This window comes from Njordella calcicola (assembly GCF_056494125.1).
Window position 1 is genome coordinate 5,767,150 of the sequence record NZ_CM151396.1, and the last position, 57,671, is coordinate 5,824,820.

The following is a 57,671-nucleotide window of genomic DNA, read 5'->3' on the forward strand; positions in this document are numbered from 1 at the left end:
AGCCGGTAGCGATGACAATGGAGTCGGCTTGCAAAGTCACTTCATCATCAACAGCGATGGTGTTGGCATCGACAAAGCGAGCTCGGCCTTGATAAATAGGCACGTTGTTTCGCTCATAAAAAGTTTGACGCATGGCAACTTGTTTGCCGATGATAGCGCGACTGCTGGAACGCAGTTGAGCGAACGAGGGGTTCACGTGAATTCCCATTTCCTTGAGGATCGGGTTATTCATGGCCTCCATAATGCTGTAGATCGAGAACCGCAAAGCTTTGCTGGGTATGGTGCCCCAGTGAGTGCAACCCCCGCCAATTTTTTCGTAGCGTTCAACCACCGCGACGCGTTTGCCACCTTTGGAAAGCTGCATTGCGGCACCTTCACCGCCGGGCCCTGTTCCAATTACAATCGAGTCGAATTTTTGTGCAGCAATCACGGCTATCGAATCCTTCGAATAAGATTAGTTGACTTCTCCAGTGGCAATCCACGGTATCGCAATGAAACAACCAGTCAGTCGATTATTTCATGAGACTGAACAGACTTTAAAGGGCGATCCGCTCAGGCCGATCGATTAGCATTCTATAAAACTTCGGTGGCTTGCAAACGTCCCGCATGGTTGTTTCCCGCGTCCCTTCTTTTTATTCCTCGCCCAATAACAACCAGCGGCGTTAATCTTTGCGTGCTGAATGGGAAGTTCTTGCAGCGGTTTTAGCCAGCTTTAGGATGTGGCGATATTCTTCGGCAGTCACCGGTTGGACGCTGAGCCGACTGCCTTTCTGCAACAACACCATCCGCGCCAGGGCCGCTGACTGCCGCAAATCTGGCAGGCCAAGTTGCACCGCAAACTTTTCGGCAAAGCGAATATCGACTTGGTACCAAGTCGGCGTGTCGGACTTGCTTTTGGGATCGTAGTGTGGATCTTCTGGATCAAACGCTGTGGGATCTGGATAGCCAGCGCGGGAGACGGTGGCGAGCCCGACGATGGCTGGAGGATTGGCGTTGCTATGATACACGAGAACTTTATCGCCCACCGCGATGGTATCGCGCAGCATGTTTCTCGCTTGATAATTACGCACTCCGTCCCAGCCCGTCGTTTGATTTTTGCTGGCTGCCAGATCATCGATCGAGAATGTTTCGGGTTCTGTTTTGAATAGCCAATAATTCATACTTATCACGCTTTCTGCGTTCGGTAAAACTGCATCGAGAACGACTTCAAGAACTGGCGGCGCCGTCCCCAAATGGGTCTTGGAGCAACTTCTCGCGGTCGGCGGGGTTGGTTTCTTGAGAATTCTAGTGGTTAGCCAACGGGTATTGGTGCATCGTTTGCATAGCTTAGTACGTCCTCGATATTCAGGAATCCCCCGCTTCCAGATCCGATTGAGTCCGCCTAAACGGCAGTTTCGACGTTACTTATGGCAATTTCGGTCTGTGGACGATTTCCTTTCGTTGCCGACTTGAATTCGCTGCCTAGAATGTCACAGGAAAACGAAGTACCCTCGGCTGAGCACGGTGCGGCATCCATGTCGTTCACTCATTAGCCGTAAGCGCCCGCTCAAGGGAAACGCGAACGCCTTCGGCTGACGGTACGCGATTTAGTTGACTGTATTGCTGGGAAACGAGGGAGCGTTGTTCAGGTTGGTAGCCCACCCGGGCGAAATTTAGGAGTTAGATTATGTCAAAATCTCGTTGGCTAGCTGCCCTTCCGATTTACAACGAAGAGAACTTCGTGCATTCGGTTTTGGACGAAGTCACGCAATACGCACCGCATGTACTAGTCGTCAACGACGGATCGACAGATGCCACCGCCGATCGGCTGGGTGAGCGTACGGATATCTCGGTCGTGCATCATGACATCAATCGTGGTTATGGGGCGGCTCTCAAATCTGCATTTCAGTTTGCCATCGAGAACAATTTCGAAACCATTGTCACGCTCGATTGCGACGGCCAGCATCAACCCAAGCGAATCCCACGTTTCGTCGCGGCTTGTGAAAATGTTGACATTGTGTCAGGCTCGCGTTACTTGAAGACATATGAGGGCGACAGTGCTCCGCCGGTGCAACGGTTGTTCATCAATCGCCGGGTAACCAAACAACTGAATCAAAAATTCGGATTACAATTAACTGACGCTTTTTGTGGTTTTAAAGCGTATCGTGTGGAGGCGTTGAAGTCGCTTAATATCGTCGACGATGGATATGCGATGCCCTTGGAACTGTGGGTCCAGGCCGCGATGCTGAACATGCGGATCATGGAGATCCCTGTACCATTGATCTATCTGGATTTGAATCGTTCGTTTGGCGGATCGTTGGACGAGGCGGAAGTTCGGCTGGCTTACTACAATGACGTCATCGAGCGCGCGACGCAAGCGATGCTGGATCGAGGTTTTGACTTACCGAACCCGCGATTGCGGTGCGGTGAGTGTTCCTAGTAATCACTCCGACCATATGACCATTGGATTGGACAGACTTTTGCCTGATTATTCTTATCGCAGCTTCGAAACACCTCGCTCGAACAACAGCGCACTGATTGAGCCTGCGCTGGGCGGTGCAATTGAGCTTGCCAGGCAGAATGATGCTAGTTTGCAGCACTCGGACTTGCTGCCCTTTGGTGACACGTCGCTGGGTGACTTACGACGCCAGGTTCGGCGCTCGGTTGTGCAGTTGGCTGATCGCTGGACCCAGCACACGCGGCTTGTGCAGCAAAGCGACCGGTCTGATTGCGTCTGCGCCCAATTGCGAGATGCGCAGCGGGAGAAAGTTTCAGCTTTTTTAAACAGCACAGATCAACAATCGCCTCCGCTGCTATTTGTCAGCGGGCATCAGCCAGAGTTGTTTCATCCCGGCGTGTGGTTCAAGAACGCAGTGATTTCACAGTTGGCGTCTACTCACAACGGGATTGCCATAAATTTCGTGATCGACCACGACTTGCCTAAGCACAATGCAATCCATGTCCCAGTGGTTCCGCATGATGGAACTATCGCTCACAAATCGGTTTCACCTTTCAAGCTAAGTTCGATTGTGCCGTGGGAGATGTTGGACGATTCGGCCGATGTTGACTCGGCATTTGTCGATCATGTGGAAGCTTTAACACGTGAGCTTTTGCCGCATGAGCCGCTGGTAGCACGCTACTGGCAGCGTTTCTTGCAGGCGCATCATGCAGGAGCTCGGCTTGGCGAATCGCTGGCGATCGCGAGGCATCAGTTGGAGCGTGAAAGCGGGTGGTGCACTTTGGAGTTGCCATTCAGCCAGATTTGCCAGACGCGGGCCTTTGCATCGTTCGTTTCAGAACTAGTGCTCCGTGCTGCCGAGGTGACGTCGGCTTATAATGCCGCGCGGGATGCCTACCGTCGCCAGAATCGAATTCGAAATCAAGCTCATCCGGTCCCAGCGCTACAGACCTGGGCCAGCGAAGCAGAGACTTGGTATGAGTTGCCGCTGTGGGTCTATTCCCAACAACAACATAAACGCCGCCCGTTGTGGTTGGCAGTTAGCTTTGATGCTCAAGGACGCAAGCAGTATCGGTTAAGCGATCGTGAGACAGTTGTCCACGAGATCGAATTAGGAACAGAACACGAGATCGCCGCGAATCTTTGGCAAGCGATGTACCAACGTGGCGTGAAGGTTCGGACGCGTGCGTTGATGACTACCACTTTCTTGCGAATATTTGTAGCCGATCTCTTTGTACACGGAATTGGTGGTGGCAAGTACGATCAAGTCACCGATCAAATCATCAATTCGCTATGGCGTATCCAACCGCCGCATTTCATGGTTGCTTCTGCCAGCCTTCATTTGCCGATGCGGGTCGAAGCGGTCACGGCGTCGCAGACAGTTGCCAGCTTGCAATCGAAAATCCGAGACTCGCGTTATCACCCCGAGCGATTGCTTGAATCAAAACCAGACCTTCCCCCCTCTGCAATGGCTTTGCTAGAGGAGAAGCGAGCCTTGTCGCGTTCGGTTCCCGACAAAGCCACCAAGCGTTCGAGAGGACGCAGTTTGGCTAGCCCGAAGCGTATGTGGCATCAAAGGTTGGCTGCCATCAATGGCGAACTCGCTGCTTTGGCCATCAACGAGCGGGAGGAGTTGGTCGCGCAACTCGAGCAAATGCGGCAGGAACAACGAGCGAGAAAGATGATACAATCTCGCGAGTATTCTTTCGTTTTGTTCGAAAGGAGTGACGTCTTCCAACGGCTTCAGCAACTATTGCCTGCAACATGTCCACTTTTGTCTACTCAGTTGAACCCGATTTAGGGGCCGATGAGTTTCGCGATCTCTTGATACGCTCGACCTTAGCCGCTCGCCGTCCTGCCGACGACCTTCCGCGGCTGGAAGGCATGCTGCGTCAAGCCGATGTGATAGCGACTTGCCGCGACGGACAAGGGCGACTGATCGGCATCTCGCGAGCGATTACCGACTTCCATTACTGTACATATCTTTCCGATTTGGCTGTTGACCAACAGTTCCAAAAGCAAGGAATTGGAAAGCAGTTAATTGAAAGAACCCATTTTGCGGCCGGATTGAAGACGACTTTAATCCTCTTGTCAGCTCCCGCGGCGCGATCATACTACCCCCACATTGGCATGGAATCACATGATTCATGCTGGCTGATCAAACCACAAGCTTAGTGCTATTGGTCCCACCCCGCTACTGAAAGCTACTATGCCCATCCAACGGCTTATCATTGTTCAACCATGCTACTCCCTAGAAGATCTGCCGCGCAGTTTGGATCGGGAAAGTGCTGCGGACTATCATGCTTGCTGGACCGCCCTCTGGCATCCCGCGTTTTTGCAAACCGTATCCAATTTGCCTGAATGGAAACGCAGTGATAGCGCCTCATTGGATGTCTCGGAATCGCTGATCGTTGTGCCAGCCGCATCGCAAAGCCATATTGATACGACATTGCGAGAGCGATTAGATATCAACGACAATATCGTGTTGGCCAGTCAAACAGACCGCTTAGCAATCGTGCAAAGTATCGCGGAAGTTTTAGGCGTATCGGTTGCAGATACTGAAGTCCCAGTGGCCGCTCCCTCTGTCGCCTTGGAGCATTCTGCAAGTGCGAGTGACCAAAGCGAGCTGGCAACTGAAGTCCAGCAACCGCTGCGGCGAACACCTGTTTGCGTTCAAAGCTTTTATGCGTTGGGGTTCGCGTATCAGCAATTGCACATCCTGACTCGCAAAGTTCACTACAGCACGAACTTGGATCTTTTGATGCTGCAAGAGCAGGCCAACAAGGCCGCGGTCGCATACTGCTCTGGCCAGTTCGAGGAAGCTGAACGATGGTTGCAATCTTGTTTCGACCAGTTATCTCAAGAGCGAGATCGTTATTTTTCCCAGCAAGCGAACTTGGTTGATCTGACCTTGCTGGCCCAATCTACTCTTGGAGATTCGCTGAACAAGCAACTTGCGTTTGCGCATCCGCAAAACTTTTTGGCTTCTGCTGCTTTGTTACAACGCCTGCAATCGCGAAATCCAAACGGTCTGCAATTGCTGCAAGCACGTTTGCACTCGCAAGACTCCTCAGTGGTGGGTGGCCTGGATCGTGAAGCAGCATCTCCGTGGCTTACCAGTGGGCATCTGCTGCGCAGCATTGCACGTGGACGAGCAGAGTATCGCCAATTAGGATTAGCACCAACCTCTGTGTTTGCCCGATTGACGGGTGGCCTACAACCGTATGATTCGCAGTTGTTGCGGATCAGTGGTATGTCGGCCGCGATTCTGTCCGCTTGGCTAGAAGGTGACTTGCCGCAAAGCGATCAGGCAAAGATCCGCTGGCAATCGGCCGACTCGACGGCGATCGACGCCTTGGCAGCTTTCGTGGTTGAAGGCAACTCGGCGTTGAGCGTGCTGTCGATCTCGGTCGAATTAGCCAAGCAATTTGATTATCATCAAGTCCCAACCTTGGTCCTGGCACATTGGCCGAACGATTACTGCGAAGCCTTTAGCGATCTGTTGTTAGTTACCGAAAGGACCGCTGCACTTGGCGCATGGCGTCCTCTGCACGACTACTTTGAAACTACCGGGCAAGCCTATAGCACTACCGCTTTGCCGACGTCGCACTTCAAACTTGATTTGCCAGAGGACAGCCAGGCCTTTGGAGAGTTCTGTAAGCATTGGCTTCAATGCCGTCGTCTCCAAGTAGCAGCGGAAATGCTAAGCAGCTCGATGCAAATGCTCGATCAATTGGCCGCTTGGATGTCTCGCAAGCCGTTGAACGAGGCGATTCAGACCATGCGGCAAACGATCAACGTTTTGCTGGAGCAAACCGATGGCGTGTCACAATCGTTGACCGATCGCTTCCGCGTGGAAAGTGCCAAAGGTGCCATCGGTGATTTCCATTCGCCGCATGACTACGCGTCAACAGTAAAACAACTCGATCAGGAATTGCATTCGTTGACTTCGTTGCTTGGCTCGTTGGTTTCAGGCAAGCCGCTGGCCCCCCAATCGCACCGTTGGCTGCAATCGCTGAGCGATAGCGACCAGCCCAGCAGCATAGGGCGAGCGGTCCCACTAAACTCTTCGACAGACTATTACCTGTACAATCCGCAAAGCGTTCCAATGCGATATTGGCTGAGGACCGGCGACAAAGCGTTAACCTGTGGCGATATCAGTAGGATTTACGCCAATGACAATACCACCAGTGCTCGCAAAGCGTTGCAGAAGGGGCTTGCCGGAAAACTACCCAGCGACTGCATAGGTGGTAATGAAGTAGTCGTCGATGTGCCTGCCTATGGGATCGTACACATGAATTCTCACTCCGGTGCATTGCTTGGTTCTAATTCGGCCAGCCGAACAACCATGGCCAGTTCGAGTTCCGCGATGGCTAATGAGTATCTGGACGTACAATTAGATCCTGCCACTGGGCAACTGCGAGCGTTGCTGGTGAATCGAAAACGCGGCAGTCGCATGAGTGGCCAACTTTCGATTTTGGATCCAGCCAAGCTGTTGCCGGGGCTGAAGGTCGATCCTGATTCACGATATGCGGAAGCCAAGAAGGTTACCCTGAGCATCGAGCATAACTCGGTCGCTTCTGCAATCATCGCTGCGCGTGGCGTTTTAACCTATCAGCAATCCAGCTTGGCGGAATTTGAGATTCTCTATGAACTTTGGCGTGGCTGTCGCTTGCTGCAGATTACGCCCCGCATCAAGTGGTTAATCGATATGCCCGAAAGTGAAACGAACGTATGGTTAGGAGCCCCGGTATGGAGAACAGCTTGGCCAAACGAGGCGGCCTCGTTGCGGTGTTGGCAGCAGCAGATTCCCACAAAAGTTACTGCGGCGACATTCTTCAATCCCCAAGTTTTGGAGGTCGACGACGCCGAACACAAGCTGTTTGTCCTGTACTCTGGAGCTTGTTTACATCGCCGTCGAGAATCGCGGTACCTGGACACACATCTGGGCCATGGAACATCGGCTAGCTTGGCCGTCGGCTTGGATTTACCTAATCCGTTGCAGCAGTGGAACCACTGGAGCCAGCCGCCTGTGATATTTTCTTCCAATTTGTCGATGTCCAATCAACAGACTTCCGCATCGTTCTTGTCTTCAACGCGGCGAGGCTTGTTGGTCGACTGGCTGGATCCCGACGCTTATTTGGATTTAGTATCGGAAAACGCGGAAACTGGTGGGAATTCCGAACGATTTGACGCTTACTTCTTCATCCAAGAGACGTCCGGCAGCCCGGGCAGTCCACAGATACAACTCTTCCGCGATGCAAAAAATGCAGCCAAATTGAACTTTCGAGGGGCTATCGACGAACAGTTGAAAGTTGTCGACGGCGAGGTATTGCTGCCGCTCAAGAGCTGTGAAAGCACTTGGCTTGGGGTAAACTGGAGTTAATCCACCACTCAAATCCTGCGTGCTCATGTTACAATAGATTACCTGATGCTCTACCAATCGTGCGGAAGAACAGTAGAAATCAGTTGTCTGGCAAAGGACCATAGAAAGCTTGACTAGCAACTCGTCGAAGGAATCCATTCGTGCAATGGACCGAGTCGATCTCACCAATCGTACGCTCGGGGGGTATCGCATTTTGCACCGCTTGGGCAGCGGCGGAATGTCGGATGTATATCTTGCATTTCAAGAGAATCTCCATCGCCACGTTGCGCTCAAGGTCATGCGAGTGGACTTGGCGGCTTCGCCCGACCATGTGAAACGCTTCTTGCAAGAGGCGCGTGCTGCCGCGTCGATGGTGCATCCGAACATTGTCCAAGTGTACGATGTTGGTGAGCAGCAAAACCTGCAGTACATCGCGCAGGAATACATTGCGGGCTGTACACTGCGAAACTATATCCAACGCGTCCGCTCGCTGCGGGTCGATGAAACCGTCTCGATCTTGATGCAGATTTCCGCTGCCCTGTCGAAATCCGCCAGTATCGGCATTGTTCACCGCGATATCAAACCTGACAACATCTTGTTGACTCCCGATGGCGAAGTGAAGGTGGCGGACTTCGGTCTGTCGCGTGCCCATTCAAGCAAGGAGAATTTGACCGAAGTGGGCATCGCGCTGGGCACTCCAACTTACATGAGCCCCGAGCAGGTCCAAGGTCAGCAGGTCGACATTCGCAGCGATCTCTACTCTTTGGGTGTCACCGCTTACCATATGCTGACGGGTCGACCTCCCTTCGAAGGCGAAACCGCTCTCGCACTTGCCGTACAGCATGTGCAAAACAAGCCACCTGATCTGACAAAGTTGCGGCCAGACTTGCCTCCGCAATTAGTATCCATTGTCAACCGGCTGTTGGCGAAAAAAGTCGAGGATCGATTCGTATCGCCAAATGAACTGAATCGCGCGTTACGTGAGGTCGCAGAAAACCTGCCCGCTCCATTACCGACAGACCGTCCGCTGCCATTGCCCAATGTTGTCGTTGATTCACCGACTGTCGGCGGAGAACACACTGCTGCACTGGACAAAGCGGCTGTGGCTCAGCGGCTGTTTATCTCCATACGTCGTCGTCGGCAATTACTGGCGATGGGAGTTGTGTCCGCTAGCTTGCTGGCCGGTTGGATCGCTTATAGCATCACGGCTTCGATACCAATCCAGAATGTATTGCCTGAGCTGACCCCTACGCAATTGGGAATCGAACGCAAAGCGACAGTTCAAGAACAGTATGTGCTGGCGCTGCTCAAAGATTCGCCAGCTTATTGGTCTGCCGTAGAATTGTTCTTTCCACCCAACGCGTCTTCTCCGGTAGCAGAAAGCTATTGCATGAAAGCTTGGCTGCACCTTGCATGGCACGCGTTGTCATTGGAGAAAGTTGCAGAGGCAGACATTCATCTGAAAAAAATCAAACGCGTTGAAAATGTAGATTCGGTAATCGATGTCCTATATCACGCGACATTGTATTGGCAAGCGACCGTCAAAGGCGATTTGGATGCCGCAAGAAACGAAGCAACGATCGCTCGCATGAAGTTTTCTGCTTTGCTGCCTGACCAGCAGGAATTGGTAAAGCAAACTTTGCCAACGCCATCGCGTACCGTGTTGGATGGAACTTAGGCAATCGTACCAACGGCCATAAGTCTTCCGCGGCCCCGCCAGCAAACTGTCCGTTGAACCGTGTTGCGGTCACACAAGAAGAAGCGATCGATGGCCTCGCGTTAATCTGCGGATGGAGCGAGTGGGACGTTGGTTCTATGGATTGGCAGATGTGGCGACAACGTTTTGCCTGCCTTCTCGCTCCACGCCAACTGCCGTTTCAACATGGAAGCTTCATGTGATTCTGGCCATAATGCCAAAATCGCTTTGGCATGCGAGCGAGCTTTCTCGTGATCAACCAGATCTGGGACCGCTTCGAGAACGCCCCAATCCCCAGCGTAGATACCGGCCAGCATCCAGTGAGCGCGCCGCGTTTGCTCGCTGCCATCGGCGCTAGCAGCTAAATCCTCGTAGACGCTCGCGGCGTCTTGAAAACGTCCTTGATAGAAGCGAACATCGCCTTCAATCTCCAACGCATCGGACGCGACCGCTCGATTGCGATAACGAAACGCTTCCAACGCAATTCTGGTGGCAGACCGGATCAACGACTCCTGCTCGTCGCTGGTCGTTCGGGCAGCAATTTGATATCGACCGAAGTATGCATTCGCTAGCATCGCATGGATCACAGGATTGCTTGACTCCAATCGCAACGCTTCGAGCAAATCCTTTTCGGCCGCGGTATATAGCTCCAGCGACAAAGGATCATTCACGGAAAGCTCGATGGCTTGCTCCAGCGCCAAGCGAGCGCTGGCCATCAGCCGTTCCGTTTCTGGTGTATTGCTGACCAATCGAGTTTTAAAGCCCGTGGGCGAGAAAGCTGCAAAACTTGCTAGTCGAGTATTCGTTTTGGCATGCTGAGTGATCGCCTGCAAGACAGCCGAACAAAGCTTTGCTTGACTTGCCTCGCGTGAACGGACAGTTGGCACGGCAGTGAATTGCAATGTCGCTAATTCGAAGACTCCCGACTGGATGGAAGCAGGATCGCCCGAGGTGAATCGTCCCCAGTAAACATAATCAGCTTTGACCGCTAGCGCGACTTGCTGCAAAAGCTCCTCCGCTGTCTTCGACTTGCGTGCGTAACGATAGAACGCTCGTTCCAACTGATGTAGATAGACCGTATCCATTCCGGCGTCATCAAGTTGAGCTCGCATTTCGTCGGCCAACAGCACAGCAGGATTGCGTCGCGAAAAGTCCATCTGATCGATGGGCAGATGGGGCAAAACGGCAATTCGGACGTCTTTGAGCGTACCGTTGGCCTTGGCCAATCGCTGCGTCTTGTAGGCGTCAATCTCGGCCTGCGTAATCGGCTCAATCGCGGTGTAGCTGGTAACAGCTTGCTCGGCTGCTGACGAAACGGCACTTAACACGTTGGGATCGGATAAATCGAGCATAAGGCCGCCGGTCTGCGTCGTAAGATTCCCACAAAACGACAACAGGTCATCCAGCACTTCTTGGTAGATCGCTTCATCCGCAGTTCGCGTAGGACAAACAATCGCATGGATGGAAATGTCTTTCTCATTTGCAATGGAGATCAATTGCTGGTCCGAATGCGAGCGACTGGCTTGATACTCCGGTTCGCTGAAACCGCTGGGCAACGGAGGAGCATCGCCGATGAATAGTATCCAGCGTTTATCCTTTGGCTCCTGTGACCAAGGCAAAGCGGTCAAAGCGGTATACAACGCTAGATCGACTGGCTCGTGAAAATAGGGGCTTCCCGATCCAGGCCGCAGTTCTTGTAACGCAGCTTCGATTTGCTTGAGGTCGCTGACAAACGCATTTGCACTTGCGGTCAATGGCCAGCGAAGAACTGGCCCGTCGTGTCCCACGTCGCGAAACACTAGCAACTGAAACTTCACGTGTGTCCCCAAAGTTCGTTGGAGATCTTCTAGCATGGTTTGGACCATGCTTCGTATCCCCACCAGTTGCTCCTCCATGCTCTCCGTCGCATCCACGACCAGCACCAGTTCCAAGTCGCCTTGGATCTCCTTGACCATGTCGACGAAGTTCACACGCTGGGCAAGTCCCATCGTTTTGACGTCGGGCGACAAAGCAGGATTAAAGATTGAACCCAAAGCACTTGCTACGGCCGGTTGGTCTTCCGCTTGTGTGAACGCAGCGAGCTGAACGCAAGCGATCGCCATTGCGACGCAGAGTACACTGGATCGACCAGCGAGTGACAGACTGCTGGTCGATCGATCGTATATGGGAAAGCTGACGCGTCGGCTGTATTTTGAGGAGAGATGCCACATGAGTTCGACCAATTCCTTAGCAGAGACAAGATCCGGAGTATCCGGTTCTAAGCTAAGTTATCGAATGCAAACGCTATCAGTTGCGTACATCTCAAGAAATTCCGGCACTTCTTACGGCATGCGGACGCCCGCATGCCATTTTGCTAGTGCCTACGCTGCTTTGCGGAACTTGGCAATGTCCGACGATGTTTGCTCAGCAGCAGCTTGTTCCTTAGCGATAGTTGGGAACGGAATGGTCGATACAGCATCTTCAGTATCCAGTTCCGCTCGCAAGACTTTCATATTCGGCGGAGCTTCAACGCCAATTCGGACTTTCTCTCCGCTAACCTTCACAATCGTTAAGGTGATGTTGTTGCCGAGCGAAATCGTTTCGGTTTGGCGGCGACTGATGATCAGCATGAGAATTCCGTTTCTAATGTTGTCGTTGTACTGCACAACTTTTAACGGTTGTGCGGGCTTGATAAAGTGTAGGAAAAGTGAGTTTTAATCGATTGCGGAACTAGCTATGACTTGCAAGTTCTTCGCTGAGTAATTCGGTTACCGACCTCTCACCTGTTCGCACTCCTTGCGAATCGTAGGTAAGCACTCGGTCACTGGAAAAATCATGAACGGCAACTAGTCGAACGCTACGAGGCCCATGCAGGCAGTACAATCTGCCACAGAGCGCGCCCTGCTTGTTGATGATTTGTTCAGTCAAAGGGAACGCGCCGGGTACGAGGTCGTTCTCGCAGCTTAAGGTTTTGTCCACCCAACTGCGAATGAGATCGTCACGGCTGCTCTCCAATTGCACCATCGTGTTGTAACTCCCGTAGACTGTAAAGTATCCCATGCATCAACATGCAAGGGGTTCCATGTGAGAGTTGGTATCGACCGAGCTTGGAAGGAAGAAAAGAGGACGCGTCAATGTTCTGCTTGGCGTGACGATTCCGGTCGTACCGGCAAAAGAATAAGTTTCAACTCGGAATCGCAGATTAGGCTTGAAACGACCTCAAGAGCGTTATTCGAAGCAATACAGGAACTCTTGTCGTCCTTGAGCGGTCTGCTGCGCAACCCGCAAAAACAGATTTTTCCCTGAAGTCGCGGGGCTTGCGAACGCTTCATCACCCAGACGGTTTACTGCAACCTGATCATATTTAGCTGCCGAGGGGCGGAACACAAAATGTTCACCTGCTTCATTGGCCCAATAGATCAAACCGTTTGCATAAATTGGAGAAGCACTGACCGGCCCCGCCAAACGACGCTTCCATTGCTCAACGCCGTCGCTCGCTTGCCAACAGTACAGTACGCCGCCATCGGTCAGGGCATACAAATAACCGTCGATCTGGATCATCGATTGCTCGTAGCATTTCTGATTATTCTGCCAGACAACTTTTGCTCCGTTTCCAGAGACTTTAATCCCATAAGTGCCTGCATCGGGGTAACCTCCACTGGCAAAGACCATGTCGTCCGTCCAAACTAAAGTGCCACATGTCGCGGCCGTCGTCGCTTGGACTTGCCACAATTGTTGGCCGCTGTCTGGGTTGTAACTGCAAACAGTTCCAGCTCCACTGATCAGCAGTTGATCACGTCCTGCGACATGAGCGATAACGGGAGAAGAAAACGTAATGTTCGCCTGGCGTTGAATTCGCCAAAGCTGCTTGCCATTGTTGCGGTCGTATGCCGCGATATAGCTTTCCCCATCATGCTCAGCAGCAACAATCACCGATTTTTTATAAAGCACCGGAGAAGGGGCATAACCATATTCATAGCGAGTCGGGTTAAACGGGCCGACTTTCACTGACCAAGATTTTTCTCCACGCAGGTCTAGTGCTACTAGTTCGATTTGCTTGTGATGAAAGAATGCGCCAAAGATCAACTCTCCGTCGCTGGCCAGTGTCGGACTTGCTTCGGTATTTTTGGGATGGTTTCTTTCAGGGAAACCGCCACGGTTCACTTCTCGTAGCCACAATTGTTGCCCATTAGATTTATCGTAAGCGATGACGGCATGCGTTTGTGTCCGTTCGTTAGCACTAGCGAGAAAGACTTTATCACCCACCACAATCGGGGATGAGTGACCTCGACCTGGGATTGGCGTCTTCCACTTTACATTCTGCGTATCGCTGAATTGTACTGGTGGTTGGCTGCTGGCATCGGCTTGGCCATTTCGCTCGGGGCCGCGCCACCACGGCCAATCGGCCTTTGCGTCCAGTTTAGGAAAATCGGCGATCCCTCGGTCTTGTCCAAAGAGATTGCAACTGGCAAAAACTATAAGCAGGGCGGCGAGCGATAGGCGAGTTTGGTTGGTCATGTTCGGGAGATTATGGAGGATATTGTCGGAATTGCACTTGGCATTATATCCAGAACTTTGTCGTTTGAGGTTGGGATTCGCGTTTGCAATGCCATAGAGGGAAATACGGTATTCCGTCCTCGGTGTTCGGAAATCCCCCGGCAGTATTTCACGCGAAGTTATGCAGTTCACCTGCCAACCTCCCGCCTTGCCAGACAGCACGTGCTATAGCTTGAGTGAGGAGATTGAAGCTCGGCTGCAGGAAAGCAGCGAGTGTGCGCAGATTTTCCTCCAAGGTTGGGTTGTGCCGATTTTACCAGCAGTTAGTGGCAGACTTGAATTGCCCTGACTTTCACTAGCGAGTAATCATGATCAAACAGGAAGTGAAGTGGATGAAGGGAACAGCCGTAGCCTCGCTGGGTATCGTGATCTGCTGCAGTTCCGCGTGCAATCCTCCAAGAGAGGCCGCTGTCATTCATCCCACCGTCGCCCGAGCGAGACTGCAGCAAGTCATTCAGTCTCTCGAAAGTTCTGTCAACGCAGACCTTTTTGGAAATGTCTCTGGTTTGGGTAACATCGCAGAAGTCCAAGTGCACTCCGATTTTTTCTCTCGACTTGAACCAGCTCATCGAACACGCATGCTGCAAGCACTGCAACGAGCTTGGCCATACGACATCGTAGAACTGCGAGCGTTGGATGGGTCATTGGCTGGCCGCGCGGTCCGATCGACTGGTGAAATGCGGATGGCGGCCTTTGCGCTGGCGGATTGAAAAAGACCGTCCATTGGACCGAGAAATCGCAGGCAGCCCTCAAGCTCCTCTTCGGGAGATGTTACAAATACGCATATTGGCTTTGCGTACTTCTTCCTAGCGGGGCGATCCAACATGGGCTCGGTCAGTCTACATGATGAAATAGTCGGTCAACTGAACGACCATCAATTCGGAATAGCACAACAGATCTGCGAGCAGGCGTTAAAAGAATCGCCGCAGAATGATGTACTTTGGCATTTTCAAGCGGTCGCACTCGCGCAACAAGGGCAACTGGAGTCAGCAATTGCTTCCTGGCAAAAAGCCATTGCCATTGCTCCACAAGTGGAAGACTATCATTACAATCTCGCCATCGCTCTTGAAGATAAAGGCCAATTACAAGCAGCCGTCGTCCAGTATCAGGCTGCGTTGGAGATCGAACCCGATTCGATTTACTCACGCAATAATCTTGCCAATTTGTGGATGCAGTTGAAGCAGTATCAAAAGGCCTACGACTTGTTGTGCTGCCTGCTGAAGGAAACGCCCAACGATCCCGATATGTACTACAACACTGCGAACGCCCTATACGATCTAGGTCGATTCAAAGAAGCGATTGAGTACTACAAGATCGCTATCACGTTGGACCCCGATTTGGCCAACGCTCGCGAAAATCTTGCCCGGGCATTTATTAAGATCGAGCAACCGGAGTCCGCCGTCCTTGTATGGCAAGACTGGCTGGAGCATGAACCAGGCAACGCCACTGCGGAACATTGTTTGGCAGCGCATCAAGGCGCTAAGCCCCCTGCGCGCTGTCACGACGACTACATAAGACAAACCTTCGACCGTTCCTTCGCAACAGTTTTTGACGACCAACTGTCACGACTGAATTATCGTGCTCCGCAACTACTGATCGATCATTTACGCGAGCATGTCTCCACTTTAGAAAATCTGCACGTCTTGGATGCTGGGTGCGGTACAGGCTTGGCCGCTTCACTTTTACGCCCCATCGCATCCACTTTAGTTGGCATGGACCTGTCGCCTGATATGCTAGGTTTGGCTGCTCGAGGGAAAGTGTACGATCAGCTAGAAGAGGCAGAACTGACTTTGTACTTATCGAAACATTCGAACCAATTCGATCTGATCTTCTGTGCGGATACGCTGTGTTATTTCGGCGTACTGGACGAGGCTTTTCAAGCTGCCTGCCAAGCGCTCAAGCCCGATGGTCATTTCGCTTTTACGGTAGAGCAAGCCGAAACCGCCGTGACGCTAGAATTCAAGTTGTTGCCGCACGGTCGCTATGCACATACCAAAGAGTACGTCACGACTGCATTACAGCGGGCCCAGCTTAACCTGGTTCATGTTGCAGAAGAAGTGCTCCGACACGAGCATGGTCAAGCTGTTGCCGGGTTGGTTGTCATTGCAAGCCGGCGTTAGTGACCGATAACGTTGTGTCGATAACGTATTTTGCAATCGCTTCTGGGCTGTGATAACGCAAGTAGTGTTCGCGGGCGCGATGCCCCATCTCTATTAATTGCTGTTTGTTCGATAACGCACGTATCGCTGTATTCAATAATTCGTCTGCATCTGGTTGATAGTACACGGCATGAGCACCCTCACGGAACGGTTCGTAGCGGATAATCGTAGGTTGGTTCATGAAAGGCACAGACCAACAAGCTGCCGCTTCATAATGCCGAAAGCAATCCCAACCGTAGCCCTCAGGCGACCAGACAAGATATGCCGAAGCAGCTCGATGCAAGAATTCGATCGTATTGAGACTTTGAGTAGGAATATCTACCTTGTATCCCAACTCCTGCAGTTTCTTCATGGCCGCCATCCCCATCTGACGGACCGTCGAAGAACCTTCGCTTAGTCCCGCAAAAAAGATATCCGACTTTTTCACAGCAGGCTCGCTGGGAAAGTACTCTTGAGTGCCCGGCCGAATGCCCAGTGGCAGCGGACGCAGTTTGGCTAGTCTCGCGAGATTTCTTGTTTGCGTTCGATATCGCTGCGTCGGAACTGCGTGATGAGCCGTCCTCATAAAGACCTGCCATTGATCGACGGGCAGTTCACGTTTGAACCATATTTTGCAGCGGTCCAGCAGATAGAGGTCGGCTCGAGAGATGAAGCGGTTATCTTCCAGATCAATCACTGCCATAGGCGTGTGTTTGGCCAGTCGCGTCAGTTGCGGCGCTACCAACGACACCAGTGGCAAACGGCCTTGCAAACAAGTGCGCTTGGTCAGTTGTCGAGCCCACCATTTCAAACTCCATGGGGAATTCTGTTGTGGGTGACATACGACCAATTCGAGATTTGGATCACGCAATGCACTAGGCAAGGACCAGAACGGCTCCAAGTTGCGGCCAGACTGATGGTCCGTCGCACGCGACGCGAAACACCGGGCTGTTGGCAAGCTGTGCTTAATGCAGGGCCGCCCAATCTCGACAATACTCCGGTTATCGGACACTCAAGCTACCTTCCCACGTTTCAAGCAGCGCCATGGCCATTTGAATTTCAGCCAAGACAGCTTGGTCTGCTTCGGTGAGCTTGCAAGCCTGAAGTTTGGCGAGGCTGTGGATCGCTGGCAGTTGGCCCAACGCCCAGGCAGCCACAATGCGTAAGTTTGGATCGGAATGTTGCAGCAAACGTGTTGCCCATGTGACAGCTTGGGGTAATCTTTGGTTGGTCATTGCAATCAATGCATTGCGTTGAAGCCCCGCTAGCTTGGCTCGCCAAAGGGGTGTCTTGCGATAGCGGTCACGGAACTCACTCTCATCCATCGACAGGATGCTCTCAAGGTCCAACTGTCGCAAATCCTCTCGAGGTTGAAATTGGAAGGTGGCTGCGGATCTGGCCTTGCGGTTCCAAGGACATACTTCTTGACAAACATCGCAGCCAAAGACCCAATCCTTCATCAAGGGGCGTAGTTGCATCTGAGGCGCAGATCGATTCTCGATTGTCAGATAGCTAATGCATTTGGTTGCATCAAGCACATGCGGCTGCACGAAAGCGTTGGTAGGACAAGCGTCCAGGCAAGCCCGGCAGGTGCCGCAGTGGTCAGCCGCAAATGCCTCGTCAGACTCCAACTCGATCGTGCTGAGAATGGCGGACAGGAAAAAGTAGCTGCCCCAGGTTCGTGAAATCAACATTGTGTTTTTGCCGATCCAACCGATGCCCGCTCGCTGAGCGAACTCCCGCTCCAATAGGGGGGCGGAATCGACGACCCCACGAAAATTTGCATCCGGCTCAACTGCGTTCAACTGTTTGATCAAAGACTTCATTCTTGAATGCAACACGTCGTGGTAGTCTTCACCGCCGGCCGCATAGCGTGCGACTTGACCGCAAGCGGCGTGAGACACCACTGGCTCAGTAGGGCTGGATGCATCGTTTTCACCCGTTTCACGGTGCTCTTTAGCTTCTGGATGATGATACGAAGTGAGCATCATGAGAATAGATTTAACTTCGGACAATACGCCGACTGGATGACGATACGCTTCCTGGCGGTTGCGAATATAAGCCATCGAACCACCGTAACCCGCGTCTAACCAACGAATCAAATGGCTAAATCCGCGGGCTTCGGCTGCAGCGACCACCCGGCAATCATCGAATCCGGCGTCGATTGCCATCGCTTTGGCTATCTGCGAGTTGAGCGGGTTCCGATTCATTACAAGGACTATGGTCTAGGAATTCTGACAAGAAGCGTTTTAATAACGGCAAGGTTAAACCACCGACAGACGGCGGCACAATGGATTTTGCCAATTTTTACAGGACGCGGAGTCACATCCAGAGTTTTTCATGGCACGAGATCTACGAAGTTTACGAAATATCGGCATCATCGCACACATCGATGCGGGCAAAACGACCGTCACCGAGCAAATGCTGTACATGAGCGGTACCAAGCATCGAGCGGGGGCAGTCGATTCGGGGACGACCGAGACCGATGACGATCCAGAAGAACAACAACGCGGCATTACGATCTTTGCCGCTTGCGTGACCTTCCGCTGGAAAGAATGCCAAATCAACTTGCTCGACACGCCTGGCCACGTCGATTTTACAGCCGAGGTCGAACGGTGCCTACGCGTACTGGATGGTGCAGTTGTCGTCTTCAGCGCTCGCGAAGGAGTGGAAGCTCAAAGCGAAACCGTCTGGCGTCAAGCGAACAAGTACAATGTTCCACGATTGGTCTTTATCAACAAGTTAGATCGTGAGGGAGCCGACTTCTACCGAGTGTTGGAGGAGATCGGCCCTCGGCTGCACGCCAATCCCGTGCCGATTCAAATTCCTGTCGGAATGGGGCCTGCTCATACCAGCGAACCTTTTCGGGGCGTGATCGACTTGGTGCAGATGAAGTACATGACTTTCGATGCGGAAGACAAAGGCAAGACGATCGTCGTGCAAGACATACCCGCCGAACTGCAAGACGATGCCGACGTCTGGCGTGCGGAAATGTTAGAGAAGCTTTATCCGCATGACGACCAGTTAATGGAACTTGCGATGAACGAGCAAGAAATCTCCACGTCACAGATCTATCAGGTTTTGCGTTCGGCAACTATTGCCATGAAAATTCAGCCTGTCGTATGTGGTTCTGCATTACACGGTGCGGGTGTGCAACCGTTGCTTGACGCCGTCAATGCATTTCTACCCAGTCCGTTGGACCGCCCCCCCGTCGAAGGCGTCGATCCGAAGAAACGCGATAAAGTATTAGTTCGCAGCCCAAGCACGGACGAGCCGGTCTGTGCGCTGGTCTTTAAAATCCTGCCTGCCAAAACGGGCGACTTATATTGGATTCGCATGTACTCTGGACGGTTGGATTCCAACTCCCGATTACTCAATCCAAACCGCGACAAGAAAGAGAACGTCGCTCAATTGTGGCAAATCCACGCTACCAAAAAAGAGCGACAGGGACAAATTCAGGCGTTGGAGGCTGGTGATATTGCTTGTGCTGTAGGCCCGCGCGATTCCATCACCGGCGACACTCTGTGCGATACGCGCAGCCCCATCGAGCTGCCTTCGATACAGTTCGCGCAAACCGTTTTGTCGATGGCCATTGAGCCAGAAAATACGACCGAACGAAAGAAGCTGGCCGAGGTGCTAGAGATGCTGAAACGCCAAGATCCAACTTTCAAAGCGGTCGAGAATGAAGAGTCCGGCCAAACGTTGATCAGCGGAATGGGCGAACTGCATCTGGAAGTGATCAAGAACCGATTGACGCGTGATTTTCATCTGAATGTGAAATTCTATAAACCACGCGTCAGCTATCGCGAGACGATCGAGCGTGCTGCAGAAGTGACCGGTCAGTGCAATCGCATGGTGGGTGGCAACCAGATGTTCGCTCGATTAACACTTCGCGTGGAACCGCTGGAAGATCCTTCCAAACCCATCATAGTACTTGACCGTATGCCGCCGGAAAAAATGCTGCCAGAGAACCTGCGGCAATCGGTGTTGGAAGAACTGCGCAACCGCGCCGATGGGGGTGGCATGATCGGATCGTTCCCGTTGACAGGTTTCCGTATCAGCTTGCTAGCAGCCGAACTTGCAGAAACCGGTTCGGACGAAGTCGCGTTTCGTATCGCAGCCAACGACGCCTTTGATCAGGGCTTACAAGACGGCCAGCCCGCTTTGCTGGAACCGGTGATGCGCCTAGAGATCATGACGCCCGACGAATATATGGGTGAAATTGTTGGCGATTTGCAGCAACGTCGCGCGTTGATCGAAAAGACGGACAATCGCGGAGCGGCAACCATGATCGTTGCTCATGCCCCGCTCAAAGAATTGTTTGGTTACTCCAGTGCAATTCGATCGTTGAGCCAAGGGCGTGCGTCGTGCTCGATGGAACCCTATGGTTACCAGCAAGCTCCAAGGGAAGATGGGGAAGCATTCGCCATGAGCTAACCGATAGCGGCGAACTGCAAGAAATTTTGTGAGCCAGCTCATTTCAATCTGCTTGTCAGTTGTATTGCGGCTCATTGGTAACGACAATAAGTAAACTTTGTGGATGGCTGCCTAAGCCATCGAACTAACTATGCGACTCCTCATTTACGATTGCTTGGATTAGAGAATATGCCGATTGCTGTACGTTGCAAATGTGGTCACGCGATGAACGTCCCTGATTCAGCGGCGGGGAAGACGGGCAAGTGCCCAAAATGCCAGCAACCAATTCGCGTACCGGCGGGACCAGCCAAGCAATCAGGGCCGACAGCGAAAGCTCCGGGAGCGGCGGCTCCGGCAGCCAAACCCGCGCGACCAGCGGCCGGTCCAGCCTCCGTATCTGCCTCCACTCCGGCGGCGTCTTCCAAGATGGATGCGTTGTTCAAGGATGCTGGATTCGGCGTCCAGAAAGGCCCCACATGCCCTTCTTGCGGCGATCCGCTAGCTCCCAATTCTGCGATCTGCATCAGTTGCGGATTTCACTTGGAGAAAGGCGAACGTATCGAAGGCTACGTCACGACGAAGAAGGCCGCTGAATTCGACAACTTGTATTTGGAGGAGGCGTCGCAAAACATCGCCCGAGACCAAGAAGCCGAACAACGCGTTGCCTTTGCAGGGGCTCCGTGGTGGGTTTCACTGGGCACGTTGTTGGGCCTTTGCATCATCATTTTTGCGGGAGTGCAAAAAGTCCAGGCCAGTTCAACGCAGACTTATTCCCCCAAAGGATCGATTCTATATGCGTTCCAAGCCATGCCCTTCGTAACGCTTCTGCCCTTCGTCGGAGTGTTGGTATCTACCATGGTTTTTACGATGTCGCTGCTGGCTCTTGCAGCAAGCGCCTTGAAAGAGTCTGCCGGTAAAATGTTTATGATTTTGTTCATCCCGTTGTATTCTCACTATTACGCGATCACCAACCGCCAACGCTTGCAACCCACCGCCAGCATTCACCTTATATGGACGGTGTTGCTGATCGTGTTTTGGGCTTGGTTTCTTGGCAATCGTGGCTACAAATTTTTTGCTGCATAAGATTAAAGGAGTTATCACTGTGCCGATCTATGAATATCACTGCAAGAGTTGCGAAGCGAATGTTGAAGTTTTGGTTCGCAACTTAGATGAGAAAGCAATCTGCCCCGAATGTGGTTCCACAAAGCTAAGTAGGCTGCTGAGTGTCATTGCCAAAGGCCCGGCCAGTTCAGAATCTTCGAACGCTTGCGAAATCCCAATGGGATGCAGTTTGCCGCAATGCGGAATGGGTGGCTGTGGGATGCAGTAAGAGCGGCCGGTTCTCTGTGGGCGCACAAGACGTGCCGAAATCCGTGTTATAATGCAGTCGCCTTTCTCCGAAGGAATAGAGATGATACGACTGAACGTGACACCAAAAATAATCGCCGTCATTGCACTGTGCTCGATCTTGCTTTCACCGGGCTGTCGAAAAAAAGACACTGACAAAACGGTCGACAAGCAACCTAAAGATCGCATCACGGCCAATCCGATGCGAATCCTGCCCGCTTCCAGCGTTGGCAATCGCTCGTTTGCCAAAACAGATCACTGGGCGCAAACGCGGCAAAGCGTGGCGGCAAACACCGGCGACGAAAGTATCGTGCTGAACTATCGCGCCGTATCCGCCAAAAACGAAACTTCGAACACGGTCTTCTCCCGATCCATTGCCATTGCGCGTGGACAGCGGAAAAGCGTTGAACAGTCGATCTACTTGCCCAGCCGGTTGAGTAGCCAAGTCGATACGGGGCTTGGATTTCGCAATTCGGTCCTCATCGAAGCGGAACTGAACGACCGACGACTCGGGAATCTGCTGGGCATGCAAAACGAGCGTGTCACTTTGATGGATGATTATCAAACGAAGTTTGTCATTCTAGCCAACAACGTTGACACACAGAATTTCTGGTTGCAATCGAATGTCGTAAGATGGCCCAAAGGTATTACCAGTTTCAGCAACATCCAGCCTTTCGTGTGTGTCCCCATCAATCGCCAAGACTTGCGAGAGAACTTTCCTACTAGCTTCTATGGCCTATCCTTTACGTCTACGATCTACTGGAATGACATTCCGGCAGATGACCTTAGCCGTGAACAACAAACGGCCATTTTGGACTGGCTACACTATGGCGGACGACTGATAGTCAACGGTCCCAACACCATCGCGGGCTTAGCCAACTCTTTCCTGTCACCTTATCTTCCCCTGGAGAATTTAAAGAACTCCAGCGACAATATAGACGCGTTAGCCGATCGACTTAACGCCTTCACGCTAGAGCCCGTCAATGATTTCGGCGACTATGGTGACCAGTTCAATCGCAGTAATTCAACAACCTTACCCTACGCGCCTCAGTTGCCATTTCCCGCAGGCAGCGGCGGCAACCAGGCTGCCGCGAACAAGGAACCGCGTCCAGAGCCAAGCTTGATTTCCACGCTGGATCGCAATGCAATTTCATCGAATCTTTGCTCCGCAACGCTGCGTCCTAACGCGAGTTGGGTGCCTGACTGCGGAGGCCTCTTGGCCGAAACCCAAGTAGGCAGCGGGCGCATTTGTATGTCGACCTTTGACCTCTCGGGCGAAGTGCTGACCAAATGGAAGAGCTATGGGAATTTCTTGCATGTTGCCGCGTTTCGCTTGCCTGCACGCAAGTGGATGGGCAATGCCAACGATGAGTCTTATGCTTTTGTGGGTGACTACGAATCGCAAGAGCTATCGGTGCATAGCTACTCCAATCTCAGCCGTTTGGCGAATACCTTCACGCCACAGAAGTTTATTGATCGATCTGATCGAGATGCACATCGGCGGAGCAGCGAACAGTCGTCGCTGCGGACTTTACCCAAGCCCAGCAGCGATGCGGGTTGGCATGACAACTCGCACTTTAGTCGATTGGCCTTGGGTAGCCTGCAGGACACTTCCGGAATCAAAGTTCCGCCGGTTGACTATCTGACTCGAATCCTAGGCGTCTACTTGTTGGTTCTAGTGCCAGCCAACTGGATCGTGTTTCGCATGCTCAAGCGTTTGGAGTGGGCGTGGTTCTCAATTCCACTGATTGCAATCGGCGGAGCGATCGTTATCGCGAATTTACTGCAAATCGAAATCGGATTTGCGCGCAGCCAAAACTCGATCGCACTTTTGGAACTGAAGAACGGCTACCCTCGCGCACCGCTGGCGAGGTATTCCTCGATCTATACGTCGCTGTCCAGTCCCTTTTCGCTGTCGATCGCGGAAAACAAAGGCTATGTCTTGCCGGTTTCCACCAGTAACTCCCGCGGCCTGGATCAAGCCCCGGTGACGTATCGTTCATTTGACGACGCGGGGTCTGGATTGCGGGGGTTACCGATCCGCTCGCACACCTCGTCCATCTTCCACAGCGACGAAATTGTTGATTTAGGAGGCAGCGTCGTCTTCGAATCCGTGGGCCAACCGGCGGTGCAGAAATTGACCAACGGTACCTTCGTGCAACTGCGAGATTTGATTCGTGTCCAACGAGAGGGGGGGGAGACGAACTTTTTCTGGATTGGCAGTTTGCCCGCTGGCAGCCAAGCGGACCTGAGCGATCTAGAAGCAATGGATTTAGCGAGCGTCTCTCGTATGCTTCGAACCTCGGTCATCACCCAAGACAACCAACCGGCTGATGTGAAAGCGGAGAACGCTTCGCGAAATGCACGGAAACAAGACGCGGTCGTCCAGGCGATTTTGAATACAATTGGCTCGTTCTCCAACGGCGGAGAAAACGACATTATCATCGGCTGGACGGAAAGCATCTTGTCCAAGTTGGAGATTTCACCGCAGCCCTCTCAGCGAGATGAGCAAACTTTGGTCTGCTTTGCGATGCCCAAAAAGTCCTTCTCGGAGATTGAAAAGGACGCCAGTTTACCGCCTAAGAACCTGATACAGTATGAGGAAGAAGTCGATTATTTCGATCCTGAGGAATAGTCTGCCCGTATCTCTTGCGTGGTAGGCAAGGTCGTGTGCATTTGGCCGAGTTTAACGGTTATTCACAAACGATTCTTCTCGTGGAATTTACAGTTTGTTGCTTTACTCCCAGGCGGTTCTTGATCAGAATGTTCCATGTAATTCGAGAAACGCTCCTCGCGGGATTTTGATGATCTTTCGAGTAGAGCAACTTTTGAGGACGTTTGGCGAGTTTCTACATGGTTGTTCAGCTTTTGGCTTTAGCCGGTGCTTTTCTAAGTGCGGTGATTCTTACGCCATTGTATCGTAAGCTTTCGTTGCGTCTTGGAATCCTTGATGCACCGGATGCTCATCGGAAGTTGCACCGCGAGCCAGTCGCCTTGTGCGGCGGTCCGGTGATCTTAACCTCGGTCCTACTGGTTTTCGGTGTGGCAGTTTTCTTTGCCGAACAAGTGCAGTGGGCAATGGCGACCAGTTTGCTACCGATAGCTGGCTTGGTCTTTGGTTGCGTGGCGATTGTTGTGTTGGGCTTGTTGGATGATCGTTACGGATTGCGCGGCCGTCAGAAGTTACTCGGCCAAGTCGGCATCGCTTCGGTGATGGTGCTTTGCGGTTACAAGATCACTCAGACCAGCATCTTTGGACTTCCCATTGAGTTTGGTTTAATTTCGTTTGTCATTTCGGTCGGTTGGCTGCTGCTCACGATTAACTCGATTAACCTGATCGACGGAGCGGACGGGTTATGCTGCAGCGTCGGTTGGATTGCATGTGCTGGGTTTGCGGCCATGGCAACGACGCAAGGTCATGGCGTTCAAGCGGCGTTTGCTGCTTCGGTCGCTGGAGCTTTGCTCGGCTTCCTGGTCTATAACTTTCCGCCCGCCAAGGTCTTTCTTGGTGATTCAGGATCGATGCTGATCGGCTTGGTCTTGGGGGCCTTAGCCATTCGAACTTCGCTCAAATCGCCAACGGCTGTTTCGATGTTCGGTGCGATTGCCATCCTAGCTTTGCCAATCTTCGATTCCTCGATGGCTATCGTGCGACGAAAGTTGACAGGTCGTAGTATCTTTAGCACTGATCGCGGTCACTTGCATCATTCATTGATCACCAAGGGGTTCGCTCAAAGTCGTCTTGTGATCATCGTCAGCTTGCTCAGCGGCGTTTTGGCCTTTGGAGCTTTCCTGTCTTCCGCTCTCAACAACGAATTTCTGGCACTGATATCCGTAATGGTAGTGCTGGGTTGTTTGGTTGCCAGCCGTTTATTCGGTCACTCGGAATTGAGATTACTGACCAATCGATTGACCCATTTCGGTTCGTCTTTATTGCCACGCTTGAATGGTGATAAAGCGGGGCAATTGCATTGTCGACTGCAAGGTGAACGTAGTTGGGAGACGATCTGGGACTCCTTGGTAGAATTTGCCGACAAACACGACCTTAGCCGGGTTTGCTTGGACCTGAATGTGCCTTGGTTGCATGAAGGCTATCATGCATGTTGGAACCGCGAGAAAAGCCCCGAAGAGTCAAAACGCTGGAAGATGGTAATGCCTGTGTTCGCTGATGCACGGCCATTGGGACGCATTGAAGTTGTCGGTGCAGCGGATGCCAGTACGTCGACAGTGGTCTTGGAAGCGTTGTCAATTTTGGTTGAGAGCATCCAAGCCGAGATTCATTGTGTCGTCCATGGCTTGGAATCGGATCGACAAATCGCGATCCCTGTACATGCCGAAGAGGAATTGGAAGTAGTCAGCATCCATGAACCGCAGCCTATTCTTGGCACGGCCTCATAGTTCGACGTTCCATTTGGCTGAAGAATTCTCTCAGGTTTCAATCGACAGTGCGTTTTTTAGCTCTGTCCCAATTTCTGCTTGCTGCGCCGCGGTCAGTTTTGCCAAAGGTAGCCGTGGATTGCCCACGTGGACTCCCCGCAACTCCATCACCCATTTGGATGTGGCCATATAGCCGTATCGACAAAGCAAACGCACCAGATGAATTCCTTGCCGCTGCAATTGTCGAGCTTGTGGCAAGTCATTATTTTGGAAACTAGTCATCAATCGTTGGTAAAGTGGCCCAGCAAAATTGTAGCCGCTGCCGACGGCTCCCCGCACCCCGAAGCTCATGGCGGCGAGCAGCAACTCATCAACGCCATAGAGTACATTGAACTGGCCCTTTCCGATCGCTAGGCAGTCTTGCAGACCAACCAAATCGGAATTGGTGTATTTGATTCCCACTAGATTAGGAATGCTGTGCGATGCGTGCTGCAGCAATTCGGCCGCAGGTACTTGTAGCCCTGTAAAACTGGGAATGTCGTAATAGTAGAACGCCAGTTTCGGCACCGCACTAGCGAGCTGGCGAACCGTATCGACCAACGCGTCCACATGCGGTGGCTTGAAATAGCTAGGCGCAACAGCGGCGATGGTTCTGGCCCCCAACTGCTCGGCGTGCCTCGCCAGATCGATGGAATCTCGCAGGCAGTTCGCTCCTACATGCACGATGACTTGGAAGTCGGACCCACGAGTTACTTGGAACCAACGCTCGGCGACAGCCTTGCGCTCTTGGACTGTCATGGACATGCATTCGCCGGTCGTACCACACACAAACGACTGGCCGATTCCATCTTTAACCAATAGTTCGAATTGGTTTTCGATCACCTCCAAATTGACATCCCCACGATCGTCAAAAGGTGTGTGTGTCGCAGCGACTAGCCCGGTTATTTTAGAGTTCACTGTCCTGTTCCTTGTTGCTGAGAGTCAGTTCGTTGCGCGGCTGGATCATAAGTACCAGAATGATCGATATAAATGCGATGCCTGCGAACATGCCAAAGGTTACATTCAAAGGCACTTTGCGATCCGACAAAATGCCGAATCCCCAATCGGCGACGCCCCCAAAGCTGATACTAACAAAGTTCATGATGCCATACCCGGTCGCTCGCCATTGCGGCGTCACAATCTGTGACAAAATCGGCATGTTGTTGCTATCAAAGAATCCCCACCCAACGCCAAAGCCGATTAGATACAAAACCGCGATGGTTAGTGAGCTGGAGTTTCCCACCCCCATCAATGCCGGGATAAGCAAAGCCATTCCTAGCGCGCTTACGTAGATGCGTCCTCGATTCGTCCTTCGCGCCCATCGATCCGCCAGCCATCCGCCAGCAAAGGCTCCACACAGCGCAGCCACGTTCACGTACAACGTCGCCGATACGCCAGCCATACCTTGGCCAATACTGAATCGTTCCTTTAAGATCGAAGGCATCCAATCTTTCACGACCCAGCCAGCGATCGCTGGCAATGTGAAGCAGCAGACCAAGAGGATGAACGATCGATTAAAGATCAACTCATTCATGAAATCGGACCAACCTGCTTTGCCGCTCAACAGCGAAGCTTTACGATCAGCGACTTGCTGCGGCGACTCACGTAAGAACCACGGTAACAACACCGCATAGGCGATTCCAATCAGTCCTGCCAAGGTGAACGCCATCCGCCATCCAAAGTTATCTGCATCTGCGGCATAGCCACCAAAGCCGCCTAAGATTATGCCGAAATAGATCGCGGTTTGATGCAGCCCAATCGCTTTGGATCGCGTCGCCGGGAGATGGTGGTCGGCAATCAACGCCAAGGCCGCAGGGATATAGAATGCTTCACTCACACCCATGAGAGCCCGGGTCCAAAGTAGCGAAGAATAGCTCGTCACTTCACCAGTCATCCATGTCACGACTGACCAGCAAAACAAGCTGGCGGTAATCGTCCATCGTTTGCTGAACCGGTCTGCGATCAAGCCACCTAGCGGGCTAAGGAAGGCGTAAACCCACTTGAATTGGCTGAGCATAAAGCCCCAGTTCGCATCGGTCTGTATATCCGAGATATCTTGCATCACGGAATACTTCATCGACGCGAGCATCTGTCGGTCTAAGTAGTTTAGCATGGCGACAGGCCACAACAGCAAGACGATCAGCCAAGCGAGTTTCATAGAAGGCAGCGTTTCATTCCGGCGTTGGATTGCTGACTGCATGGGCAGCAAAAATGAATAGGTCCGCAAGCGTCAGCTAAAGATTTCTCGGATAGGATTGCCGCTGGAAATTGGCAGCGGTCGACCCTGCGTATCATGAACTTCGCTATCAGGTGGGATGCCCAAAGCCCAGAAGAGCGTGGCTGCAATGTCTTCTGGTCCGACGGGATTGAGCGAAGGAAACGCCCCGCGAGAATCACTTTGCCCATAAATGGCCCCCCCTTGCACTCCGCCACCAGCCATCATCACCGTGTAGCAATCGGGCCAATGTCCGCGACCTTTGCCATCTCGATCGCCGATTTGTGGACCACGACCAAACTCGCCCATCCACAGCACTAATGTATCATCCAAAAGCCCTCGCGATTTCAAATCTTCAATCAACGTCGGCACCGTTACATCTGTTGCGGGCAAGAGTCGTTCGCGCAGGTCTTTGAAATTCTCTTGATGTGTGTCCCAGCCTTGGCTGCCCGCGCCGCCGATTCCTGCAGAAAAGTAAACTGTGACAAATCGTGCGCCAGCTTCCACCAGTCGTCTAGCCAGCAAACAGGACTGGCCATAAGTTGTTCGACCGTACGCATCGCGCAGCAGTGGGTCTTCACGAGTGATATCCAGTGCATCGCGCAGTCCCGGCGAAGTAAGAATGGACATGGCTTGCTCCTGCAACTGGTCCAGCCCTCGCGCTTCCATCGATTGTTCTGTAAGTCGAGCTTGGTCATCGATCAACTTCAGCAGGTCACGCCGACGTTCCAATCTCGCCAAATCGATATTGGCTGGCAGTTGCAATTCAGGCAGTCCAAAGTCATCGGAGTTGGGATCAGCTTGAAAGAAGTAAGGATCAAATCGCTTACCAAGAAAACTCGCATGCTGCCCCGGTGAAATGGCGCCATCGCGCAGGATATGCGGGTAAGCGATAAACGGTGGTACGCCAGAATGGTTGCTCTCCAAGAACTTCGCTGCAGAGGCACCAAAGGCTGGATACAACTCCAGCGTATCACGCAATCGAATGTCGTCTGTGGGCGGTCGCTTTCCTGTCAATGAATAGTAACACGCGGGGTTGTGATTTTTCATGTCGTGATGCACCGAACGCACCTGCGCCCACTGGTCCAGTTGTTGCCCCCAACGCGGCAAGTGTTCGCAAACAGGGACGCCGGGGAGCGATGTCGAGATGGGCTTGAATTCCCCGCGTACACCATCGGGCGCTTCGGGCTTCATATCAAAAGTATCGATATGACTAGGGCCCCCATACTGATGCAAAAAGATGACGCTTTTGGCGCGAGCCCGCAACTTGGTCGCTCCAGTCGGTTCGGCGCGCAGGGTCCGCGCTCCCAAGAGGCCTGCAATCCCCAAAGCACTGACTTCCAGCATGTTCCGACGATACATTAAGCTCTGTCGGAATTCACGGCAACCATTCAACATCATTCCACTCCGCCTTAAATGTCATCAACCCAGCTATCGCAAATCGATTCTCTGTCATCATCGTACCATGATAAACTCTTTGCTATTCATCAGGGACCACAAGACATCCTCCATCGCCAACCTTCGATCAGCGCTTTCCTGCAGATAAGCGGCGATCGTCGTTTTTTCCTCAACCGTGGGGTACCGCGTCAATGCAATCAAGTAGAGTCGGTCGATCGCTACCACAGGCTCAAGCTCGCTATCGTTACAAATCTCGCTAACTGAGTTTTCGCTGGCAGCCAGCTTCTCTCGCAACTCGATCCCATTAAGTAAAGCAAGCGACTGCCCCAAAGAGACTTGATTGGTGCGTTCGCACTCACAGGCTAACAAGCGGTTAGGTTTGCCAAAGGTTGTAAGAAATCCACTTCGCTTGGGAACTCCGGGCATTTCGATAGCCCGACGTACAGGCGCTAAATCATCGCCCTCGCCTCGTGGGCCTCGAAACTGCGAGGGTACGCCAGTGACACTCGAGATCGCATCCAGTAACGTTTCTGCAGGCAAGCGATGAATGGGGTAGCCCGCAAAGTAAGCCGTTGCATTGAGCGATTGTTCGTCTTCAATGTCACTGACGCTCTCTCGCGCAAAGGTCTCACTGGTCAAGATCAATCGTGCCAAGGCCCGCACCGAGTATTGATGGCGGTGCAACTCATCCGCGAGGTAATCGAGCAGCAATGGATTGCTGGGCGGATTGGAATTTCGAAAATCGTCTGGCGGATCAACGATGCCACGCCCAAAGAATTGGGACCAAACCCGATTGGCCATATTGCGATCAAACATCGCGTTGTTATTGGTGAGCCAATCCGAGAGCTTTTCCAGCGGACCGCCCTGCGACTCACTCGCATTGGCGTTGAGTATGTCCTTCATTTGCAGCGGAGCGGCGGCGACCATCTTGGAACGCCCCGGATGCAGAATCTCCGCATTTTTTTCCGCCAGCGAGATGATCTCGTCGCCAGTAATCACATGCTTATCAAGCTCGTCCTTGGGCTTGTTATCGATCTGCTTGCGCTCGATCGTCGTAAAGTACGCGCTTAAGCTGTAATAGTCATCTTGTCGCCAAACATCAAACGGATGGTTATGGCATTTTGCACATTGAATGCGAACGCCTAAGAAAACTTGAGCTGCCGATTCCGCCGCGATAAAGGGATCGCGATGCGTGCGGTGGAATGAGGCGGGCGGATTTTCGTACGTGCTGCCAATCGATGTAATCAACTCGGCTATCATTTCGTTCAAAGGGCGATCTTGCGCCGACTGGTCTCGCAGCCATTCATGAAACTTTGCCGCTCCAACGTCGCTCATCACCTTTTCTTCATTGCGCAGCAAGTCACCCCAACGCAGAGCCCACATCAAATCAAACCCTGGATCGCTCAGCAGTTTATCCACGAGTTGCTCGCGTTTATCGACCGCCACGTCAGCCAAGTATTGCATCGACTCGTCCAACGTTGGCAATCTTCCGATCACAACCAAATAGATGCGTCGCAAGAAGGTACCTTCGTCGGCCAACGGCCTCGCATTCAGATTCAATTGATCTAATTGCTGCTGAACGAATTGGTCGATAGGGTTTGCCAACTCAACCGTCGATTCTGGCCCTGTGGTAGGCTCGCCCAAAAAAGCGATCCTGGCCGCAGAGCGACCGTCAAGGTACGAAACATTCAAAGCGACATCCATCGGCTTGACGGCCTCAACGATTCCGTCCTGATCCACTGTAATTCCGGATGCTAAACTGGGCTCAATTCTCGACCACCGCGTGACATCGCGGGTTGAGCCATCTTCGAAAGTGGCCAGTACCATTAGCTTCGCGCGTTTGTGAGGATGCGCAATTCGCATTTCCTTTGGAAAGACTTCTAACGTTTTCAGTTTTGACGATTCGACCCAATCAGCTCCATTGCGAATCCACCGCAGAACCCTTTCATACTCCGGTGAATCGGCACTGAATCGTTGGCCGCCTTGGTGTGCGATTTGATTGGTGGCCTTCTTCAATAGCAAACTGTTCTCGGGCTCAAACAGATCGATACGTCGCCCCGCGTACTCCGTCGCGATACGATCGTAATCAAACGCGGGGTCATCGCCGCGCAGGCTCAACCGAAAACCTCCCTTGCCATGCAAGTTCCCATGGCAAGCGCCTAGATTGCATCCAGACTTGCTCAAGATGGCGCTGATCTCACGATCAAAACTGAACGTCATGTCTGCTTGAGCGACTATCGGCCTCGAGGATTTGTCGTCACCATGTTCTATCGCTATCAGGGTCTCGCCAGTCTGTTGGAACTCCAACTGCTTCGCTGGACTGACGGCCACAACGCTTTGATCTTGGACGACCAGCTTCGGCGCATCGTCTTGTTCTGCCCAATGCATAGATCCATCGGCATGTTGTCGATACGCAGTAATCGTGGCTGGATAATCGAGGCTGGCGACGGCTTGCTTTGGATAAACGATCCAAGCCGCCTCTTGTTTGCCCCCTATCTGTGCTAAGATAGACGAAGCAGCCAGAAGGTTGCTCAAAAGGAAAGCTGCGTGCAGCAGCAAATGCAAGCGGTGTTTGTGGCAGGATGAAAACATGCAGCGTTTGCGATCGTCAAAGTGATGTTCGTTCGTGGGACAGCTTGTGCAGTTCAAGAACGGACGTCGAAAGGCGGGGGCATTGAGGCGGGGCGGATCGGGTCCGTTAGCACTTAACTTGCGAAGCGTGCTGCGCGGCCCCATCGAAAACTATTATATCGGAACGGGTTCACGCCCTGCAATAAGTAGAATCAGGTGTATTGCGGAACTTCTGGCAAAATGATCAAGCATATTTCGGCAACATGGGTTAGTTCCCTATATCTCCTGGGCATAGTGTACATGGTTACTGCCGGTGCGCCAGTTCGAGCTCAAGAGGCCACGGACTTGCCCAACCCGGTCAGCCCCGCTGTCAGCCCGTCGGTCAGCTTCGCTGAAGAAATCGTGCCTATCTTGGTTGCCAAATGCCTCAGTTGTCACGACGAAAAGTCGCAAGAAGGCGGATACTCACTCGTCGATGCGACCAAACTAGCCGTCGCTGGCGACAGTGGCCGGGCACCACTGGCAGGCTCAGATAGCACCAGCGAACTTCTGCGACGACTGACTACCGAAGATGAATCGGAACGCATGCCCGCCGATGCAGATCCTTTGCCGGTTGAAGAACTGCAAAAGTTTCAAGCCTGGATTGCCAGCGGTGCTGCGATCAATGTGCCGCTGAAGCAACCGCTATCGGAAATCGCAGCGATGCTTTCCAAAACAGCAATCCCACCGGATCACTATGTTCATCCTATCCCGATCAGTGCGTTACGCATCGTCCCCGCTTCTAATATGATTGCAGTCGGTGGCTATGGCGAGTTGCTGCTCTTCGATACGCAAGAGTCGACTGTCAAGCAGCGCGTTGGCTTAAAAGGGGCTCGGGTCAGCGACATCGATATCTCAAGCGATGGCAAATTGCTGGTCGCTGCCTCCGGCGCGCCTGGTAGCTTTGGTGTGGTTGAAGCTTTTCTTCAAGCAGACTCGGAATGGAAACATAGCTTTACCATTTATCAACCGGACATACCACTAGATATCGCCATCAGTCTTGATGCTAGATTCACTTTGATTGGCCAATCGACTGGCTCTGTTCAAGTGGTCTCAAATCACGACGCGAAGGTCACTATGGTATTGGACTCCCATGCGGCGGCGATTACCGCTGTCGCTTGGTCGTCTGATGCCGCCAAGTTCTACTCCGCCTCTCGCGATCGATCCGCAAAATCATACAACGCAGCGGACGGACAAGTGCTGGCAAGCTACATCGATCATGAACGCGTGGTGGGAGGGGTAGCGCCTTCACCACAGGGTGCCTTTACCATCGATGAGACGGGGCGGCTTCGCAATTGGAATGAGAATATCAATCCACGTTCCATCTCGCAGTTCGGTGGCTTTGCCACGCGCGTGAATAAACTGCTATTGCGGGACAGTACAGTGCTAATTTTGGAATCAAATTCCGTACGAGCTTTACAGCACGTGTCAGAGCAAATCGATGACGGCGTCGACGAAGAAGGGAAACCTAAGAAAAAACGCGTAAACCGATTTCAAGAAATCGCTTTGTTAAAAGGTCCTCCCGAAGAAAGATTGCTGAGTTTTGATGCGGAACTTCGTCAAGATGACGCACTTATTGTCGCAGGTTCGCATTCGGGAAAAATCGTTTTTTGGAAAGGTTTGAGCTCCACGGAAGCCGAATCGCCCATTGCTCCTTTCCCGTAGCACGCCCCTTTAGGAGCTCAATCCTCCCTTAGGCATGGCTGCGCGGCATACCGATAGCTTTTTTCTATTAGATAGCCTGCATCCATTTGCCCTGAACGTAGCGATTTTGCGGGCGCGCTGGCTCAATTTGTCTCAATACAGGCCGCAGGATTGTTAGAATCGTTTACAAATTCCTCCATCCAATTAATCTAGTTGGGGGAACCAAATGCAAAAGCAGACGTCTAGTTTCCGCTTCATCGATCTGCATCATTCACCATTCGCTAGCTTGGCACGTGTCTAGAACCACACTGCAATTCGATAACTATACAAAGCCGGAATTGAACTCAGTCAATCTCCCCGTCTCGGTCGTCGTTCCTTGCTTTAACGAAGGTGGCACCATCGCTGCTTTGGCCGCGAAGCTCGCAGAAGTCGAATCGAAGTTTTATTCGCGATACCAACTGCAGTTTCTATTGATAGACGACGGTAGCTCCGACTCAACTCATGCAGAATTGATTGAGCACTTTGGTGGTCAAGATGGATTTGTGATTATTCGGCATCGAGAGAACCGCGGTATCGCTGCAGCGATCATGACGGGCATTCATGCTGCCAATACCGAGGCCATCGTTTCGATTGATTCCGACTGCACCTACGATCCAATGCACTTGGATAAGCTAGTTGAACAGCTTACCAATTCAGTGGCCATGGTCACGGCATCCCCTTACCATCCACAAGGCAACGTGGTCGGCGTGCCAAAATGGAGACTCTGGTTATCAAAGCAAGCGTCGCGGCGATATCAAAAAGCGACCGGAGCCAAGCTGCACACGTTTACCAGTTGCTTTCGAGCGTACCGCAAGAGCTTCTTTGAACAAATGGAACTTGAGGAGGGGGGCTTTGTGGGTATTGCAGAAATGCTTTGGCTCACGATTCGTCGCGGTGGTCAAGTCGTCGAGGTACCGGCTGAACTATCCACTCGCAAGTTGGGTTTCTCGAAACTGCGAACCATTCCAGTCATCCGCCAGCACCTATCATTGCTTCGCAGAATCCAACGCACGCCTAGCGCTGGTTCGCTGACTCCGCAAGGCAATTGCTCGAAATCACCTATCAACTCTATTTAATCTTTACTGTTTTGCTTCAACCTGGATTGTCACCATGTCGATCGCTCCTTCTGAAAAAATCTTAACACTCCCCTCCGACCAAGATGCTAGCGGCCGAACATTCGGCCAGGAAGAAATCGAAGCGGTTACCAAAGCGATTCTTTCTGGTACGCTCACGGCGACCAAAGGTGAATTCGCAAAAGAACTCGAGCGTCAATTTGCGCCAATGGTCGACACCCTGTTTGCCCATGCTTGTTCATCCGGTTCTGCCGCAATGCATACCGCTGTCGCTGGTTTGAATTTAGAACCAGGTCAAGAAATCATCACCACGAGCATCACCGATATGGGTGCGCTCACGGCCATCTTGTATCAAGGTATCATTCCTCGATTCGCTGACGTAGATCCGCTGACTTATAACGTCACGGCAGAAACAATCGCGAAATGTATTTCGCCGCGAACTGGCGCGATAGCAGTCACACATTTGTTCGGCAATCCATGCGAGATGAACGCAATTGTGGAGTTGGCTGCCAAACACAATCTGCCAATTATCGAAGACTGCGCGCAAGCGTTCTTAGCTACCCACCATGGAAAACAAGTCGGATCCTTTGGCGCTGTGGGTTGTTTCTCGCTGCAACAGGGGAAACACATCACGACCGGCGAAGGCGGGTTATGTGTGAGCAATGATCCAGATGTTGCCCGACGCATGTATTTGTTCATCAACAAAGCCTGGGGTTATGGAGATGCAAATCCAGATCACTATTTCCTGGCACCCAATTATCGCTTGAACGAACTAACCGCTGCCGTCGCCGTCGCGCAGCTAGAAAAACTGCATGACTCCGTGTCCAACCGCCGACGCGCCGCAGCGCTGATGCACGAACTGATTGCTGATCTCCCGGGCATCCAACTGCCGACCATCCATGCAGGCAATGAACATTCTTATTGGAAGTATTGCGTCAATGTAGACCCCGAGATGATTCCGGGGGGTACGGTTGCGCTTGCGAAAAAGCTAAAGGAACGTGGAGTCTTCTCGGCACCACGGTATATCCAAAAGCCCGCTTTCCAATGCCAGGTCATCCGCGATCAACGGACCTTTGGCGAAAGCCGCTGGCCATTCTCTTTGGCTGATAGCGAAGCGGTCGATTACTCACCTGAACGATTCCCAGGTACCTTCGAGGCCTTGGCCAAGATCCTAGTTCTGCCATGGAACGAAGCCTACACCAGCGAACATGTTACCTATGTGGCCAACGCGATGCGGGAGTCCATTGCTGAACTGCGAAATGCATCAAATTAGTGCCGCAACCCGGCTGCCAAGAGCGTTGATTGATTTCGCTGCTCGGCTACACACGTGACCCATCCATGACGCATCCAGAAGAACACACCATGACGAAACGAATTGCACTTATCGGCGCTGGCGGTATCGCTCAAACGCACTTACAAGTCTTTGACCTGGTACCTCAAGCACAATTGGTTGCCATCGTCGACAGCCGTCCCGAAACTGCACAAGCTACCGCGGAAGCGTATCGCTGTGCAGCCTTCAACGACGTTGACCAACTGCTCAGCGATATGCAGGTTGATGCGGCAATTGTTTGCACGCCTCCATCGACGCACCCTGAGATTTGCGAGAAACTTCTCACGCATAAAGTCCATGTGCTTTGTGAAAAGCCGATGGCTATTAATCGCCCTGCTTGCCAGCGAATGATTGAGGTCGCTGAACAGAATGATTGCGTGCTGACAATGGCTTCGAAGTTTCGATATGTCGACGATCTGGTCTATGTCAAGCAATTGATCGAATCGGGCGTGTTGGGCGAAATCGTTTTGTTTGAGAACACGTTCGCCGGCTTTGTCGATATGTCCAAACGTTGGAATAGCCAGATCGAAATCAGTGGCGGCGGCGTCTTGATCGACAACGGCACACACTCTGTAGATATCGTGCGCTACTTACTAGGCCCCATTACCAAGATCCAAGCTATCGAGGGCCGCAATGCCCAGCATCTTTCGGTCGAAGATACCGTTCGTATCAATGCCATGACCGCCAGCGGGACACTAGCCGCCATCGATCTTTCGTGGAGTCTCAACAAGCAAACGCCTTGGTTCGTTAGTGTCTACGGAACAGCAGGGACAGCCCTGGTTGGTTGGAAGGAATCTAAATACAAACGAACCAGCGATGCCGATTGGACGGTCTTTGGTAGCGGTTATGACAAGCACGCTGCGTTTGCCAACCAACTTCGGAACTTCTTGGGGGCAATTGTTGGTTCTGAAAGCTTGCGAGTCACATCGGTGGATGCGATTGCATCCGTGGTTGCAATTGAAGCAGCGTATTGGTCGATCAAACGGCACGACTGGATCGACTCCAGAACCGATTCGATGATGCCTGCACTTGTGCGACCATGAGCGTCCGAATTCATCCTACGGCAATTATCGAAAACGATGTCATCCTCGGCGATGGAACTTCGGTTTGGGATAACGCCCACATTCGGCATGGTACCGTTATTGGCCAGCAGTGCATCATCGGTGGCAAATCGACGATTGCCTATGGTGTCGTGATCGGCGACCGCTGCAAGATCAATTCAGCAGCTTATCTTTGCCACGGAGTAACTCTCGAAGACGGTGTCATGATCTCCGCAGGAGTTATCTTTACCAATGACCGTTTTCCTAGAGCCGCCAGTCCCGACCTAACACTGCTAGCTTCTAGCGATCCGAACGAACATACGCTGCTAACCAAGGTTCGCTGCGGTGCAACAATCGGCGCGGGATGTATCATAGGCAGCAACCTGACCATTGGCCGATGGGCGATGGTTGGTATGGGTGCAATTGTCACGAAAGATGTTCCCGATTTCCATCTTGTCTATGGCAGTCCGGCTCGCAGTGTGGGAGCGGTCTGCCGTTGCGGTCAACTGTTTGCCAGTTTTACCGCGGATGCCCAGGCCGATAGCATCGAACAAATCAAGCAGTGCCCGCAGTGCCAACGCAGTTACAAGATTAGCCAAATGACCGTAACAGAAGTAGAAGGTTAGGCGAATGCTGGCCAGTATCTCGTTGGATCTCGACAATAAGTGGTCTTACTTGAAAACCCATGGTGATGAAGGTTGGCAAGCGTATCCCACGTACTTACCAAAATTAGTTCCGACGGTGCTTCGTCTGCTGGATCACGTTGGCTTGAAAATCACTTTCTTTGTGGTTGGACAAGACGCGGCGCTTTCAGAAAATCATGAGGCCCTTGCATCGCTGGCTCAGGCGGGTCATGAAATTGGCAACCACTCGTTCCATCACGAGCCTTGGCTGCATCTGTACTCCGCTCAAGAGATTGATCGCGAGTTGCAGACCGCTGAAGAGGCCATTCGAAATGTCACCGGCCAGCACACCACAGGCTTTCGCGGTCCAGGTTTTTCTTATTCCCCACTCTTACTGCAGACTTTGAAGACGCGAGGCTATCAATACGACGCTTCCACGTTCCCAACTTTCCTGGGACCTATTGCGAGAGCGTACTATTTCTTTCATGCAAAACTGGAAAAGGAAGAGAAGGAAAAGCGCAAGCTACTCTTCGGTAAAGCGTCTGAAGGCTTCCTCGCGCTGCGGCCTTACCGTTGGAGCGGTGCTGCGGCTCCGCTACTGGAGATTCCTGTCACAACAATGCCGTGGTTCAAAGTCCCCATTCATTTGAGTTACGTAATGTTTCTGGCTGAAAAGTCGCCATGGCTGGCCAAGACTTACTTCAAGAATGCGATGCGGTGGTGCAAACTCAATCGCGTTGAACCATCGCTGCTGCTGCACCCGCTGGATTTTTGGGGCGGTGACGATGAAGCGGATCTCGCCTTCTTTCCAGCGATGGGCTCAACGACCCGGCAAAAGTGTGAGTTGGCCCAGGAACTTTTGACGTGGATGCAGTCCCAATTCGAATGCGTCACGATGCAACAGCACGCCGATGCTATTGCCCTGCGCTTGCCAGTCGCTTGAAGTACGCTTCGATAATCTCGCGATAGTGCGACGGCAAGTCCTGAGTCATCTTCTGAAGAGCTTCCTGGCGCTGCGCAGGCGGCAAGTCGCCCCAGCCTGCAAGCTTGCCAATGTCTCTCTTGTCGACATTTCCAGGGCCGCTTTCGCCAGCAATTTGCGATTCTTCCATCGGTCTGCCCGATTGATTTCCTTGCTCCTTCTCTTGCTGCGATTGTTGAGCTTGTTGTTGTTGCTGCTGCAATTGTTGTTCGATTTGGTCGATCTTCTTGTCGAGTTTTTCGATGATCGTGTCTTCTTTCGTACGCACAATCTTGCCGCTGCGTTCCAGTTCTAATCGCCTTTGCACATCGTTCATGAGTCGCGCGATTTCGTCCAACGAGTCCTCTTCCAACGGTTGAATGTCTGCTTTCATCAGTTTCGCCAGCACAGCATAGCGGCTTACCAACTCGTTCTCGCGTTGCAAAAGCAAGTCGATAGCGGCAACACAGTCATCGCGGCGCAGCAAGTGATGGTAGGCAGTCGCCTTGCAGAATAGCAACGTCGATGGATCAACTACATCTTCAACGGTCAAGGGTTCCAGCAACTCAATTGCCTCATCGTAGAATTGCCGCTGAGCTAGCTTGCGGCCGACCAACAGGCGGACATTGTTTTGGACGTAGACGGGCAAGCCCTGAGTGATCTTTTCAAAATCGGCTTGCAACTGGTCGGAGAGGATGATACGCCCGGAGTCCGAAATCTGGTCGAACCACATCCCCAGAGCGGGATGCAAGTCGGTGGCCAGCTTCAACCAATTATCCAATAGCTGAGGGCCTTTGTAGTTTGCGGAAGAATCGCTCCAACTACGAATGGCGTCTGTCGCAGGAGAGTCGGCCGCGGCGTTGACTGCTGGCTTGGCAGATTCGGCAAGCTTAGCAAAATCATCGTTCAAACGGTCAACGGTGGGCCAGCCCCAAACGGCTGCTTTTTCAAGCCCACTGTCGGCCTGGAGGCACGGCCAGTGGAGGACAAACGCCAGAGTAAACATCGCCATGTGCGTCGTGCGACGAGCGGCTTTTGCAAGCCAGCATGAAGTAGTGTTAGTCGGCGTTGTGTTCAGGTTTCGCATGAGCATACTTTTGAAACGAATTAGTTCTTTTGATTGGATTGAAGGATGATATCTCGCATCACACTTTCCAAACGTGCTTGTCTTTCCGCCAACTCTCGAGTTTGACGTGTGAGCAGTGGGTCAGCAACTTGGCCCAATGGGTCGTCAGCAGAACCGTTTTGTTGGGCTAACCACGTCGTGCGCTTGTTGATTCGCATCTGCAGCGTCCGGATCAACCGCAACTCAGCCAGCTTGTCGACCAACTCTTGCTCCTGCTGGCTGCCGCCATTGCCTTTCTGCCCGCTCTTCTGCTCCTGTTTTTTCTTTTCACGGTCCTTCTGCGTCGCAGTCAATGACTCAAGCAGTTCTTCCAAGGTTGAAACGACTTGTTGTTGTAGGTCCACATTGCTTTGATCCATGCGGTTCTTGTTGAAAAGATCGGTGATCAACGCAATGTCGCCATTCAATTGCTCCACTGCTTCGGGGAAAGCCATCGAACTGCCTTCTTCTTCCAGCAACAGCATCGCGCGTTGGCCCTCAATCAGCACCTTGCGTTCCTCGATTGCCAACTTAATTGATTGCAGTTCCATTTGCCGCTGGTCCAAGCCACCGTCGACGCTGGCATATTTTTCCGTCTGCTTCAGGATATCGGACTGCATCGTCAGCATACGTCGAAAACGAGATTCCAAATTTGCGAGCGAACGTTCGATTTCTTCTTCGCGCATTTGGCGTAGGATGCTTTCAAGTTCTTCGACGGCGGCGGCTAGTTCGCGTTCAGCTTGTCGCTGTTCTTCGACGGCTTCGTTGCGTTGCTCTTGCTCCAAGCGTTCTTGAGCTTGTTGCATTCGCTGTTGAGCCTTTTGAACACGATCCTGTGCGCGTTGCTCCTGCGACTGAGCTGGCTGCTGCTTCGCCTGGTCCTGGTTGGATTGGGCCTGCGATGGCTGACCATCTTGCTGCTGACCATCTTGCTGCTGACCATCTTGTGACTGACCAGACGGTGCCGGTTGCTGTGGCTTACCTTTTTGCTCAGAGGGCTTGCCACTGTCGCCCGATTCGGACGGTTTTCCTGCTTGGGCATCGTCTTGACCGCTGGAATCTGAACTCGGTTTTGGATTGTCGTCTTGCTGAGCTTCCGAGGAGTTGGGATCCTTTGGAGCGCCAGATTTCTCTTTGGACTCTTTGGATTGAGCCTCACTCTCGGAGCCTTCGTCGGCCGGTTTGGATTCCCCATTGCTTGAATTTTGGTCGTTGGCAGGTTTATCTGAGGCTGGATCCTCGGATGGTTTAGCATCTTCAGCAGCGTCGGAATTGTTCTCGGCAGCGTCGCCGGATGGCTCGCTGGATGCTGCCTTCGGTTGATCGCCTTGAGTGACTTCCTTGAGTTCGCCAGCGACATCCTTCGTCTGTTGCTCTAGGCTTTCTTGTTCTTGAGCGGACTCTTTGATTTCCTGGCCAGCTTCAGTTCGCCCACGCAAGGAGCGTTGCAAACGGCTGATGCGTTGGACTTCTTTGATCAGTTTTTCGATACGTTGTCGTTCGTCGCGCAGACGCTCGCCGCGGTTTTCGCGTTGTAGCAGTTCGAGCAATTTCTGCAGGTTCTCGCGAGCGGCTTCCTGTTCCTGCAAAGCACGCGTGAATTGGCCTTTGGCTAAATAATCGACAGCCACGCTAAGCCGTTGCTGGGTGGCGAGCTGTTTGCTTAACTGCGCGGCTTGTTGCAGCAGGTTGGCTCGCGTCGGATTGGCCCCTCCTTCCAATTCGGACAAGCGAATGAAGAGCTCTTCCAGTTTTGAGAATTGATCAGCGAGCAGACGTTGTTCTTTATCGATCGAAACTTCCAGGGATGATGCGGCAGCTTGGCTGGCGGGGGCGGCTTCTGTCGCCGAGGCTGATTGGATTTGGAAGGCGGCCGCTATCGCCAAGGCGACACAGAGGAACCCGCTTTTCAAGCATGAATGAGCAAATGTCATACTTTCCCTTTAGGCTTACGCAGTACGCAAAAAGCAACACCGGCGGCCGGACGCAACACTGCAGTGTAGAATGTTCTAGTATACGCGGCGATACCACTTTGCGGCAAATCGCATTATATAAAGGACCTCTTTTTATTTAGTTTGACGCTCGCCAAGGGGTGACAGTTGCCCAAAAATCCCAAAATCATGATTATTCGGGGATGGGAAACGAAGAGGGGGCAGGTCTCTTTCCTTGGTTTCACGCACAGGCGCCAGGACGCAAAGCAAGACGAATCAGGCTTAAAATGGATTCTCGTCGAGCTGGCTGTTATTGATTCGCTCGACTCTCTGCTGCAGATGGAGCGCGACGATTAGCGACGCAGAGATCGGATTGTCCAACGAATGTAGAGAGACCTTGAATAAAAGTTTCACTGCGTGGCTTCTGCGATTCGTCGTCGCTTTTGATTCGTAGGAAATTAAAGGGCAGCTTTTAGGTTCAGGCAATATTTGCACTTAAGCCGTTCATCGATCGAACCCTATTGAAATCATTGGCTCGAGACATCTTCCCACGCGAGCTTTACGTCTCAGTGTGCGATCAACGAATTCTTTTTTTCATGCAACGGCGCTAGGCCTTCAAGAAATGCCGCAAGCCTTCTAACACGCCGCATGTGGCCGTCTGATTTGCCAAGAACAATCGCTCGGTGTGACCATGGCGTGCTTGATGCAGCTTGGACACCTTCACCTTTAATGCATCAGGTGCGTTGCCCACCAGCACCGACAGATACCCCGCCGTCAATGCGTGCAAATCGTTGCCCGAATCACCACTGTAGACAATCTGATCTGAATCCATCGTCTGCCAGCGACTCCACCAGTCAAGCGCAAAACACTTATTGACGCCGCGCGGTAGCAGGTCGATCAAGCCGCGTCCATCCTCAGGATCAATACTGGAAACCACTTCGTAAGCGATCGACGATTGCAACAGTCGAGCCTCAATCGCGGATACCAGCGGTTCGACCCGATCGCCGTCACTATAAAAGCTCAGCTTCAACGGACTGAGCTTTTCAGGTTCTTGAACGACCAAACCGTCGAGATCCGCGAACATCGACATCAAGCTCGTCGCTGCTTGCCCGCCAGAGCACTGGATCAAGGTCTTATGATATGAGTCGACTAGGTCGTAGCTGACCTTGACGCCCGAAGCCCCGGCCCTGGCAGCTACCGCTGAACTGGCGGAACGCAAGGCATAGATCTCGGTGCCGACATTAGCCACGATGAACTGCGGCGTTGGTAGCCGATACGTTTCGATTGCATGTAAGACCGACGAAAGATGCCTTCCAGTCACAAAGACCAGTTGCATTGATCGCTCATCGACCAACCTTTTTAACTTACCAAGGCTATCGATATGCGCGTTATGTCCCGATAGAGGGATCAGCGTGCCGTCTAAGTCAGTGGCTAGCACTTTTATCATTGAAATTCACCCAGCATCGGTATAGTAGGCGCCTCATTTGCATAATAATTTGCTATCATAAACGTGGACTTCATGACTCTGATGAAGCTCCCGGAAAGGCGTCCTCATATGCTGGACTCTTTTCGTCCGATCTTCAACCGCAAAATAGGCAATGGACCTTCAGAAACCAACTGATGGCTTACATGTTGTACTCATCAGCCTGCACGGGCTAATTCGTGCTAACAATCCCGAACTCGGTTACGATGTCGATACGGGGGGACAAGTTAAATACGTGCTTGAACTCGCTGCCGAATTGGCTCAGCGAGAAGGCGTGCGTCGGGTGGACTTGGTAACACGCCAAGTCATCGATGATCGAGTCTCTAGCGATTATGCTCGCATCCATGAACCCATCTCCGAAAAAGCGCATATCGTTCGTATTCCGTTTGGTCCGAAACGTTATCTCCGCAAGGAAGTGCTGTGGCCCTATCTGGACATGTTTGTCGACCAGATGAGCAGTCATTTTCGCAGAACCGGCTTGCCGGACGTAATCCATGGTCACTATGCCGACGCAGGTTACGCTGGCGCACAGTTAGCACGCATGCTGCATATTCCGTATGTCTTCACTGGCCACTCATTGGGCCGTGTCAAACGGCGACGGATGTGCGCGGCCAATCATGACCGCGGTGAACTGGAGCAGAAGTACCACTTCGCGACCCGCGTCGAAGCAGAAGAATTTGCTTTAGAGGTCGCTTCGATGGTGGTCGTAAGCACTAATCAGGAAATCGAAGAGCAGTACGAACTGTACGCTCATTATGTGCCAGAGCGAATGGAAGTCATTCCGCCAGGAGTTGATCTGAAGCAATTCTGTCCGCCGGACGAAAATACCGTGCACACGCAGATTGAAGCGGACCTTGCGCCGTTCCTTCGCGACATGGACAAACCATGTATTCTGACCATGGCGAGGCCCGACGAACGCAAGAACACGGCCGCGCTGGTCCAGGTGTATGGCGAGAGCAAGGAGTTGCAAGAGCAGGCCAATCTCGTGATGGTACTGGGAACGCGTGAAGACATCACGACGATGCCTCCTTCGCAACGTGGTGTTCTATCGGAAGTTTTGCACTTGATCGATCGCTACGACTTGTATGGCAAGGTCGCTTATCCCAAACAGGTCAAACCTGAATTTGGGCCGGACCTTTATCGCTATGCGGCGCACAAGCGAGGCGTATTCATCAATCCAGCGTTAACGGAACCGTTCGGTTTGACTTTGCTGGAAGCGGCCGCGTCAGGTTTGCCGATCATCGCGACCAATGACGGTGGCCCTCGCGATATTATTGCGAATTGCGAAAACGGCATTTTAATTGATCCGCTGGACAACGACGACATAACCCGCGCGCTGAAGATCGCATTGTCCGAGCCTGAGCAATGGGACACATGGGCCGCCAATGGTATCGCCGGTGCCAACCGCGAGTACTCTTGGATAAAGCATGTGGACCGCTATTTGCGCGATGTGCAAGAGATCGCTAAATTGGAAGCCAGGCCAGCGCTAGCCGACACGGTCCGCAATCGCCGCTTGCCTGAGTTTGATCGCTTAGTCATCACCGACTTGGATGGAACGCTGACGGGCGATGATGATGCGTTGCGTGAATTCAGTGAACTGATCAATCGCGAAGCTCGCATCGGGTTTGGTATCGCGACGGGAAGAAACTTGAATGACGCGATGGACTTCATTAAATCGTTGAAGCTACCCCAACCGGATCTGATCATCAGCAGCGCGGGGACCGAACTGCATTATGGCGCGAGTCTGACACCCGACAAAAGTTGGCAAAAGCAAATCGCTTATTCATGGGAACCCGAACGGGTACGTGAAACGTTAAAGGATGTAGAAGGTTTGTTCTTGCAGCCTGAGTCGGAACAGTCGACTTACAAAGTGAGCTACACAGTAGACCAAGAGATCGCGCCGAGCATCGCAAAATTGCGGCGCATGTTACGGGAAGCAGGCTTGCGCACGAAAGTCATTTTCTCTTTGGGCATGTTCTTGGATATACTTCCTGTGCGAGGTGGAAACGGAGTCGCGCTGCGACATTTGCTCTTCAAATGGGGTTTCCCGCCTGAACATGTGTTGGTGGCCGGCGATTCGGGAATTGACGAGGAGATGCTGCGTGGCCGAACGCTTGGGGTGGTTGTAGGGAATCACGGACCAGAGCTGAAGAAACTGAGGAAGCAACCGCGAATCTATTTCGCTAATGGACATCATGGACGAGGTATCTTGGAAGGAATCGACTTCTATCAGTTCACCGGTACAATCACAATCCCTAATGACTGACTTGCATTCGCAGCCTATTGGACAACAACTCGAGTATCAAGCCGCCCTGACCCTCAAGCGTCTGCGTCCGCGGCTGGACGTATACTGGGATTCTGTGAGCGCAAGCGTGGAAGATCGAGAGGTTTTTGCTGAGCGTCTGCGGTTGCACTTTCAATCGTTGTTCGGTTTGTTAAAAGGTCTTTACAGCGAACGATACGACTTCTTCTTTCACATGGAAGGTATCCTGCTGGGCATGGCCAAAGCGTTCATTGAACGCCCTGCTGCGCTGCGAGAAATGGATCGCTATCGGTTAAATCATCCGCAATGGCACTTGTCGGAAAATCTTGTCGGTGGTGCGCTTTACGTTGATCTGTTCAGCGAAAACTTGGGCAAGCTGCGGGAACATATCACGTACTTCAAACGCTTAGGTTTGACGTACCTGCACTTGATGCCGTTGTTTGCGGTCCGCCCCGGCAACAACGATGGCGGATATGCGATCAGCAATTATCGCAGCGTTGATCCTCGCGTGGGAACGATCCAAGACTTGGTTGATCTGGCCAGCGACCTTCGCGCTGCCGGCATCGTGCTGGTACTGGATTTTGTCTTCAATCATACGGCAGACGATCACGTATGGGCCCAGCAAGCTCAATCGGGAGATCCTGAGTATGAAGACTACTACCGAATCTTTCCCAATCGTGAACAACCCGATCGGTATGAGCGAACGTTGCGAGAGATCTTTCCCACGGTCCGTCGCGGGAACTTCACTAGGCATGACGGTATGGGGAAATGGATTTGGACAACCTTCAACGACTTCCAATGGGACCTGAACTACAGCAACCCTGCCGTGTTCTGCGCGATGATGGAAGAGATGCTGTTTATCGCAAACACAGGAGTCGACATTCTGCGTCTGGATGCCGTGGCCTTTATCTGGAAGCAAGAAGGTACGTCTTGCGAGAATCTACCCCAAGCCCACACGTTAATCCAAGCGTTCAACTTGGCCGCCAGGATCGCGACACCCGGGCTACTGTTCAAATCGGAAGCGATCGTCCATCCCGACGAAGTCGTAAAGTATATCGGCAGTCATGAATGCCAAATTTCGTACAATCCAACGTTGATGGCGTTGTTGTGGGAATCGCTGGCGACGCGCAGTGTGAAACTTTTGAATCAATCACTATCGCACCGTCATACGTTGCCAGCGGGGACCACTTGGGTGAACTACTTGCGTTGCCATGATGACATCGGCTGGACTTTTGACGATGAGGACGCAGCCAAAGTTGGAATCTCGGCTTACGACCATCGCCAGTTTCTTAATCGCTTTTATACCGGCCAGTTCGAAGGCTCGTTCGCCCGCGGTGTACCCTTTCAGCATAATCCGCAAACAGGCGACATGCGGATCTCAGGCACTATGGCTTCGCTCGCTGGTTTAGAACAAGCGATTGAGTATAACGACGAACACTTAAAGGAGATGGCGTGTCGACGCATCCTTTTGCTGCATGCCATCGCGCTGAGCATTGGCGGAATCCCGCTGGTCTATTTAGGTGAAGAGTGGGGCACATTGAACGATTATGATTTTGTAAAAGACCCAGCCAAAGCGGGCGATACGCGTTGGATACATCGTCCGAAGTTTCGTTGGGACTATTTGGAAGAGTTGGAAACCGGCGATGTGATACGCCGCCGCTTGTTCACTTCGATCCAAAACCTAATTCGCCTGCGAAAGGAATCACCTGCGTTTGCTGGATTAGGAATGGAATTATTTGGAACGGACAATGAACACTTGTTGGGATTTGTTCGCTCCAACGATGGCCACCGGTTAATCGTTTTAGCCAACTTCAGCGAAACGACCCAGAACATCGAAGGCAACAAATTGCGGTTGCGTGGCTTAGGCCGATTCTTTGTCGACATCGTGACCGGCGACACCATTACCACAGCGACTCAACTCGTGCTTGAACCTTACTGTTTTCTATGGCTTAAAGCCGCGTAACGGATCGCGACGCTCGCTAATCACAGGAATCACGGCGAGTTTCTTTCAATCTGGAACTATCGCCTGGGCAGATGCGTTAGACTAAGCTTGGTTGCGCTCGACCCAAAGAAAGTGCTTTAAAAAGGGGACAGCCCCTCTCCTGCGAGGTCAAAAACCCAACGAAGTCGCCTCGCCTCCAAAGGGTCAGCCCCCTTTTTAAAACGCCCTCTAACCAATTTCAAAGGATGATCATGGACCGTAGAAATTTTCAGAAACTCAGTTTACTAGCTGGCTCCGCGGTGTTGATGCACCAAGTCGCCAATGCCCAGTCCGCCTCAACGCGACGAAGGTTCAAGATCGATCTGTGCCCAGGAATGATCGGTGTGAACACAAACCAAATCGACACTATTAACGTTGCCGAACGTTATGGCTTCGAATCCGTACAACCATTTGGCGATGCCTTAGCAGCCTTAGATGAAGCCGGAATCAAGAACCTCAACAGCCGATTGGGACGAGGCAAACTGGTCTGGGGCGCTGCAGGTCTACCGGTCGATTTTCGTACCACTCAGTCCGCCTTCGATGCGGATCTACAAAAGCTACCAAAGATCGCCGCTGCACTTCAAATCGCCGGTGTCACTCGCATAGGTACGTGGCTGAGCCCCACTAGTGACGAGCTAACTTACATGTCCAATTTTCGGCAGCACGTGAAGCGTCTGTCGGCCATTGCCGATGTACTGAATGACCACGGCTTACGCTTTGGATTAGAATACGTCGGACCCAAGACGTTGTGGTCCAGCAAACGGTATCCGTTTATTCATACGATGGCCGAAACATTGGAACTGATCGCGGAGACCGGCAAAAGCAACGTCGGAATTGTCTTGGACAGTTGGCACTGGTACACCGCCGGTGAAACGCTGGATACGCTGAAGCCGTTGAACAACCAGCAGATCGTGGCCGTGGACTTGAATGACGCGCCAGCAGGAATCGAACGTGATCAACAGTTGGATAACCAACGCGAGTTGCCAGCAACGACTGGCGTTATCGACATCAAAACATTTTTACAGTTCTTGGTTGAGGTCGGTTACGACGGGCCAGTACGGGCAGAACCGTTCAACAAGAAACTGAACGACATGGATAACGACCCCGCCGTCGAACTAACTGCCAAAGCGATGAGGAAAGCGATCTCGCTTATTTAATACTCGATGCCCCGTGTCGATCCGGATGCGACTTAAAGCCCTCTGTGCTTCGTGGGCTATTGTTTTTGATGCCGATCCAAGCGGTCCCATGCACGATGACTTACGCTTTATTGGATGACTTTGCGTTTAGCGCCTAGTGATGAACTCAGCAACCGATCATCCCTTGACCGATCATGACTGCGATTTAGTGCTCGCTACCGACCGCTGGCTCATGGGGTTGGTGCGAATGGGAGCGTTTCTTTGTTTCGCTGGTTGGACGTGGGTTCATTTCTATTGGGAAGCACCTTACGGCGTCTTGCTGTGGCATGATGCAACCTTTGAATTGGCCAGTCGACTGGGAGTTAGCTGGGAACAATTTGTCGGTACAGGCGCATACGATGGATTCGTGCAAGTTTGGCTGAGCCGGACCGCATGGCTTTATTTGGCCTGCACCTTAGTGACGTTAACGGTACGCAAAGGAGCATGGTTTCAAATCGCGTGGCTTGTATTCGGATCGGCGATGCTGACCGCGCTCAGTTATGCAAAATACCTGTCTGCCCAACGGCAATTGCCGATGTTCATTGAGCACGGCGGACAAATACTGATGCCGCTAGTGCTGGTATTCAGCTTGACCCTTGGAGTCCGCCATCGCATCACAATTACTACTGCGGTCATAGGGTTGATGATGACTTTTGCTGGCCATGGTTCCTACGCAATTGGCTTATGGCCAACACCGGGAAACTTTTATGCCATGACGTCAGTGATATTCAACGTCGAATTTGAAACCGCTCGATTGTTCCTCTTCACGGTGGGCATACTTGATTTTGCGGTATGCCTTTGCCTGCTGATTCCTTGGCTGCGCCGATCTGCGGCATTGTACGCGGCGATGTGGGGGTTTCTAACCGCGATTGCCAGGCCGGTAGCAGGTATGTCGTGGAGCCTGTATTATTGGGGAGCCGACCAATACTTACATGAAGCGATACTGCGTGCGCCGCACTGGGTGATTCCGTTGTATCTATTCTACTCCTGGCGTGTGACACCCCCTCTCATTTGTTACGGAGCTTTTATGAAACGATTACGTAGTTTGGCGCTCTGTTGTGCCGCACTAGCAATTGCCAGTATGCCCGCTATGGCGCAGCAGAATCAGCAGCAGCGACGCAACCAGAACCTACTGGCGATCCCAGCCGTCGAGAAGAAGGATGTCATCTGCTTTGCGCTCTACACGGTCCATAACAAAACGCTGAAGCTTACCGCTCAACTCTATCCACTTGCCGCTAGTGATTCTCGCACAGTACGATTGGAAGTTGAACGTGACGGAAAATGGATCGAAGTTGCAACGACGACAGTCATTGAACAAGGCTGGACTGCGCCGCTGCGAGTAGAAAACTGGGATGATTCACTGACAACGAAGTATCGGGTGTTGCACGGCGATCAAGCAACCTACGAGGGTATCGTCCGCAAGAATCCGGTCGACAAATCGGAAATCATCGTAGCGGGCTTTACAGGCAATTCGATCAATCCTGCGCACGGTGGAGATATCTCGCGCCAAGACATTATCGACAACATCAATCGTATTGATGCTGATGTGCTCTTTTTCTCTGGTGACCAAGTTTACGATCACACGCGACACTATGCTGCTTGGCTGAAGTTTGGCCGCGATTTCGGTGACATCATGAAGGATCGTCCCACACTGACTTTGCCTGACGATCATGATGTAGGCCAACCTAACCTGTGGGGCGAAAGTGGCAAGATCTCGACGCTCAGCGGAGCCGCCGATGGTGGCTATGCGCAACCTGGCGTGTACGTGAAAGAAGTTGAACGAGCGCAAACCAGCCACTTTCCGGATCCCGTCGACCCTCATCAAATTGGACAAGGGATCAATGTCTGGTTCACGAACTTCAATTGGGGGGAAATCGATTTTGCAATCTTAGAAGACCGTAAGTTTAAAACCGGTCCAGCCGGTCGCGTTCCTAAAATGGGCCCACGACCTGACCACGTTGACGACCCGAACTATGATCCGGCAACTGTTGACATTCCAGGAGCGGTCTTGTTGGGTGAGCGACAGTTACGCTTCATCGATGCTTGGTCCCAAGATTGGCAGCAGGCACAAATGAAAGTCGCTCTTTCGCAGACGATCTTCTGTGGAGGTGCACATATTCATGGCGCGGCCAATGGTCGACTACATGCGGACTTAGATTCCAACGGTTGGCCCCAATCAGGTCGCAATGCAGCTTTGCGTGCGTTGCGCAAAGGCTTTGCATTCCATTACGCTGGCGATCAGCATCTAGCAACCATCTTTCAGCACGGGGTCGACGAGCACCGCGATGCGATTTGGTCGTTTTGCGTGCCTTCCATTGCAAATCTATATCTGCGTTGGTGGGACCCGTTGCAACCTGGTGACAATCGCGAGCCGGGTGCGCCAGGGTACACAGGTGATTTGCTAGATGGCTTTGGCAATAAGGTCACCAACTTCGCCGCCGCGAACCCAGAGAAGATGCCGGGTGAGAACTTGCTCAACACGCGGGCGGCTGGTTTCGGAGTCGTCCGGCTGAACAAGCAAACGCGACAAATCACGATGGAGTGCTGGCCTCGAAATGTCGACATCACCGACCCAAGCAGTGCTCAGTATCCAGGTTGGCCAAGGACTATATCCCAGTTCGACAATTACAGTCCACCCTCATGGGGTGAAATGGGTGAGTTGACCTTTGACGCCGAAAATCCAGTGCTGCAATTGGCGGCTAGCGATAGTGGCGAGATACTGTACACAGTCCGTATTGCTGGCAGATCGTTTACGCCACTGGCCCCGGTTGGAAGACCATTCGACATCAAGGCGGGACTCAATGCACCCGATACGGTGGTAGCGCAGGCCGTGAAAGTCGGCGATGCGGCACAATCGGTGCATGTAAACCAGTAGCGTCAGCCGCGCATACATTACTTGCCGCCAGTGTTGATCGGCCCCACCGGTGGGATGTCAGCAACCGGCTCATACGAAAACGCGTCGCGTGAACACAGCCCACTCGACTAGCAGTAGCACCAAGCCTAGCATCAACAGCCAACGCCAATACTCTTTGCGTTGCGAAACGGTTGACGGGGCTGCTTGAATATCCTGGTAACCAAATCTTAAGCTTTCGACTGCCCCGATCTGCGTTTCCTCTGAGGACAATAAATTGACGACAAAGGCATCTAACGGCGACGAGGCGTTATCCGCTGCGGCGATGCTGTACAATCCAGGCAACTCCGTATCAGTCCAGACAACTTGGCCCGCGTTATCACGTTCGATGATCTGCGAATTGCCATTGGGAGCGGTGATCGAAAAACGGTTGAGACGCGGCGGGAGGCTAAGAATCGCTGCATCTCCGGGGCGAACGTTCAAACTATCGCGTTGACGCATGGCCCCCCCGATGTTTTCTAACAAAGCGAGTATAAAAACTGGAAAGCTTTGCTTGATGGGCCAATCCGTATTGGTGATCAATTCGCCGTTGTAAAGCGTCCGTAATCCGAAGCCCATCACGGCATCTTGAAACGCTCCACGTGGTGCAATCGCAAACAGTTCGCCATTATCGCCTCGCATCAACGCTTGCGATCCTTCCGGTCCCTTGACCGATCGTCCTTGAACAATTCGCAAGCTTCCGATCGTCAAGAACTGCATGATCGGATGCGCTCGATTCCAGTCGACCACGATGATTGGACCGGCCTGTTCGCCGTACGTCCAACCGCTGGATGCAGGTGCTGTGCCCCCTAAGAAAAAGGTGTTCGCAGGCGGCAGCGTCGTGACCTCCACGCCGTCAAAGATCACTAAATCGAACGCAGAGGCAAACGCGGACGTCGCATCTGGCGAAATCGCAAAACCGCGTGCTTGCCAAGCTTGATAATCCTCCAAATCCACGAAAGTTGCGTCCGCAATTTCGGAAATCGTTTGCGTCTTCAAGACCGTTGTCAGGGCTTGGCTTCCTTCTGAAACCACTAGGACTTCGATGCGACGATCAGGCCGCAACGTAGCCACAGCGCTGTTGTCCAGCTTCAGTGCATCGATTTGTTCTAGCATCACCACGTAGCGAGCGGACTCTTGTACGCCTTGCAATTCAAAGCTAACGCCGCGCGTGTCATCGGCGGGTATCGTCAATTCCGATGCATCGAGCAATTCGTTCTCATACATGAGGCGAACGGTGACCGTCTTGGGCACCGGGGAACTATTTTGGACTCTAGCGTAAGCCTGTGCAACGTTGGGGTTTTCGATACTGCGATCCAGCGAGAATGCGACGACTCCGACATTATCGGCATCGGCAGTACCAATGGAAATGAACTGAGGCGTAAGGTTGCCGATGTTAAAGTCATTCACTTCTTGGAAGCGTCCATCACTGAAAACTCGTATCGTGGCGGGGATGGCTTCAGCCACTTGAATGTCGGTCATGTCGCCGAAACTACTGCGACCGGGATTGGCAAGGCCTGCTGCGGCACGTAATGCTTCCGCTATGTCGCTAGTGCGATTGGTGACTTGGGTTGCCTCCAAAGCGGTTAGCAGTCGATTGCGGTCGGCCGTGAATCCTTGGCGGACATCAGCGCGATTGGAAAAAGCGATCAACATTCCGACATCGCCATCGCTCATCGCTTGGATCTCGTCGCGGATCTTTTGCTTGGCGACCTCAAATCGATTGGGTGTCACGTCGGTGGCTTGCATGCTGGCGGAATTGTCCAGCAAGAAAATGATGCGGTCTCCGGCATCCGAGGAACCACGGAACCCTGGTCGCAGGCAAGCGATGATCAGAGCCAAAACGAAGAGCAGTTGCAGCAGAAGCAATAGATTGTTTCGAAGCCGCTGCCAAAGGCTATTGACCTGGATATCTTCGATCGTTTTCCGCCAAAGATAGGTGCTGGGCACAACCAAGGGCGAACGCTTCAGCTTCAAAAAATACAGAAGCACAATCAGCGGTGGCACCGATAGCATCACCACCCATTGCCATGGCGCTAGTGCACTAATCCAATTCATGTTGCCTCTGATTTGATCGCAAAGTTCGTTGACAGTCGAAGGTCAACGTCGGTTCGTTCGCTACTTGGTACGCCAAACAGGGTCAACGTGGGAATCGGTCGGTTTGGGCCAGCGAACCAACGAGACTTTTTGGCGAGTATAGAATTGTATCCCTTCTTTGCCTTGAATGTGCAGGTCTCCAAAGAAAGATCGGTTCCAGCCAGTGAACGGAAACCATGCCATCGGAGCGGGGACGCCCACATTGACGCCGATCATTCCGGCATTGAAATGCTGTTGAAATTGGCGTGCGGCATAGCCGCTCTGCGTGAAAATCACTGCTCCATTTCCGTATTGACATTGATCTCCCATTGCGATTGCGTCTTCGATGGTGTTGACACGAGCGATTGACAAAACGGGGCCAAAGATTTCTTCTTTGACTACGCGCATGTCGGGTTTGACTTGATCAACAATGCTAGGCCCAATCACGTAACCTGGACCAGCGTGTTGGCGGCCATCGAGGGCAATCGACGCGCCGTCTTGTTTGGCAATATCCAAATAGCTTGCGATTCGATCGCGGTGTTCCTGCCGAATCACTGGCCCCACGTCAATCGATTCATTGCCATCGCTAGGCCCGACGTTCAATTGTTTCGCATGAGCTACGAGGCCCGCGACGATTGGGTCGCCCGACGAGCCGACAGCTACGGCGACGCTACCCGCCATGCAACGCTGACCAGCGCAACCATAGGCGCTAGCAGCCAGCGCTTTTACGGTTTGGTCGATGTCGGCATCTGGCATGATGATTAAGTGGTTCTTAGCACCACCAGCAGCTTGTACTCGTTTGCCATGGAAGGTCCCTGTGCGGTAGATATACTCGGCCACGTTCGTCGAACCGACAAACGAAATTGCGGCCACCTTAGGGTGTTCCAGCAACGCTTGCACGCAGTCTTTGCCTCCGTGAATAGCACTGAAAACCCCTTCGGGTAGGCCTGCCGCCAGCAGTAGTTCAGCCAAGCGGTTGGCTGAAAGCGGCGTCTTTTCCGAAGGCTTGAGGATAAACGCGTTGCCACACATGATCGCAACTGGAAACATCCACATCGGGACCATCGCAGGAAAGTTGTAAGGCGTGATCCCAACACATACGCCAACTGGATGACGAACGCAAGTTGCATCTACATCTCGCGCGATATTCGGTAGGATCTCACCTGATAGTAAGCTTGGGATACTCGACGCGAATTCGACCATCTCGATTCCGCGATTCAGCTCCGCACGTGATTCCGCTAACGTTTTGCCATGTTCGCGTGTTATCAAAGCAGCCAGCTCTTCGAAATTTTTCTCTAGCAGATCTCGATAGCGAAACATGATCCGAGCCCGCTCGATCACTGGAGTGGCAGCCCAGGCCGCCACCGAACTTGAGGCCGCTTGGACTGCTTTGTCAACGATTGCCGGGTTGCTCAGGGGCACAAGGGCAATGGCTTGCGCGGTCGACGGGTTATAGACCAACTCGTGCGTGGCTGCGTCGGCCACTTCCCATTGCCCGCCAATTAAATTACTCACATGCGGCAAATCGACGGACGTTTGGATCATGAATGCACTCGCTCTTTTTTAGAATATGGCGGAAAAAAAATGGACGAAATTTGTATTGCCTAGTGGTTAGCATAATAAAAGAATGTATCCTCAAAAGATGAGTCGCGGAAATCATTTCTCTCCAATCCGCGTTTTTTTGGTCGCAACGATAAAGGGGTAGTTTTGTCGTGGCAACTGACTTGTCAGGGTTTCAACCTTGTTCGTAACGGAACAAAGTGGTTACCTTGCAGCAAGAAGATTAGACCAGTGAAGTTTTATGCCCCTTAATCTGTGGCATGCGTTTAGAAAGGTTGCAATCGAGTATGGCTCGAATAGTCCGTGGTGCATTGATTCAAGCGACGACCTGTGAACCCACAACGTCGCCCGTGGCCAAGATCAAACAAGCAATGATCGACAAACATGTGGCGATGGTTGAAAAGGCCGCTAGCGACGGTGCACAAGTATGTTGCTTGCAGGAACTTTTCTATGGTCCTTATTTCTGCGCCGAGCAAGAATTGAAGTGGTACGAACTGACCGAGCGTATCCCTGACGGCCCCACGACGAAGCTTATGATGGATTTGGCCAAGCGATTGAGCATGGTCATGGTCGTGCCCATCTACGAAGAAGATCTGACCGGAGTCTACTACAACACAGCGGCGGTCATCGACGCGGACGGTTCGTACCTAGGCAAGTTTCGCAAGATTCACATTCCGCATTGCCAACCGGGTTTCTTTGAAAAGTTCTACTTTCGCCCAGGAAACCTTGGTTATCCTGTCTTCGATACACGCATTGGCAAAGTCGGTGTCTATATCTGCTATGACCGACATTTTCCAGATGGAGCCCGCTGCTTGGGGCTTAACGGAGCGGAGATTGTCTTCAATCCTTCAGCGACCGTAGCAGGACTGAGCGAGTATCTCTGGAAGCTGGAGCAACCAGCCCATGCGGTCGCCAATCAGTATTTCGTCGGCGCGATTAATCGACCTGGCTGGGAAGAACCATGGCGGATCGGCGAGTTTTACGGACAAAGCTATTTCTGCGACCCTCGCGGACAGTTCGTGGCGGCATCCACCAAACGCGATGAAGACGATATTGTCATTGCAGATATGGACTTTGATCTTATTCGCGAAGTGCGTAACACTTGGCAATTCTTCCGCGATCGACGACCAGAAACGTACGGTGCGATCGTTGAACCATAGCCACGAGTTACATCACGAAGCCACCGCGTTACATCATCACGTGCAGCCTAAATTGCTGTATGGTCTGGATGATCGTCCGCCCCCCCTGCGGACTTTGATTCTTGCGATGCAGCACATCTTGACGATGTTTGGTTCGACGGTGGCAGTCCCGCTGCTGTTTGGTCCCATGCTGTGGCCGATTCCAGATGGTGTCACTGCCGAGCTTGCCTCGCAACTACAAGAACTTCGTTTAACGAATATCGCCTTGCTGATTTCCAGCGTCATGCTGTGCAGCGGTATCGCCACATTTATTCAGTCCACGTTTGGTTCGAGGTTGCCGATCATTCAAGGCGTATCGTTTTCATTCATTGCAGGTTTCACAGCGATCATCGCTACGGTTCAAAGTGCGAGTGCTCCTGATTGGTCCTCCATTGAAAGCGGAGCCAACGTGGCGGATTTGGTGGCGCAGTGGCAAGCGGCAGGAGCCGGTGGGATGCGAGCGATTGCTGGTGCGATTATGTTGGTCGCTCTTTTCGAGATCGTTGTCGGATTCTCAGGTGTGATGGGCGTCCTAAGGAAGTACTTATCCCCAGTGGTGGTTGGCCCTGTCATCATGTTGATTGGGCTGGCTTTGTATACGGTCGGTGCAACCACTGCCGCTTCGCACTGGCCGATCGCAATCTTGACCATGGCGGGCATCATCACCTGTTCTTTGGTGCTATCGAAACATTATCGTTGGTTTCAACTGTTCCCGATGCTTTCGGCGATGTTTTTGAGCATGGTC

Annotated in this window: 41 protein-coding genes (2 of these 41 only partly in view); 24 read left to right on the top strand and 17 right to left on the bottom strand. The window is 52.4% G+C overall.

The features are described from left to right. Both sthA and SH302x_RS22220 read right to left on the bottom strand, forming a co-directional pair. A protein-coding gene (gene sthA, locus SH302x_RS22215; RefSeq protein ID WP_479364938.1) for a Si-specific NAD(P)(+) transhydrogenase crosses the window boundary here: on the bottom strand, positions 1 to 430 show its 5' portion. It extends 959 nt beyond the left edge of the window; 430 of the gene's 1,389 nt are visible here — the first part of the coding sequence; its start codon is at positions 428 to 430; the stop codon falls past the left edge of the window. 232 nt (positions 431 to 662) lie between these two features. Further along, a complete protein-coding gene (locus tag SH302x_RS22220; RefSeq protein WP_479364939.1) occupies positions 663 to 1,160 on the bottom strand; it encodes an EVE domain-containing protein in 498 nt (165 codons plus the stop codon). Between the two features lie 506 nt (positions 1,161 to 1,666). On the opposite strand from SH302x_RS22220, the gene SH302x_RS22225 reads away from it, so the two are divergent. The 5 genes from SH302x_RS22225 to SH302x_RS22245 all read left to right on the top strand — a co-directional run bounded on the left by SH302x_RS22225 (position 1,667) and on the right by SH302x_RS22245 (position 9,480). Beyond that, positions 1,667 to 2,419 carry a glycosyltransferase family 2 protein gene (locus tag SH302x_RS22225; protein WP_479364940.1) on the top strand — a complete coding sequence of 251 codons (753 nt, stop codon included), beginning with the start codon at positions 1,667 to 1,669 and terminating at the stop codon, positions 2,417 to 2,419. Then, positions 2,331 to 4,238: a hypothetical protein gene (locus SH302x_RS22230; protein WP_479364941.1), complete on the top strand. Its 1,908-nt coding sequence runs from the start codon at positions 2,331 to 2,333 to the stop codon at positions 4,236 to 4,238. Before SH302x_RS22225 ends, SH302x_RS22230 begins: the two co-directional genes overlap by 89 nt. Next, a complete protein-coding gene (locus tag SH302x_RS22235) occupies positions 4,202 to 4,612 on the top strand; it encodes a GNAT family N-acetyltransferase (RefSeq protein ID WP_479364942.1) in 411 nt (136 codons plus the stop codon). Before SH302x_RS22230 ends, SH302x_RS22235 begins: the two co-directional genes overlap by 37 nt. Positions 4,613 to 4,646: 34 nt before the next feature. Further along, positions 4,647 to 7,823, top strand: a complete 3,177-nt coding sequence (locus tag SH302x_RS22240; RefSeq protein WP_479364943.1) for a hypothetical protein — start codon at positions 4,647 to 4,649, stop codon at positions 7,821 to 7,823. Between the two features lie 109 nt (positions 7,824 to 7,932). After that, positions 7,933 to 9,480 carry a serine/threonine-protein kinase gene (locus SH302x_RS22245; RefSeq protein ID WP_479364944.1) on the top strand — a complete coding sequence of 516 codons (1,548 nt, stop codon included), beginning with the start codon at positions 7,933 to 7,935 and terminating at the stop codon, positions 9,478 to 9,480. 101 nt (positions 9,481 to 9,581) lie between these two features. Here the strand turns inward: SH302x_RS22245 and SH302x_RS22250 are convergent, their stop codons facing one another. The 4 genes from SH302x_RS22250 to SH302x_RS22265 all read right to left on the bottom strand — a co-directional run bounded on the left by SH302x_RS22250 (position 9,582) and on the right by SH302x_RS22265 (position 13,995). Further along, complete coding sequence (locus SH302x_RS22250) at positions 9,582 to 11,708, bottom strand: vWA domain-containing protein (RefSeq protein WP_479364945.1); 2,127 nt, start codon at positions 11,706 to 11,708, stop codon at positions 9,582 to 9,584. A gap of 150 nt (positions 11,709 to 11,858) precedes the next feature. Then, positions 11,859 to 12,107, bottom strand: coding sequence for a carbon storage regulator (locus tag SH302x_RS22255; RefSeq protein ID WP_479364946.1), 249 nt, complete (start codon positions 12,105 to 12,107; stop codon positions 11,859 to 11,861). A 100-nt stretch (positions 12,108 to 12,207) separates the two neighbouring features. Next, positions 12,208 to 12,537, bottom strand: coding sequence for a hypothetical protein (locus tag SH302x_RS22260; protein ID WP_479364947.1), 330 nt, complete (start codon positions 12,535 to 12,537; stop codon positions 12,208 to 12,210). Positions 12,538 to 12,705: 168 nt separating this feature from the next. Continuing rightward, a complete protein-coding gene (locus SH302x_RS22265; protein WP_479364948.1) occupies positions 12,706 to 13,995 on the bottom strand; it encodes an outer membrane protein assembly factor BamB family protein in 1,290 nt (429 codons plus the stop codon). A gap of 347 nt (positions 13,996 to 14,342) precedes the next feature. Here SH302x_RS22265 and SH302x_RS22270 point away from each other — a divergent pair, with 347 nt between their 5' ends. Both SH302x_RS22270 and SH302x_RS22275 read left to right on the top strand, forming a co-directional pair. Next, entirely contained in the window at positions 14,343 to 14,744 is a 402-nt protein-coding gene (locus tag SH302x_RS22270) for a hypothetical protein (protein ID WP_479364949.1), read from the top strand. A gap of 114 nt (positions 14,745 to 14,858) precedes the next feature. After that, entirely contained in the window at positions 14,859 to 16,154 is a 1,296-nt protein-coding gene (locus SH302x_RS22275) for a tetratricopeptide repeat protein (RefSeq protein WP_479364950.1), read from the top strand. Here the strand turns inward: SH302x_RS22275 and SH302x_RS22280 are convergent. Next, positions 16,135 to 17,184 carry a glycosyltransferase gene (locus SH302x_RS22280; protein WP_479364951.1) on the bottom strand — a complete coding sequence of 350 codons (1,050 nt, stop codon included), beginning with the start codon at positions 17,182 to 17,184 and terminating at the stop codon, positions 16,135 to 16,137. The two genes, SH302x_RS22275 and SH302x_RS22280, sit on opposite strands and share 20 nt — an antisense overlap. Next, positions 17,174 to 18,382, bottom strand: coding sequence for a tRNA epoxyqueuosine(34) reductase QueG (gene queG / locus SH302x_RS22285; RefSeq protein WP_479364952.1), 1,209 nt, complete (start codon positions 18,380 to 18,382; stop codon positions 17,174 to 17,176). Before queG ends, SH302x_RS22280 begins: the two co-directional genes overlap by 11 nt. 130 nt (positions 18,383 to 18,512) lie before the next feature. Between queG and fusA the strand changes: the two genes are divergently transcribed. From fusA to SH302x_RS22310, 5 genes are all read left to right on the top strand, one after another. Next, positions 18,513 to 20,609, top strand: coding sequence for an elongation factor G (gene fusA, locus SH302x_RS22290; RefSeq protein WP_479364954.1), 2,097 nt, complete (start codon positions 18,513 to 18,515; stop codon positions 20,607 to 20,609). Positions 20,610 to 20,813: 204 nt separating this feature from the next. Further along, positions 20,814 to 21,671, top strand: coding sequence for a hypothetical protein (locus tag SH302x_RS22295; protein WP_479364955.1), 858 nt, complete (start codon positions 20,814 to 20,816; stop codon positions 21,669 to 21,671). A 19-nt stretch (positions 21,672 to 21,690) separates the two neighbouring features. Continuing rightward, positions 21,691 to 21,918 (top strand): FmdB family zinc ribbon protein, encoded by a 228-nt coding sequence (locus tag SH302x_RS22300; protein WP_479364956.1) that lies wholly within the window; start codon positions 21,691 to 21,693, stop codon positions 21,916 to 21,918. 81 nt (positions 21,919 to 21,999) lie between these two features. Next, positions 22,000 to 24,570, top strand: coding sequence for a hypothetical protein (locus tag SH302x_RS22305; RefSeq protein ID WP_479364957.1), 2,571 nt, complete (start codon positions 22,000 to 22,002; stop codon positions 24,568 to 24,570). Positions 24,571 to 24,788: 218 nt separating this feature from the next. Further along, on the top strand, positions 24,789 to 26,333 hold the full coding sequence (locus SH302x_RS22310; RefSeq protein WP_479364959.1) for an MraY family glycosyltransferase: 1,545 nt from the start codon (positions 24,789 to 24,791) through the stop codon (positions 26,331 to 26,333). A 30-nt stretch (positions 26,334 to 26,363) separates the two neighbouring features. Here SH302x_RS22310 and SH302x_RS22315 read toward each other — a convergent pair whose 3' ends face one another. Genes SH302x_RS22315 through SH302x_RS22330 form a run of 4 tightly spaced genes read right to left on the bottom strand, consistent with a single transcriptional unit; the run spans position 26,364 to position 32,499 of the window. Next, the gene (locus SH302x_RS22315) at positions 26,364 to 27,269 is read right to left on the bottom strand and encodes a dihydrodipicolinate synthase family protein (RefSeq protein WP_479364961.1); all 906 of its coding nucleotides are present in this window, start codon (positions 27,267 to 27,269) and stop codon (positions 26,364 to 26,366) included. Further along, complete coding sequence (locus SH302x_RS22320; RefSeq protein ID WP_479364962.1) at positions 27,259 to 28,551, bottom strand: MFS transporter; 1,293 nt, start codon at positions 28,549 to 28,551, stop codon at positions 27,259 to 27,261. Before SH302x_RS22320 ends, SH302x_RS22315 begins: the two co-directional genes overlap by 11 nt. Positions 28,552 to 28,581: 30 nt before the next feature. Continuing rightward, positions 28,582 to 29,967, bottom strand: coding sequence for a DUF1501 domain-containing protein (locus tag SH302x_RS22325; RefSeq protein WP_479364963.1), 1,386 nt, complete (start codon positions 29,965 to 29,967; stop codon positions 28,582 to 28,584). Positions 29,968 to 30,021: 54 nt separating this feature from the next. Next, positions 30,022 to 32,499, bottom strand: coding sequence for a DUF1549 and DUF1553 domain-containing protein (locus SH302x_RS22330; protein WP_479364964.1), 2,478 nt, complete (start codon positions 32,497 to 32,499; stop codon positions 30,022 to 30,024). A gap of 276 nt (positions 32,500 to 32,775) precedes the next feature. On the opposite strand from SH302x_RS22330, the gene SH302x_RS22335 reads away from it, so the two are divergent. The 6 genes from SH302x_RS22335 (at position 32,776) to SH302x_RS22360 (ending at position 39,266) form a co-directional block, all read left to right on the top strand. Further along, complete coding sequence (locus tag SH302x_RS22335; protein WP_479364965.1) at positions 32,776 to 34,239, top strand: c-type cytochrome domain-containing protein; 1,464 nt, start codon at positions 32,776 to 32,778, stop codon at positions 34,237 to 34,239. 272 nt (positions 34,240 to 34,511) lie between these two features. Further along, complete coding sequence (locus SH302x_RS22340; RefSeq protein ID WP_479364966.1) at positions 34,512 to 35,333, top strand: glycosyltransferase family 2 protein; 822 nt, start codon at positions 34,512 to 34,514, stop codon at positions 35,331 to 35,333. A gap of 34 nt (positions 35,334 to 35,367) precedes the next feature. Beyond that, positions 35,368 to 36,603, top strand: coding sequence for a DegT/DnrJ/EryC1/StrS family aminotransferase (locus SH302x_RS22345; protein ID WP_479364967.1), 1,236 nt, complete (start codon positions 35,368 to 35,370; stop codon positions 36,601 to 36,603). A gap of 89 nt (positions 36,604 to 36,692) precedes the next feature. Beyond that, a complete protein-coding gene (locus SH302x_RS22350) occupies positions 36,693 to 37,703 on the top strand; it encodes a Gfo/Idh/MocA family protein (protein WP_479364968.1) in 1,011 nt (336 codons plus the stop codon). Next, complete coding sequence (locus SH302x_RS22355; protein WP_479364969.1) at positions 37,700 to 38,326, top strand: acyltransferase; 627 nt, start codon at positions 37,700 to 37,702, stop codon at positions 38,324 to 38,326. Before SH302x_RS22350 ends, SH302x_RS22355 begins: the two co-directional genes overlap by 4 nt. Before the next feature lie 4 nt (positions 38,327 to 38,330). Continuing rightward, positions 38,331 to 39,266: a polysaccharide deacetylase family protein gene (locus SH302x_RS22360; protein WP_479364970.1), complete on the top strand. Its 936-nt coding sequence runs from the start codon at positions 38,331 to 38,333 to the stop codon at positions 39,264 to 39,266. Here SH302x_RS22360 and SH302x_RS22365 read toward each other — a convergent pair. The 3 genes from SH302x_RS22365 to SH302x_RS22375 form a co-directional block, all read right to left on the bottom strand. After that, the gene (locus tag SH302x_RS22365) at positions 39,238 to 40,371 is read right to left on the bottom strand and encodes a hypothetical protein (RefSeq protein WP_479364972.1); all 1,134 of its coding nucleotides are present in this window, start codon (positions 40,369 to 40,371) and stop codon (positions 39,238 to 39,240) included. The genes SH302x_RS22360 and SH302x_RS22365 overlap by 29 nt on opposite strands. Before the next feature lie 20 nt (positions 40,372 to 40,391). Then, positions 40,392 to 42,323 carry a coiled-coil domain-containing protein gene (locus SH302x_RS22370; RefSeq protein ID WP_479364973.1) on the bottom strand — a complete coding sequence of 644 codons (1,932 nt, stop codon included), beginning with the start codon at positions 42,321 to 42,323 and terminating at the stop codon, positions 40,392 to 40,394. 604 nt (positions 42,324 to 42,927) lie between these two features. Next, complete coding sequence (locus SH302x_RS22375; protein WP_479364975.1) at positions 42,928 to 43,767, bottom strand: HAD family hydrolase; 840 nt, start codon at positions 43,765 to 43,767, stop codon at positions 42,928 to 42,930. A 151-nt stretch (positions 43,768 to 43,918) separates the two neighbouring features. Here SH302x_RS22375 and SH302x_RS22380 point away from each other — a divergent pair, with 151 nt between their 5' ends. The 4 genes from SH302x_RS22380 (at position 43,919) to SH302x_RS22395 (ending at position 52,097) form a co-directional block, all read left to right on the top strand. Continuing rightward, positions 43,919 to 46,069, top strand: a complete 2,151-nt coding sequence (locus SH302x_RS22380; protein ID WP_479364977.1) for an HAD-IIB family hydrolase — start codon at positions 43,919 to 43,921, stop codon at positions 46,067 to 46,069. Further along, complete coding sequence (locus SH302x_RS22385; protein ID WP_479364979.1) at positions 46,062 to 48,029, top strand: amylosucrase; 1,968 nt, start codon at positions 46,062 to 46,064, stop codon at positions 48,027 to 48,029. The genes SH302x_RS22380 and SH302x_RS22385 overlap by 8 nt, the downstream gene beginning before the upstream one ends. Positions 48,030 to 48,259: 230 nt before the next feature. Next, positions 48,260 to 49,204: a sugar phosphate isomerase/epimerase family protein gene (locus tag SH302x_RS22390; RefSeq protein WP_479364981.1), complete on the top strand. Its 945-nt coding sequence runs from the start codon at positions 48,260 to 48,262 to the stop codon at positions 49,202 to 49,204. A gap of 139 nt (positions 49,205 to 49,343) precedes the next feature. Next, positions 49,344 to 52,097, top strand: a complete 2,754-nt coding sequence (locus SH302x_RS22395) for a hypothetical protein (RefSeq protein WP_479364982.1) — start codon at positions 49,344 to 49,346, stop codon at positions 52,095 to 52,097. A 69-nt stretch (positions 52,098 to 52,166) separates the two neighbouring features. Here the strand turns inward: SH302x_RS22395 and SH302x_RS22400 are convergent, their stop codons facing one another. Next, a complete protein-coding gene (locus SH302x_RS22400; protein ID WP_479364984.1) occupies positions 52,167 to 54,170 on the bottom strand; it encodes a VWA domain-containing protein in 2,004 nt (667 codons plus the stop codon). A 60-nt stretch (positions 54,171 to 54,230) separates the two neighbouring features. Continuing rightward, complete coding sequence (locus SH302x_RS22405; RefSeq protein ID WP_479364985.1) at positions 54,231 to 55,733, bottom strand: CoA-acylating methylmalonate-semialdehyde dehydrogenase; 1,503 nt, start codon at positions 55,731 to 55,733, stop codon at positions 54,231 to 54,233. A 302-nt stretch (positions 55,734 to 56,035) separates the two neighbouring features. Here SH302x_RS22405 and SH302x_RS22410 point away from each other — a divergent pair, with 302 nt between their 5' ends. Beyond that, on the top strand, positions 56,036 to 56,908 hold the full coding sequence (locus tag SH302x_RS22410; protein ID WP_479364986.1) for a nitrilase-related carbon-nitrogen hydrolase: 873 nt from the start codon (positions 56,036 to 56,038) through the stop codon (positions 56,906 to 56,908). Next, on the top strand, positions 56,889 to 57,671 hold the 5' portion of the coding sequence (locus tag SH302x_RS22415; RefSeq protein ID WP_479364988.1) for a uracil-xanthine permease family protein. 768 nt of this gene lie beyond the right edge of the window; the window shows 783 of its 1,551 coding nt (coding positions 1-783); it begins with the start codon at positions 56,889 to 56,891; the stop codon falls past the right edge of the window. Before SH302x_RS22410 ends, SH302x_RS22415 begins: the two co-directional genes overlap by 20 nt.

Coding starts and splice junctions, on each gene's coding strand:
- SH302x_RS22220 (WP_479364939.1), bottom strand. CDS start 1,160: ATGAATTATTGGCTATTCAAAACAGAACCCGAAACATTCTCGATCGAT.
- SH302x_RS22225 (WP_479364940.1), top strand. CDS start 1,667: ATGTCAAAATCTCGTTGGCTAGCTGCCCTTCCGATTTACAACGAAGAG.
- SH302x_RS22230 (WP_479364941.1), top strand. CDS start 2,331: ATGACGTCATCGAGCGCGCGACGCAAGCGATGCTGGATCGAGGTTTTG.
- SH302x_RS22235 (WP_479364942.1), top strand. CDS start 4,202: ATGTCCACTTTTGTCTACTCAGTTGAACCCGATTTAGGGGCCGATGAG.
- SH302x_RS22240 (WP_479364943.1), top strand. CDS start 4,647: ATGCCCATCCAACGGCTTATCATTGTTCAACCATGCTACTCCCTAGAA.
- SH302x_RS22250 (WP_479364945.1), bottom strand. CDS start 11,708: ATGTGGCATCTCTCCTCAAAATACAGCCGACGCGTCAGCTTTCCCATA.
- SH302x_RS22255 (WP_479364946.1), bottom strand. CDS start 12,107: ATGCTGATCATCAGTCGCCGCCAAACCGAAACGATTTCGCTCGGCAAC.
- SH302x_RS22260 (WP_479364947.1), bottom strand. CDS start 12,537: ATGGGATACTTTACAGTCTACGGGAGTTACAACACGATGGTGCAATTG.
- SH302x_RS22265 (WP_479364948.1), bottom strand. CDS start 13,995: ATGACCAACCAAACTCGCCTATCGCTCGCCGCCCTGCTTATAGTTTTT.
- SH302x_RS22270 (WP_479364949.1), top strand. CDS start 14,343: ATGATCAAACAGGAAGTGAAGTGGATGAAGGGAACAGCCGTAGCCTCG.
- SH302x_RS22275 (WP_479364950.1), top strand. CDS start 14,859: ATGGGCTCGGTCAGTCTACATGATGAAATAGTCGGTCAACTGAACGAC.
- queG (WP_479364952.1), bottom strand. CDS start 18,382: ATGAATCGGAACCCGCTCAACTCGCAGATAGCCAAAGCGATGGCAATC.
- fusA (WP_479364954.1), top strand. CDS start 18,513: ATGGCACGAGATCTACGAAGTTTACGAAATATCGGCATCATCGCACAC.
- SH302x_RS22295 (WP_479364955.1), top strand. CDS start 20,814: ATGAACGTCCCTGATTCAGCGGCGGGGAAGACGGGCAAGTGCCCAAAA.
- SH302x_RS22305 (WP_479364957.1), top strand. CDS start 22,000: ATGATACGACTGAACGTGACACCAAAAATAATCGCCGTCATTGCACTG.
- SH302x_RS22310 (WP_479364959.1), top strand. CDS start 24,789: ATGGTTGTTCAGCTTTTGGCTTTAGCCGGTGCTTTTCTAAGTGCGGTG.
- SH302x_RS22320 (WP_479364962.1), bottom strand. CDS start 28,551: ATGCAGTCAGCAATCCAACGCCGGAATGAAACGCTGCCTTCTATGAAA.
- SH302x_RS22325 (WP_479364963.1), bottom strand. CDS start 29,967: ATGATGTTGAATGGTTGCCGTGAATTCCGACAGAGCTTAATGTATCGT.
- SH302x_RS22335 (WP_479364965.1), top strand. CDS start 32,776: ATGATCAAGCATATTTCGGCAACATGGGTTAGTTCCCTATATCTCCTG.
- SH302x_RS22345 (WP_479364967.1), top strand. CDS start 35,368: ATGTCGATCGCTCCTTCTGAAAAAATCTTAACACTCCCCTCCGACCAA.
- SH302x_RS22350 (WP_479364968.1), top strand. CDS start 36,693: ATGACGAAACGAATTGCACTTATCGGCGCTGGCGGTATCGCTCAAACG.
- SH302x_RS22355 (WP_479364969.1), top strand. CDS start 37,700: ATGAGCGTCCGAATTCATCCTACGGCAATTATCGAAAACGATGTCATC.
- SH302x_RS22360 (WP_479364970.1), top strand. CDS start 38,331: ATGCTGGCCAGTATCTCGTTGGATCTCGACAATAAGTGGTCTTACTTG.
- SH302x_RS22365 (WP_479364972.1), bottom strand. CDS start 40,371: ATGCGAAACCTGAACACAACGCCGACTAACACTACTTCATGCTGGCTT.
- SH302x_RS22370 (WP_479364973.1), bottom strand. CDS start 42,323: ATGACATTTGCTCATTCATGCTTGAAAAGCGGGTTCCTCTGTGTCGCC.
- SH302x_RS22375 (WP_479364975.1), bottom strand. CDS start 43,767: ATGATAAAAGTGCTAGCCACTGACTTAGACGGCACGCTGATCCCTCTA.
- SH302x_RS22380 (WP_479364977.1), top strand. CDS start 43,919: ATGGACCTTCAGAAACCAACTGATGGCTTACATGTTGTACTCATCAGC.
- SH302x_RS22385 (WP_479364979.1), top strand. CDS start 46,062: ATGACTGACTTGCATTCGCAGCCTATTGGACAACAACTCGAGTATCAA.
- SH302x_RS22390 (WP_479364981.1), top strand. CDS start 48,260: ATGGACCGTAGAAATTTTCAGAAACTCAGTTTACTAGCTGGCTCCGCG.
- SH302x_RS22395 (WP_479364982.1), top strand. CDS start 49,344: ATGAACTCAGCAACCGATCATCCCTTGACCGATCATGACTGCGATTTA.
- SH302x_RS22400 (WP_479364984.1), bottom strand. CDS start 54,170: ATGAATTGGATTAGTGCACTAGCGCCATGGCAATGGGTGGTGATGCTA.
- SH302x_RS22405 (WP_479364985.1), bottom strand. CDS start 55,733: ATGATCCAAACGTCCGTCGATTTGCCGCATGTGAGTAATTTAATTGGC.
- SH302x_RS22410 (WP_479364986.1), top strand. CDS start 56,036: ATGGCTCGAATAGTCCGTGGTGCATTGATTCAAGCGACGACCTGTGAA.